The organism is Roseibacillus ishigakijimensis (assembly GCF_016595415.1).
Taxonomy (GTDB): domain Bacteria; phylum Verrucomicrobiota; class Verrucomicrobiia; order Verrucomicrobiales; family Akkermansiaceae; genus Roseibacillus; species Roseibacillus ishigakijimensis.
Genome location: NZ_JAENIO010000026.1, coordinates 1 through 57,671 on the forward strand (window position 1 = coordinate 1; position 57,671 = coordinate 57,671).

Annotated in this window: 41 protein-coding genes and 1 tRNA gene; 15 read left to right on the forward strand and 27 right to left on the reverse strand. The window is 61.0% G+C overall.

Annotated features, from left to right (window positions below):
* Positions 1 to 76: 76 nt before the first annotated feature.
* The 6 genes from JIN78_RS10705 to JIN78_RS10730 all read right to left on the reverse strand — a co-directional run bounded on the left by JIN78_RS10705 (position 77) and on the right by JIN78_RS10730 (position 4,916).
* Positions 77 to 153: transfer RNA gene (locus JIN78_RS10705), tRNA-Pro, on the reverse strand.
* Between the two features lie 71 nt (positions 154 to 224).
* Entirely contained in the window at positions 225 to 914 is a 690-nt protein-coding gene (locus tag JIN78_RS10710; RefSeq protein WP_200391965.1) for a cupin domain-containing protein, read from the reverse strand.
* A 6-nt stretch (positions 915 to 920) separates the two neighbouring features.
* On the reverse strand, positions 921 to 1,496 hold the full coding sequence (locus JIN78_RS10715; RefSeq protein ID WP_200391966.1) for a sigma-70 family RNA polymerase sigma factor: 576 nt from the start codon (positions 1,494 to 1,496) through the stop codon (positions 921 to 923).
* A gap of 16 nt (positions 1,497 to 1,512) precedes the next feature.
* On the reverse strand, positions 1,513 to 2,754 hold the full coding sequence (locus tag JIN78_RS10720) for a tetratricopeptide repeat protein (RefSeq protein WP_200391967.1): 1,242 nt from the start codon (positions 2,752 to 2,754) through the stop codon (positions 1,513 to 1,515).
* Between the two features lie 119 nt (positions 2,755 to 2,873).
* The gene (locus JIN78_RS10725) at positions 2,874 to 4,337 is read right to left on the reverse strand and encodes a DUF4331 domain-containing protein (RefSeq protein ID WP_200391968.1); all 1,464 of its coding nucleotides are present in this window, start codon (positions 4,335 to 4,337) and stop codon (positions 2,874 to 2,876) included.
* Positions 4,338 to 4,367: 30 nt separating this feature from the next.
* Positions 4,368 to 4,916: a PEP-CTERM sorting domain-containing protein gene (locus tag JIN78_RS10730; RefSeq protein WP_200391969.1), complete on the reverse strand. Its 549-nt coding sequence runs from the start codon at positions 4,914 to 4,916 to the stop codon at positions 4,368 to 4,370.
* Positions 4,917 to 5,020: 104 nt separating this feature from the next.
* On the opposite strand from JIN78_RS10730, the gene JIN78_RS10735 reads away from it, so the two are divergent.
* Entirely contained in the window at positions 5,021 to 6,343 is a 1,323-nt protein-coding gene (locus JIN78_RS10735; RefSeq protein WP_200391970.1) for an OmpP1/FadL family transporter, read from the forward strand.
* A gap of 66 nt (positions 6,344 to 6,409) precedes the next feature.
* Here the strand turns inward: JIN78_RS10735 and JIN78_RS10740 are convergent, their stop codons facing one another.
* From JIN78_RS10740 to JIN78_RS10765, 6 genes are all read right to left on the reverse strand, one after another.
* The gene (locus tag JIN78_RS10740; protein WP_200391971.1) at positions 6,410 to 8,695 is read right to left on the reverse strand and encodes a DUF7133 domain-containing protein; all 2,286 of its coding nucleotides are present in this window, start codon (positions 8,693 to 8,695) and stop codon (positions 6,410 to 6,412) included.
* 141 nt (positions 8,696 to 8,836) lie between these two features.
* Positions 8,837 to 9,616 (reverse strand): TatD family hydrolase, encoded by a 780-nt coding sequence (locus JIN78_RS10745; RefSeq protein WP_200391972.1) that lies wholly within the window; start codon positions 9,614 to 9,616, stop codon positions 8,837 to 8,839.
* Positions 9,613 to 10,731, reverse strand: coding sequence for a tRNA 2-selenouridine(34) synthase MnmH (gene mnmH, locus JIN78_RS10750; protein WP_200391973.1), 1,119 nt, complete (start codon positions 10,729 to 10,731; stop codon positions 9,613 to 9,615). Before mnmH ends, JIN78_RS10745 begins: the two co-directional genes overlap by 4 nt.
* A gap of 80 nt (positions 10,732 to 10,811) precedes the next feature.
* A complete protein-coding gene (locus JIN78_RS10755) occupies positions 10,812 to 11,663 on the reverse strand; it encodes a LysM peptidoglycan-binding domain-containing protein (protein WP_200391974.1) in 852 nt (283 codons plus the stop codon).
* Positions 11,664 to 11,740: 77 nt separating this feature from the next.
* On the reverse strand, positions 11,741 to 12,445 hold the full coding sequence (locus JIN78_RS10760) for a hypothetical protein (RefSeq protein ID WP_200391975.1): 705 nt from the start codon (positions 12,443 to 12,445) through the stop codon (positions 11,741 to 11,743).
* A gap of 33 nt (positions 12,446 to 12,478) precedes the next feature.
* Positions 12,479 to 15,961, reverse strand: a complete 3,483-nt coding sequence (locus JIN78_RS10765; protein ID WP_200391976.1) for a hypothetical protein — start codon at positions 15,959 to 15,961, stop codon at positions 12,479 to 12,481.
* A gap of 269 nt (positions 15,962 to 16,230) precedes the next feature.
* Between JIN78_RS10765 and JIN78_RS10770 the strand changes: the two genes are divergently transcribed.
* From JIN78_RS10770 to nth, 3 genes are all read left to right on the forward strand, one after another.
* A complete protein-coding gene (locus JIN78_RS10770) occupies positions 16,231 to 17,901 on the forward strand; it encodes an ATP-binding protein (protein WP_200391977.1) in 1,671 nt (556 codons plus the stop codon).
* A gap of 156 nt (positions 17,902 to 18,057) precedes the next feature.
* Positions 18,058 to 18,741, forward strand: coding sequence for a 3D domain-containing protein (locus JIN78_RS10775; protein ID WP_200391978.1), 684 nt, complete (start codon positions 18,058 to 18,060; stop codon positions 18,739 to 18,741).
* Positions 18,742 to 18,771: 30 nt separating this feature from the next.
* Entirely contained in the window at positions 18,772 to 19,422 is a 651-nt protein-coding gene (nth, locus tag JIN78_RS10780; RefSeq protein ID WP_200391979.1) for an endonuclease III, read from the forward strand.
* A gap of 5 nt (positions 19,423 to 19,427) precedes the next feature.
* Here the strand turns inward: nth and JIN78_RS10785 are convergent, their stop codons facing one another.
* The 3 genes from JIN78_RS10785 to JIN78_RS10795 are packed head-to-tail and all read right to left on the reverse strand — an operon-like array spanning position 19,428 to position 21,258.
* Entirely contained in the window at positions 19,428 to 20,246 is an 819-nt protein-coding gene (locus JIN78_RS10785) for a DUF3618 domain-containing protein (RefSeq protein WP_200391980.1), read from the reverse strand.
* On the reverse strand, positions 20,243 to 20,713 hold the full coding sequence (locus JIN78_RS10790) for a phage holin family protein (protein ID WP_200391981.1): 471 nt from the start codon (positions 20,711 to 20,713) through the stop codon (positions 20,243 to 20,245). The genes JIN78_RS10785 and JIN78_RS10790 overlap by 4 nt, the downstream gene beginning before the upstream one ends.
* Positions 20,714 to 20,724: 11 nt before the next feature.
* The gene (locus tag JIN78_RS10795; RefSeq protein ID WP_200391982.1) at positions 20,725 to 21,258 is read right to left on the reverse strand and encodes a hypothetical protein; all 534 of its coding nucleotides are present in this window, start codon (positions 21,256 to 21,258) and stop codon (positions 20,725 to 20,727) included.
* A gap of 182 nt (positions 21,259 to 21,440) precedes the next feature.
* Here JIN78_RS10795 and JIN78_RS10800 point away from each other — a divergent pair, with 182 nt between their 5' ends.
* Positions 21,441 to 21,620 carry a hypothetical protein gene (locus JIN78_RS10800; RefSeq protein ID WP_200391983.1) on the forward strand — a complete coding sequence of 60 codons (180 nt, stop codon included), beginning with the start codon at positions 21,441 to 21,443 and terminating at the stop codon, positions 21,618 to 21,620.
* Between the two features lie 6 nt (positions 21,621 to 21,626).
* Here JIN78_RS10800 and cls read toward each other — a convergent pair whose 3' ends face one another.
* Together cls and JIN78_RS10810 are read right to left on the reverse strand one after the other, a co-directional pair.
* Complete coding sequence (cls, locus tag JIN78_RS10805; protein WP_200391984.1) at positions 21,627 to 23,093, reverse strand: cardiolipin synthase; 1,467 nt, start codon at positions 23,091 to 23,093, stop codon at positions 21,627 to 21,629.
* A gap of 144 nt (positions 23,094 to 23,237) precedes the next feature.
* Positions 23,238 to 23,543, reverse strand: coding sequence for an FmdB family zinc ribbon protein (locus JIN78_RS10810; RefSeq protein ID WP_200391985.1), 306 nt, complete (start codon positions 23,541 to 23,543; stop codon positions 23,238 to 23,240).
* An 85-nt stretch (positions 23,544 to 23,628) separates the two neighbouring features.
* Between JIN78_RS10810 and JIN78_RS10815 the strand changes: the two genes are divergently transcribed.
* On the forward strand, positions 23,629 to 24,252 hold the full coding sequence (locus JIN78_RS10815; protein ID WP_200391986.1) for a L,D-transpeptidase family protein: 624 nt from the start codon (positions 23,629 to 23,631) through the stop codon (positions 24,250 to 24,252).
* A gap of 267 nt (positions 24,253 to 24,519) precedes the next feature.
* Entirely contained in the window at positions 24,520 to 25,815 is a 1,296-nt protein-coding gene (locus tag JIN78_RS10820; RefSeq protein ID WP_200391987.1) for a Gfo/Idh/MocA family protein, read from the forward strand.
* Positions 25,816 to 25,866: 51 nt separating this feature from the next.
* On the opposite strand, the gene JIN78_RS10825 is transcribed toward JIN78_RS10820, so the two are convergent.
* A complete protein-coding gene (locus JIN78_RS10825) occupies positions 25,867 to 28,593 on the reverse strand; it encodes a phosphoenolpyruvate carboxylase (RefSeq protein ID WP_200391988.1) in 2,727 nt (908 codons plus the stop codon).
* A gap of 193 nt (positions 28,594 to 28,786) precedes the next feature.
* Positions 28,787 to 29,722, reverse strand: coding sequence for a PfkB family carbohydrate kinase (locus JIN78_RS10830; protein WP_200391989.1), 936 nt, complete (start codon positions 29,720 to 29,722; stop codon positions 28,787 to 28,789).
* Between the two features lie 140 nt (positions 29,723 to 29,862).
* Here JIN78_RS10830 and glmS point away from each other — a divergent pair, with 140 nt between their 5' ends.
* From glmS to JIN78_RS10850, 4 genes are read left to right on the forward strand one after another with little or no spacing between them, the layout of a single operon-like run.
* Positions 29,863 to 31,719 carry a glutamine--fructose-6-phosphate transaminase (isomerizing) gene (glmS, locus tag JIN78_RS10835; protein ID WP_200391990.1) on the forward strand — a complete coding sequence of 619 codons (1,857 nt, stop codon included), beginning with the start codon at positions 29,863 to 29,865 and terminating at the stop codon, positions 31,717 to 31,719.
* A gap of 10 nt (positions 31,720 to 31,729) precedes the next feature.
* A complete protein-coding gene (locus tag JIN78_RS10840) occupies positions 31,730 to 32,998 on the forward strand; it encodes an FAD-binding oxidoreductase (protein WP_200391991.1) in 1,269 nt (422 codons plus the stop codon).
* A complete protein-coding gene (locus JIN78_RS10845; protein WP_200391992.1) occupies positions 32,995 to 33,723 on the forward strand; it encodes an SDR family NAD(P)-dependent oxidoreductase in 729 nt (242 codons plus the stop codon). Before JIN78_RS10840 ends, JIN78_RS10845 begins: the two co-directional genes overlap by 4 nt.
* Positions 33,720 to 35,309, forward strand: a complete 1,590-nt coding sequence (locus tag JIN78_RS10850) for a hypothetical protein (RefSeq protein WP_200391993.1) — start codon at positions 33,720 to 33,722, stop codon at positions 35,307 to 35,309. Before JIN78_RS10845 ends, JIN78_RS10850 begins: the two co-directional genes overlap by 4 nt.
* Here the strand turns inward: JIN78_RS10850 and JIN78_RS10855 are convergent.
* From JIN78_RS10855 to JIN78_RS10875, 5 genes are all read right to left on the reverse strand, one after another.
* Positions 35,285 to 39,055, reverse strand: coding sequence for a hypothetical protein (locus JIN78_RS10855; protein ID WP_200391994.1), 3,771 nt, complete (start codon positions 39,053 to 39,055; stop codon positions 35,285 to 35,287). The genes JIN78_RS10850 and JIN78_RS10855 overlap by 25 nt on opposite strands.
* Positions 39,056 to 39,239: 184 nt before the next feature.
* On the reverse strand, positions 39,240 to 40,127 hold the full coding sequence (locus JIN78_RS10860) for a transglutaminase family protein (protein WP_200391995.1): 888 nt from the start codon (positions 40,125 to 40,127) through the stop codon (positions 39,240 to 39,242).
* A gap of 39 nt (positions 40,128 to 40,166) precedes the next feature.
* Positions 40,167 to 42,731, reverse strand: coding sequence for a circularly permuted type 2 ATP-grasp protein (locus JIN78_RS10865; RefSeq protein ID WP_200391996.1), 2,565 nt, complete (start codon positions 42,729 to 42,731; stop codon positions 40,167 to 40,169).
* 151 nt (positions 42,732 to 42,882) lie between these two features.
* A complete protein-coding gene (locus tag JIN78_RS10870) occupies positions 42,883 to 43,812 on the reverse strand; it encodes a glutaminase (protein WP_200391997.1) in 930 nt (309 codons plus the stop codon).
* Between the two features lie 11 nt (positions 43,813 to 43,823).
* Positions 43,824 to 47,255: a transglutaminase family protein gene (locus JIN78_RS10875; RefSeq protein WP_200391998.1), complete on the reverse strand. Its 3,432-nt coding sequence runs from the start codon at positions 47,253 to 47,255 to the stop codon at positions 43,824 to 43,826.
* A 110-nt stretch (positions 47,256 to 47,365) separates the two neighbouring features.
* Between JIN78_RS10875 and JIN78_RS10880 the strand changes: the two genes are divergently transcribed.
* Both JIN78_RS10880 and JIN78_RS10885 read left to right on the forward strand, forming a co-directional pair.
* The gene (locus JIN78_RS10880) at positions 47,366 to 48,796 is read left to right on the forward strand and encodes a circularly permuted type 2 ATP-grasp protein (protein ID WP_200391999.1); all 1,431 of its coding nucleotides are present in this window, start codon (positions 47,366 to 47,368) and stop codon (positions 48,794 to 48,796) included.
* Between the two features lie 63 nt (positions 48,797 to 48,859).
* A complete protein-coding gene (locus JIN78_RS10885; protein WP_200392000.1) occupies positions 48,860 to 49,879 on the forward strand; it encodes an alpha-E domain-containing protein in 1,020 nt (339 codons plus the stop codon).
* A gap of 48 nt (positions 49,880 to 49,927) precedes the next feature.
* Here the strand turns inward: JIN78_RS10885 and JIN78_RS10890 are convergent, their stop codons facing one another.
* Genes JIN78_RS10890 through JIN78_RS10900 form a run of 3 tightly spaced genes read right to left on the reverse strand, consistent with a single transcriptional unit; the run spans position 49,928 to position 52,620 of the window.
* Positions 49,928 to 50,593 carry a response regulator gene (locus JIN78_RS10890; protein WP_200392001.1) on the reverse strand — a complete coding sequence of 222 codons (666 nt, stop codon included), beginning with the start codon at positions 50,591 to 50,593 and terminating at the stop codon, positions 49,928 to 49,930.
* Complete coding sequence (locus JIN78_RS10895) at positions 50,593 to 51,279, reverse strand: sensor histidine kinase (protein ID WP_200392002.1); 687 nt, start codon at positions 51,277 to 51,279, stop codon at positions 50,593 to 50,595. The genes JIN78_RS10890 and JIN78_RS10895 overlap by 1 nt, the downstream gene beginning before the upstream one ends.
* 42 nt (positions 51,280 to 51,321) lie before the next feature.
* On the reverse strand, positions 51,322 to 52,620 hold the full coding sequence (locus JIN78_RS10900) for a hypothetical protein (protein ID WP_200392003.1): 1,299 nt from the start codon (positions 52,618 to 52,620) through the stop codon (positions 51,322 to 51,324).
* 173 nt (positions 52,621 to 52,793) lie between these two features.
* Here JIN78_RS10900 and JIN78_RS10905 point away from each other — a divergent pair, with 173 nt between their 5' ends.
* The gene (locus JIN78_RS10905; RefSeq protein WP_200392004.1) at positions 52,794 to 53,555 is read left to right on the forward strand and encodes a PEP-CTERM sorting domain-containing protein; all 762 of its coding nucleotides are present in this window, start codon (positions 52,794 to 52,796) and stop codon (positions 53,553 to 53,555) included.
* A 179-nt stretch (positions 53,556 to 53,734) separates the two neighbouring features.
* Complete coding sequence (locus JIN78_RS10910) at positions 53,735 to 57,376, forward strand: beta strand repeat-containing protein (RefSeq protein WP_200392005.1); 3,642 nt, start codon at positions 53,735 to 53,737, stop codon at positions 57,374 to 57,376.
* The last annotated feature ends 295 nt before the right edge of the window (positions 57,377 to 57,671 follow it).

The window sequence follows — 57,671 nt, forward strand, 5'->3', positions numbered from 1 at the left end:
TGCGCTTCGCTTCGGCTCGAACTGAAGTTCTCATCCTGTAGCGGCCTGCGGCCAAAAGGCATTTTCCTGCGGAAAATGGTCGGGGTGACAGGATTCGAACCTGCGACCTCGTCGTCCCGAACGACGCGCGCTACCAAGCTGCGCTACACCCCGTTTCGCTGTCTGCGAAGGGTTTCCTCTCTTATCCCGGACCGAGAAGCAAGCTCGTTTTTCGTCGGGAGAGCCTAACTTTTCTGAGTGAGTCCCTTGAGAAGATTCTTGAGCTCGTTGTAGGCACTGATGGCCCGGCGCGGATGGTTCTCCCGGGCGGTGATGAGGAGGGCCCGGCAGCCATGCTCGGAGACCGCCTTGGCATGAAGGGTATTCGGCTCGTGGCGCAGGTAATCGCCTGGCTGCAGGCGCCGGCCCAGGGTGGTCAGGTCGCCGCTGAGGAGGAGAATTTCTTCCATGCCCTCGTGGGCGTGGGGGAGGAACTCGGCGCCGGGATCCGCCTCCAACAAAATGGTGGTGTGGGCCGCTTCCGGTAGATCGGAGAGGGTTTTGAGGCGGATTTTCTCTCCGGGCAGGCTCTGCCATTCCCCTTCGTCGTGACCGATGAAGTGGTAGCCGCCCTCGGGTGGCTCTTCGTTTTCTTGGGCAGAAGGCTGCGTGGGGGAGGGTATTTCCTGGCCGATGGCGGCAAAGATCTTGTTCTTAAGGTCGGGGGAGGGAGCGACGGGGGGGTAGTGGGAGGCAGTCATTTGGGCGACACTTTCATCAAATCCCCAGGAGGCACGGAAGGCTTGCCCGAGCGGACAAGATTGGCAGTGCGCCATAGCGGCAGCCTGCTCGCTATCAAGGGCATGCAATCCACTGAGCGCGGCCAGTTCCGTGGCCTGCTCGTGGGCGGGGGAGGGGTCTTGCTTGGGGTTCATGGGGGTTCAGGATTCAGTTCGGTAGTCGGAGATGTCGGAGAGGGTGGTCTTGATGCGCTCCATGGCCCGGCGGATACGGGACTTCACGGTGCCGAGGGGTTGATTGAGGTATTCGGAAATTTCGTGATGGGTCAAGCTATGGAAAAAGGCCAGCTCCAGGACGGTGCGCATCTCCTCGGGGAGGGTCTTCAGGCTTTGCCGCACGCGCTCACTGAGCTCGGCCGCGATGAGGGGGCTGTCCGGGGAAGGCTCGCCGGGCTCGCGGAAGGTTTCGCTCTTGGCGGCATCGGCCAGCTTGTCGCGGCGTTGCCGGCTGCGGAGGCGATCGATGGCCCGGTTGCGGGTGAGGCTGATGAGCCAGGTGCTGGCTTTGCCGAGTTCGGGCCGGTACTGGTGGGCGCTCTTCCAGATGGTGACGAAGACATCTTGCAGGGTTTCTTCTGCTTCGGCGCGATTTTTCAGAATGCCGAGGGTGATGCCCAGCAAGGCACTGGCGAACTCGTCATAGAGTTGCGAAAAGGCATCCGGAGAACCCTCGGCAACTTGGGCCAAAAGGTCTTCGGGGCTGGCGGCGGAGCTCATGGGGAGGGGAAGGGATTTATGATTGGGAAGGCAGCTTGGAAAGGATTTCCCGCGCGCGGGAGGCATGAAGGGGATGGAAGTGGGGATGCAGGGCGAGCGCTTTCCGTAGAAATTCCGCGGCCTGCCCCGGGTTGTCCAGCGACCATTCGATGACCCCGGCGTGATAGTAAAAGAGAGGTTCACTGGTGCCGAGAGCGCGGGCCCTGCGGGACCATTCCCGCGCTTCTTCACTCTGTCCATTCTGATGGAGAGACCAGGCCAGGGCATCCGCGGCGTGGATGTTGGGGTATTGTTCGTAAGCTTCTTTCGCTTGTTTCACAGCTAGTGGGAGGTCGTGACGGTGGTCGGCGAGGAAGAGCGCGAGCTGGCTGCTGGCCTGGTGCGTGTGACCCGCCGGGCCGTGGCTATGGTGGTGTCCGTCGCCGTGATGGTGGGCTTCCGGCAGGTGAAAGCGAATCACTGTTTCGATTTGCCGGGCCGCAGTCTCCTTTTCGCCCAAGACGGTGAGGAGATCCGCGATCCCTGCCAGCGCATCGTGGGTGGGCATGACCTCGACCGATCGGCGGTAGAGGCGGAGAGCGGCGGCTGGGTTGTTCTCTCCCGCCTCCAGGCCAGCGAGGATATTGAGGGCGCGGGGATTGCCGGGAGCGAGGGCGACCGCCGCTTCGGCAGACTGGCGGGCCTTGGGAGAGTGACCGCACTTGAGCTGGATGAGGGCGAGTTCGGCCCGGCACCAGGCCCCATTCTCGGGGTGGGGACCACCGCTGGTGATGGCTTCCCGCATCATTTCCTGGGCCCGCTCGTCTTCTCCGTGCAGCCAGAGAAGGTGGGCTGAACGGCTGAGGGTGGAAAGATCGGCCCGGATATCGAGCGCGGCCTGATAGTGGGTGAAGGCCTCCTCATAGCGGCCGAGCTCGATGGCGCCATCGCCGAGGAGCGCGTGGGCGTCTCCGGCTTGTGAATCCCGGGCCAGGGCCTTTTCCGCCCATTTCCGCCCGGCGGCGAAGTCGTGATTGGAGTTGGCGACCCAGGCCATCCCCAGGAGGCCTTCCAAGTGGTTCGGGTCCTTGGCCAGGGCCGCGCGATAGGCGGCAGCTGCTTCGGAAAAGTCGTGACTCAGGATATTGCGGGCCTCCTGCATGAGGGCGTTTCCCCGGGCGCTGAGTTCCAACGCCGTGATGGTTTCGCCGGACAAGTCGGTCAGGGCTGCGGACAGAATCAGAAGGATTCGGGAAAGGGGCTGGAGTCTGGTCTTCATGTCGATTGGTTGAAGGGAAAAAGGGGTTTTTCCAAGGATAGGAAAGGCCGGAGAGAGCCCTTTTTGTGACGAACAAGGGGGTGGACTCTCTCCGGCCGGTTGGGGATGGGAAAAGGGGACTATTGTGCGGGCGGGGCGGGATTCTGGCGTTGATCCACCGTGGTGCCGGCATGGGGTGTTCCCAAGTAAGGGAAGACCAGATTGTAGTCCTGATCATTCTCCGCGACGTTGTCGCCCACGATGGTGATCTCCTCGTAGCCCGGGCCACTGGCCACAGCCGAGAGGGCGATGTCGACCACGTCCTCGCCAATCCGGCGTCCATTGGGCCAGCCGGAAGTGTCGCCACCAATCAAGCTGAGGCGATTGAAGCCTGCTTGACCCGGAAGGGGCACCGGTCCGGTGGTGGTATCCACCCGGATGACGTCGGGGAGGAAAATGGCGGCCAGATCGGCCCTCCCGCTCACGACCAATGGGCCGTTGGCAGGATCCTCGCTCTGGAAGGTGACCGCATTGATGAGAAAGGCCAGGTGGGAATTCTCGGCATAGGTCGCATAGGCGGCATCTCCCGTGGGCTTGGTCAGGTTGTAGTTGTCCTTGTCGCGATTGTGCACCAGCACTTCATTGAAGAGAGGATTGGCCAAGCGATTGACTTGAATCCAGGGACCGGACCCGCGGGGTGGCTTGCCAGCCGAACGCAGGGTGTAGCGCTGGCGACTGACCGAAGCATAGACGCCCACTCCGCTGCGGTCACCGACGAGCGGCTCCTGATAGTCGGAGGGGGTCAGCGAGCCGACCGGGATCTGCAGGGCAAAGGTCAAGACATTGAAGCCCTGGAAGCCGTCGACGCCATTGCCATCCTGGCCAAGTCCATCCGCCCCATCTCCGTCGTTGTCGAGGATACGGGGGTTGAGGAAGTCGAAGATGCCGGGGGTATCGGCGTAGAAGCCGTCCTCGCGGGGGCCGGCCCAGGAGACGAGACCTCCGCCGAGGTCGGAGATGCCCGCTGCGGTCAGAGGGTCCAATTCGGCAAGGTTGGTCGCACCGGAGAGGGGTTCACCATTCGCATCGTTATACGGCGGGGTGGTGCGGGCCCCGATATTGGGGGGAGGAATGGGCAGATCCTCGCCGAGGACGAGGCCGTTCTTTTTCACGGTATAGGTTTGGGTGAAGTTCTGCCGCGCGTCATCAATGGTCATGATGGGGCCCGCCTCGGTTCCCAAGCCATAAGAGAGGATGGTATCCGGATTCTTGACCACACTGACATTGGAGAACTCGAAGTCATAGCGGTCAATCTCCGCCCCGGTGGTGGGGTGGGTGATGTGGATGCTGTATTGGGCATCGTGAGCAAACCGCTCGTAGATCAGGCCATCTCCCGGCTCGGAGAAGGGGCGCACGCTGACGAGCACGTTCAACACATTCTGGGTCTCATCATTATACCGGGTGCCGACGAAGGCGTAGACATCGGTGAGATTGGCCTGAGGATCTTGCTTGATGAGCGGGGCATCGCTGTGACTGGAGGCGAAGCTCGGGCCGCTGCCAAGGGCCAGGGTCAAGCTGGCAAAGATAGGTTTGGTGATTTTCATAGCTATTGTGGGGTGAGGGGGAAAAGGGGTTCAAGCCGGGCGGCGGCGGAGGAGAATGCTGGCGCCGAAGACCAGTCCGGCGAGCAGGCTGCTGCTGGGCTCCGGCACGGGAGAGATGGTGACGCTCCCGGTGATGTCGTCCGCAAAGGTTGATGCCTGAAACATCGTGAAGGCTGTGTTGGGGGCGGCGTTGCTGAGGAAGCTGAAGCCGGAGTAAGTCTCGCCCGCCATGAAGAGTTCGCTGTCTCCAAAGAAGCCCAGGGCGGGAGTGGAAGCATCATAGTCGCCATCAAATCCCATGGGAATGGTGAGCGAAGGGCCGAGGATGGAATCATTGGCAGGCACATCCGTGAAGTCGAAGGTGAAGACGTCCTCCGGGCAGTCATTGGTGATGGTCAGCTCATATAGATAAGAGCCATCGCCCTGGTCGGTGTAGACCAAATTGGCGATGATAGTGGAAGCTGGCGAGGTGCTCGCCGTGGCCAGCAAGGCCAGCAGGCTGAGGGTGCGCAGTGGGGAGTGGTGTTTGTTCATGGCAGTGGCAGGGAGGTTGGGAAGAGCGGTGGTAATGGTCTTCACGAGGAGCAACGACTGTCCCGAAGATTTGGATGCAGGGGGGTGGCACTTTTTTCTCTTCCGGGTCTGCTCGACAGAAGGCAGCCCTTTCTTTAGCAAATAGGGCCATGAACGGTTGGGCTTGGGCTGGGAGGTTGCCATGGGTGGCAGGGGGGCTGTGGCTGGCGGGCGTAGAGGTCCTCCAGGCCAATGGGGTGTGGCGCTGGGGCTACGGCGCGGCGGACTCCGGCACTGCGGGGGCCTTCGGCGGCACGGGAGGAGATTCTCTGGCCACCATGCAGCTCAATCCGGCTGCCTTGACCACCTTGGAGCGATCCGAATGGGTCCTCGCGGGCCGGGCTCTGCTGGGAGACGGGCAGTTTCGGCGTCAGGGAGTGACCTCCGGGCTGGAGAATGCCGGAGGAGCCTTCCCTGAAGCCGCACTCGCCTGGCAGTTCCCCGACCGCCCGCTCTGGCTGGGAGTCTCGCTGGCTCCGGTGGGTGCCCTCGCGGCAGAGTGGGACTACTCTGATGTGCCCGCCACAGGCAGTGGGGTGAGCTACGGCGCGGTGGGGCACGATAGCGGCTTCCTCGCTCTCAAGGGGAATGTCGCCCTAGCGTGGCAAGTGACTCCCGAACTCTCCCTCGGAGCCAGTCTGGGGGCGATCTACAGTCGGGTCGACTTCGATGCCCCCTTTATTTTCCAAACCCATCCCGCCCTCGCGGGTGCGAAGGTGGACCTCGACCTCGAGACGGAGGGCTGGGCCCCCACCTGGGAGTTGGGTGCTCTCTATCATCCACACGAAGACTGGCAGTTCGCCCTGCGGATCCGGCCCGAGGTGGAGCTGGACAACGAGGGCTCGGCCCGGGCCGACTTCTCGGCGCAGATCCCGGGGCTGGCGGACCCGCAAGCGGACTACGAGGCGCGGAGTCGCAACACCCTGCCCCTGATGATCGGTTTGGGTTTCTCCTGGCAGGCCCAGGAACGCTTGCGGGTGGGCGGGTGGGCGGAGTGGTTTGACTGGAGTTCTTCTTTTGACGAGTTTCCGGTCGCTCTTTCCGGGGGGAGCAACGGCGCGGTCAATGGAGCGATTGCCACCGATGCTCCGCAGGATCGGGTGCCCTTGGAGTGGGACGACCGCCTGGTCCTCGCCCTCGGGGTCGAGTATGAGCTCGACGAGCAGTGGACCCTGCGGGGAGGGTGGCGCTTTGGCGACTCTCCCGTGCCCCGGAGCCTGGTGACGCCATTGAACGCATCCATCACCGAGCACGCCTTGACCTGGGGCCTGGGCTGGCGGAGCGGGGATTGGCGCATTGATGCCAGCTATGGAATCGAATTCGGTGAAAAGGCCCGGGTGGGCGAGAGTGGTTACCGGGCCGGGGAGTATTCCAACAGCTCGGTGGATTTTGTTCTGCACCACTTCGGGCTCAGTGTGGCGCGGGAATTCTAGCAAAAAAAACGACCTTCCGGAGAAGGTCGTGGCTGGTTCTTGAGACTCGGTATCCGGTTTGCCGAATCAGTCTTCGAGCTCCTTGGCGGTGTAGACCCGGCCATTGCGGCTGGCGGTCTCCTGAGCCACTTTTTCCACCGTGGCCGGCAGCACGAGGGGCGCGGTATTGGACCACTCGGCGCGCAGATAAGTCATGATATCGGCGATGTTCTCATGGCTGATGGTGGGGTTCATGGCCAGACCGGGCATGGCGGCCAGAGGGGTGTATTTCTTGCCATTGACGGTGATGGGTCCCTGCAAGCCGTGGAGGAGAATCTTGGCCAGGCGCTCGGGGCTGCCTTCCACCCATTCGGATTCATCCAAGGGAGGTCCCAGGTTGGGCAGGCCCTGCCCGTCGGTGCCGTGACAACCCACGCAAGCGGCCGCTCCCAGGTAGAGGGCCTTGCCCCGTTGGAAGGACTCCAGGTGGGAGCCCTTCAGCCGTTGCTCAGGGGGAATGCTCTGGGCGTTTTTGGCAAAAGCGGTCAGGTAACCGTCGACCTTGGTTTTGGTCTCCGGGAAGGTGGTCACGTTTTGCTTCAGGAGCCCGGTGGTGACCACGTCGGTGGCGAAGGGGCTGCGGGCGGTCTTTTTGAGGGCGGAGGCAACCTCCGGGAAGTAGCTGGCCGGCAGAGAGCTGAGAAGGCGGAGGGCATAGGGCGTGGCGACCGATTCCTCGTGGGCGAGGGGGGCGGCGGCTTCCGCCAACTGGGCTCGCTCTGCGACCGGGAGGGTCAAGGCGGCGGCGAGGGCATGGCACTGCAGGGCGGCGTCGTCCTCCTTGGTCAACAAGGGTTGCAGGTCCGCTGCGGTGAGAGCCTCCAGGCCTTGCAAGGTCCAGAGGATGTGTAGGCGGGCCAGTTCGTTGTCGTGCTTGGCGAGGCCATTGCGCAGGGCCTCGGCGGTGCCCTCCTCGGCCCGTTCGATGAGCAGGCGTTGGGCGGTATCACGCCACCAGCCATTGGGATGGGCCAGGGCTTTGAGCAGTTCGTCGCGGGAGGCTGTGGCCAGTTTGGGCTGCGGTCCGCGAGGAGTGGCGGCGTGGCGGATGCGGTAGATGCGGCCCAGCTCGTAGGCCGGGGCTTGCAAGCCCCGGGACTCGTATTGCGCCCGCAGGTAGGAGGTCAGGTAGGTCTTGTGTTGGATGATGCCGTGGTAAAAGTCGACAATGTAGAGGGTGCCATCGGGCGCGGTGTGGGCATTCACCGGGCGGAAGCGCTCGTCGGTGGATGCCAGGAATTCCTGGTCTTTGAAGAGATGCTCGCCCTTGAGGGTGAGCCCGTCAGCAGTGACGCGGGTTGCTTTGACCAGATTGACCGTTGATTCGGTAGTGAAGGCCAGGTCGCGGTGGCTCTCCGGGAAGTTGTCGCCCCGGTAGAAGGCGAGACCGGCTGCTCCGGTGGTGTTGATCAGCTTGTGCGTCTTTGGGTCCAGGGTGTCGTTATCATAGCCATTGGCGCGGGAGATGTAGCCGCGATTGACCCCGGGGGTGACCCGGATGGGGAAGACCCGATTGGAGCCCAGGCGGGCGGCGCTGTTGGGCTTGAACTTGGCGGCAGCAAAGGAATCCAAGGTATCCGGCAGGAGGCGATCCCCGAAGAGGATGGTGGAATTGTTGTTGTGATACAGGCGGCCGAAGCTGTCCATGGTGATGCCCCATTGCCCGCGGAAGGCGGTGTCGTCCCGGGTCAGTTGGCCGTCTTTCCACAGGTAGCGCTTATCCGATTTGGCATTGTAGAACCAGTTGTTGAGGTGGCGCATCATGCCATTGGGGCGGTGCTCGACGTTGCCGGAGGGGGCGTATTGATCGTCGATTAGGCGAGGCTCGCCCGTGCGCTCGATGCCCTCGCGGGGGACGAAGTAGAGGCTGGTGTTGTCGGCTACGAGGGCCCCGTCCTTGACCAAGGTCACTGCCCGGGGCAGGTGGATTCCGTCCCAGAAGATGGTGCGCTTGTCCACCTGGCCGTCGTCGTCGGTATCCTGCAAAACGGCAATGCGTCCTTGGGGCTTGTCCTCATCGTTGCCATCGAGGTCGGGCATGTAGCCGCGCATCTCCACCACCCAGATGTTGCCATTGGCATCGAAGGTCAGGGCGACCGGTTTTTCCACCAGGGGCTCGGCCGCCACGGGTTCGATGACGTAGCCGTCCGCGACGCGGAAGGTTTTGAGAGCTTGTTCGAGGGTGAGGACCGGGGCGGGCGGAATCAATTCCTCAGGCACGACCGGATCCATGTTTTCGTGGTCATCGCGGTTGCCCTGCTGCGCCAACAGCGAGAGGGCGAGAAGAAGTGAGAGAGCGGAAGCAACTTTCATTTTGGCAAGCTTACTCGTCCTCGGGCGCGGGTCTATCTTGTTTTTACCCGTCCTGGGGTTTGCTTGTTGCGCGGGCCTGCTGCCCTTTCCCACTGCCCGCTTGGCGGGCTCCGCTTTTCGGAATAGTCGAAAGGGCCGGGCTCAGTGGGCCCGTTGGCGGTGCCAGCGGTGAAAGTTTTGCTCAAGTTGACGGGCCAGCTGTGGCGTTGGGCAGGATCGGATTTTTGCCAATTCTTGCAGGCTGATGGGCAGATTGGCGGGGTGATTCTGTTCTGCGGGCAGGGGATGGGTGACGAAGTCGGGCGGCGGGAGCATGGCGGGGGCGTCGCTCTCCAGGAGAAGGCGGTCGGGTGGAATCTCGCGGTAGGTCTCCCGGAGAAGCGCTTTTCTTTCGTGCAAGAAGAAACCATTGAAGGAAAAGTAGGCTCCGAGGCTGGCGAATTCCGCCATCATTTCGCGGCTTCCGGAAAAGGCGTGGATGAGGAAAGGGGGAAGGTGGTCCTGTTTTTGCAAGAGCGCCAGCAAGGGCCCCCAAGCTTGGAGGCAGTGAATGGTGAGAGGTCTGTCCAGCTCCTTGGCCAAGTCGATTTGAATCTGCAGGCAGTCGACCTGGGTTGGGAGGTCGTGGGGCTTCTTCCAGCGATCGAGGCCGCATTCCCCAAGGGCGGCATGGGGGGTCTTCGCCAGCAAGTCCCGCAGAGTGCTGGCCCATTGCGGGGAGCGGTGGGGCACCTCCCAGGGATGGAGGCCGAAGGAGGGCCAGAGTTCGTCGGGATGGTGGGCGCAAAGCTCCCGCACCCGGGGCCAATCTTCCTCGCAGGTGCCATTGACGAGTTGCCTTTCCACCCCGGCTGCACGTGCGGTTGCCAGAATGGTCTCCGGGTCGGCAAATTGCTGCAGGTGGTTGTGGGCGTCGATCATGGGGCGAGCAGTTGCCGGGTGGCCTTTGCAAAGGTGGTGGGGCTATCGTCAGCCAGCGCAAGCACCGCGTCGGGCTTACGATAGTTGGAGTCCTTTTCCCCCGCCGCGCGGTAGGCGGGGTCGTAGTGGTCGCGGAGGACGGATTCCAGAAAGGCGGGCCAATCTTTGGCAAGGATGTGCTCATGCCAGCGATTGACTTGCTCATTCCCCCGCAGCGGCCGGAGCTTGTCGAGCAGGTTCATCAGTTCCTGGGGATTATCCAGGAAGCGGGGGTAGTCTTGCAGGAGAAGGCGTGCGCGGTGGGGCAAGGGAAGGCGGACCTCGGTGACCGGGGCCTCCGCGAGCCGTTGCCACAGCGGGGCGGGGAGGTGGCATTGGCCGATGCGGTTGGACTCGGCCTCGACGAAGATGGGGGAATGAGCCCTCATCGTGGCCAAGGCTTGGTGAAGACGGTTTTCAAAAAGTTTTTGGGAAGGTTGCGGGCCGAGGTTTCCCAGCAGGGAGCCGCGGTGATTGGCCAGCTGTTCCAAATCGAGCACTTGGGCTCCTGCCCGGGAGAGGTGGTGGAGGAGGCGGGTCTTGCCGGTGCCGGTCAGGCCCGCGAGGACGTGAAAGTGAAGTCCTCCCCTCGTCAGGCGCTCGTCGCTATCCGCGAGGACAAACTTGCGGTAGGCCTTGTAGCCGCCTTCCAGCAGGCGGGCCCGCCAGCCTACCGAGCGCAGGATGTGGGCCAGCGAATGGGAGCGCAACCCGCCGCGCCAACAATAGAGCAGGGGCTGGGCGTGGCGGTCCCACTGCCCTTCCAAAGTGAGCAAATGGTCGGCCGCATTCAGGGAAATGTAGCGGGCCCCCATGATGCGCGCTGCGAAGGGATCCTGCTTGTAGAGGGTCCCGACCTCGACCCGCTGGGCGGTGGTGAGCACGGGCAGATTGATGGCTCCGGGCAAGTGGTCCTCCGCAAACTCCGGGGGCGTGCGCACATCCACGATACTGGAGAATTCCTCCAGAGGGTGGTGCGGAGTGACGGTTTCGATGTCCTGCATGAGTGAGCGGGAAAAGGACCATGCCACGAATTCCAACTCCCGCCAATCGCGTGCCGCGAAATTTAAAGGCACCCGGCGGATCCTGGGTAGAATCCGTCGGGTGCCATCTCTGCCTTGCCGTGAGAGAAAGGATCGAACGAGAGAAGACCAGCTCAGTTTTGCTCGGCAGGGGCGGGGGAGTCGTCGCCCGGGACGTAGATGGCGGAGCCTTTGGCCAGCATGGTGGTGGGCTTGAGCGAAAGAGCATTCAGTTCGTTCAATTCCTTGGTGCTGGTGTGGTGTGCGCTGGCCAAGGCTCCGTAAGAGATTTCTTTGTCAATTTTCACCGTTTTGATGTTGGCGGGGGGAGCTTGGTCGGCTCCTTCGGCCACGAGCTCGCGGGTCGTTGGCTTTCCGGGAGTGGGCGCGGGTGCGCTCTCTGCCACCGCTGTTGGTTGGGTGGGGGCCGCTGCGGCGGGCGGTGGCGTGGGAGCCGGGTCTTGCCGGGGGGTGGGGGTCGGCCGGGGCGGGCTGGCCACTGGTGGTTTGGGCTGCTGGCTGGCGCTGGCGACCTCCGGCTGGGGCGCGGGGGTGGGCTTGGGCGCGGGCTTTTCCTCCTCTTGGGGCGCGGAGCCACTGGTGCGGAGCTTTTGCCCGATGGCCAGCTTGGCGGGGTCCAGCCCGGGATTGAGCCGGGTCAGCTGGGCCACCGACATGCCGTGCCGGCGGGCGATGGAGTAGAGCGTTTCGCCAGACTTGACGGTGTGGCTGCCGGTGCTTTGCACCCGGGTGGGCTGGCTGGGCGTGCTGCTGCCGCCGCCTGGCAGAGTGAGGGTCTGCCCGACCCGGAGTTTAGTCGGGTCGGTGATGCCGTTGGTGGCCATCAATTTCTTGGCCGTGGTCCCGGTCTTCCGCGCGATGGAAGAAAGGGTGTCTCCTGATTTGACCTCGTAGGTCGCCCCCTGCAGGCTGATGGCCATGAGGGGGAGGAGGGAAAGCTTGAGCAGGCGGGGCAAGGCATTCATAACGCGACAGCTTATGACACTCCGCGCTCTTACGGTCAATTAAGTTTTTAACATTTCCGTAATTTTTCTAAAAACTTTTACGGCTCCTCGAATTGCTCCAGCCGCCAGGGGGGCACTTCCTGGAAGGAATCCACCGAGGTGCGGCCATTGCGGGGATTCTGGTAGGCGATGGCCAGATTGCGAAGGTTGGGCAGCACCTGCCAGGTGGTCGAGCTGACCGGTCGCCACTTGCCCTTCTCCGACCCGGGGACGAAGATGCGCACGGTTGTTTGGTTGAACTCGTTGGTGTCGGTGGCGATGGGGAGGCGCTCCATTTTGCCGGGGGCGACTGTCTTGTCATGTTCGCCCAAGGTGATGCGGGTGGGCTCGGGCGCAAGGTTGATGAGGATGGTCTCGCCCAGGGGGAAGTTGTCCTCCCCTTCATCGAGAACCAGCACGTTGTAGGGTTGATCAGGCTTACCCGAAGGGATGAAGATCGCCTGCAGGCGGGTGCCTTTGGGGGGAAGTTTTCCTTCTCCGACGGTCTTGAAGCCGCTTCCGCCTGCTGCGGGGAGGGCGAAGGTCAAGCGATCGCCGCTCACCATGGTTTGAATGGGGTCGGAATAAATGCCGGTGTAGAGAGGAACCGCCACGGGCTCGGGATTTTCCTTGGAGCCAGTCAGCAACATCACTTCCTTGACGCTGCCCACGCGTTTGAAGCAGAGGGTGCGGAGGGAGACTTCGCGGAGGTCTTGCGCTCCGAGGAGGCTGGCGAGGGCGAGTAAGAGGGTCAGAATTCTCATGAATGATTGTGGGTCGGGAATGAGGAGTTGGGATTAAACTTCTTCCTGGGAAAGCCAGCGGAAGGAGCGGACGACGAAGCGGCGGCCAAAGCGCTCGTTGACTTCGTGTTCGAGGGCGTGCTCGTCGCTGCGGGCGGTCTCGGCGGGTTTGGCACCCAGATGGCTTTCGGGCGCGAGGTAGTCGGGCAGGCGCTGCACCACGGCCTCACAAGTGGCGGAAGCCAGGATTTGCCCGGCCTTGTTCTTGGCATCTCCGTAGGCGCGGATGACGAAGGTGTCTCCCCGCACGGTGAGGGAGTTAGCCAGGCGGTCCAGGAGGTCGCCTTGGGTGAGGTAGACTGCGGCGGCGGACTCGACATCACCGAGGGCGGCCTCGGGGTTGGCGTATTCGTAATCCTGCGCTTCGGTCAGGGAAACTTCGCGCTCGGCAAAGATGCCGTCGTTGAGGCCTGCTTGTTCAATGGCCTGCTGGAGAGCTCCCTGGCGGCTCAGAGGCGAACTGCCATTGTCCAGGCGCCGGTTGACGAATTCGGAGAGGGAGGTGAAAGGGCCGCGCTCGCGGACCACCTCGACGATGGCTTCGGCGAGGCGCTCCAGTTCATCGGGATCTAGGTGGCGGAAGCCGGTCCACCGCTCCTGGGAGCCCAGAAAGCCGGCCTTGGGATCCACCGGGCCGCTGGGGCCGTCGAGCAGGCGGGGGAAGGGGGCAAAGGCTTCGAAGAGCTCTTCCTCCATGTTGGTGGGGTCGATGACGGGCACCTCGCTTTCCCCCCCGGAGGCAAGGACGGCCTTCCACGCCTGCACCGAGGTGGAGTTCACGTTGAAGGGTGCTTTGATCATCTGGAAGGCCGCGCTGGTGGTCCAGCCTTCCGGGGCCCGGTAGAGCTCCACTGCCGAGTCCTCGCTCTGGCCCACGGGCAGATGCTGCTGGCTGCGGGAATTGAAAGGCACTTTCTCGCCACTCAGGAAATCGCTGAATTCCTTCTCATCACGCAATCCCGAGAGGAAAAAGTTGTCGTAGAAGGTGTTGTTGGCCAACCAGGAGTGGTCCAGGGTGTTGTAGTCGAAGTCGCTGCCCCGATCAATGGCCCGATTGGCTGGGATCAAAGGGTGGGCGAAGGACTCGCCGATGGTCTTGGCCGTCATGGGAAAGTGCCCTGAGGAGGCCAGATTGGCATTGCGGAACTGGGTCAAGTTGGTCGGCGGAGTGCGGGGAATCTCGATCGAGGGGTAGTTGGGGAAGCCGAGATCACTGGTCCAGCCCGAGAAGAAGAAGGTGCGTGGATCGTCCTTGGACCAGACGTTGATGGTGGCGGGATTGTTGGAGGAACCCGGGCTGCCGATGACGGGGAGGAAGGAGACCTCCATGGGCATCTTGGCCGGATGGTTCTTGGTGATGTCCATATCCAACACATTGTGGGCAAAGTTGGTATCGCGTCCGGGACGGGTGGCGTAAAGGGAGTCGTGGGCCGTGCGGGTCGCCATGGTGAAGACCGCGAACTGCTTGGGCGCGGTCCAGCTTTCGATGGGAGTGGTGTGCAAGTTGGGCTGGCTCAACTCATTGTAACGCCAGTCCTTTTCCCGCAGATAAGGGAAGCTGAATTTGCCAATGACGGGATGCTCTCCTTCCTCGAAGGCTTCGATAAGGCGCTGCTCCGTTCCATAGGTGTAGCGATAGGCCCCAATGGGCTCTGCCCGGCGCGAGTTGCCAATCTTGGCGGCGATATCGATGGTGAAGCTTTCATGGGGGCGGCCCCGGCTGTCGAGGGGCACTTTGGGCCGGATTTCCACATTGATGCTGTCGGTGGTGCGCACGCCGAAGACCCCGGTTTTGGCATCGGAGGTGCGACCCGAGGTGTCGGGATTGAGCCAATCGACCACGAATCCCGAGTTGCCGCTGTTGTAGCCGGGGCGGGTCACGATGGAGTTTGTTAAGTTGCTGCTGCCGGCCGCGTAGTAGTTGGTGATGCTGGACCAAGTGGTCCCCGGGCGGTGGTTGAGGCCAAAGACCCGGGCTTCTCCCGGCGCCAGGGTGATGGCGCCTCCTTGCGAGGCGTTGGCACTGGCCGCCAGGGTGCACTCGAAGGTGTCCTCAAAGTTCGCCGTGTGCTCGGTATCAATGTGCATCTTGGAAAGAAGGGCCGGTTCATTGACCTGCGGCTGGCCGTTGCGGAACATGCGGAAGGCCAAAGGGAGATCCTTGAAGGAAAGAGTCAGCTCATTAACTGTGATCGGCTTGGTGTAAGGATTGTGCAGAGTGACGACTGGGGTGTAGATCATGTAGACCATTTGGGTGCGGCGGGCGTCGTTGTGGGATTCTGGTATGGTTTTAAGCCAGTTGCCATGGGCTTCATGACCGACGAGGGAGAAGACGACATTGACCCGGGAGACGACGGGGAGGAGCAGGTTGCCCTCTGGGGCGACCGGAGCCGGGGTTTGCTCGCGGGTGCGGCGGTCGATTTCGAAGGGGTTGTAGTCGTCGGGCACGCTGGCGAGCAGCTCGCTGTGGGAGGAGCCGTGTTCTTTATAGAGACGATAGTATTCCCGCAAGGTGCTCATGTAGGGTTCGGCCGGAGCCAGTGCTTGCTCGTCCTGAGAGTAGGCAAACTTCCCTTCCAGTGGATCAGTTTCGCTTTCGAAGGCCACGGTCAGGTCTTTTTTGAGTCCGCCTTCCACTGGATTGGAGAGAACGCCCAGGGACCAAGGGGTCAAATCGTTGAAGTGCTCGGCAAAACTCTCGCTATTTCCTGACAAGAGCGCGCCCTGGCCGAAACTGGCCAGTTTGGCGGCCTCTGCCACCGAGGGGGCGTGCGCAATGGCTTCGAGGGTCTCCGGGCTCTGGCGGGCTGGGTTGCGCAAGCGATCGCGACCGACTTCGCTCTCGCTGGTGTTGTTGACTGCGAGTTGCTCTTCTTCCGGCAGATCGAAGCGCGCTTTTACGCTCTCGTCCACGGTGGTCCAAGCCACTCCACCCCGTCCTTGATTGAGCGAAATCACGCGAGCGGTTACCTGATCGGAACTCTCGCCTGTGGGGAGCTGAAAGAGAGGGGTGCTCTGATTACTGCGATCCAAGACTTCTTCAGGGTTGGGCTCGCGACCGAAGGAGTCCGAGTTAAGCCAGGTGATGAACTCTCCATCTGCTGTGGCCGAACTCTGGGGCGAGCGCTTGCTGCCATCCAGGTCTTGCCCACCATTGGGATCGAGGGCCAGCGATTCCCAGACGCCGGTCACTACTTGGGATTCTCCCGCGTTCAGCAAGTTGGCGGGAGCCGTGATTCGTTGGTCCGGTCCGGCGGCCTCTTGCAGCTGTCCCAGCGCCAATTGCAAAGCCAGCCGGGCATTGGCCTGGGCCTCCAGGCGGGCTTGTTCGGAGTTGCTCGACCGCAAAACGGTGGAAGACAGACTGAGAATGCCGACCGCAATGAGCGAGAGTAGCACCATCATCGTCACGGTGACGATGAGAGAAAAGCCGGGATCGTTCTGGTGGGCGGTCCGGGGGAAGGTGGAGGTCTTCATGGCTCGATAAATGGCGAGTGGTTTGAGTTGTCAGGATTGGGTAATCCGGTCTTCGTTTGTTAAAATTGCCCTAAAGCTGCGATTTGTAAATACAAAAAATGCACAGTGTTCAGGCTAGATGTGCCAACTATTTTGAGCAATCAACGTGCCTACCTCTTTTGTTTATCCGACTAAAATGTTAATTTATTCTCCAATAATCGATTCTGATGGTTGAAGGGTAGGGGATTTTTGCTGCCAAGGCTGGTGGGAATTGTTAGTTTTCAGGAAGAATGAATGAAATTCCCGCCTGGGCTCAGGAGGTCATCAATGGCTACGAGAGCGGAATTGCCGGTTGTTTTGTGCTTCATGGTAATGTCGGAGACCGGGTTCTCCTGCCGTCCGGGAGCCCGTCCGATGGCCATGGGGGTGGCGAGCACCTGGGACCTCTGCGCGACTTTCTCAAAGAGGTGCTGCTTCCCCGCTTCGAGATCATACTCATTTATAGTTTGGGAGAGGGATTGCAGGTCCTGCGCGGGAGTGAGCAGTTCGAGAAATGGGCAGGCTCGCGCGACGTCCCCTCCCAGCCCTTGGCGACCTTGCGCGCTGTGGGTGAGTTCTTGCGTTTTCAACGAAACAGCCGCCTCTTGACCGGTCGCAGTCCCCGGGTGGCCTTCGTGGTGCAAGAAGCCCAGCTGGTCGTCCCTCTCGTTTCCCAGTCCACCAGCTACGAAATCAATGCCCTCGCCAGCTTGCTCCGGGGTTGGGCGGCGGGAGGTCGGCTGCAGGAAAACGGGCAAGCGGTCTTCCTCGTGGCCGATCGGATCGCCAATCTCCATCCCGTGCTGGTGCATGAACCCGCCATTTTTTCCGTGGAGTTGCCGCTCCCTTCGACGTCGATGATGGCCCGGGCCTTGGCTTCCTTGCAGGAGGGGGCGCCCCAGGCCCTCCGGCACTACGAGGATCGCTTGCGGGCACTCGCGGAGGCGTTGCGAGGGGCCTCGCTCTCCTCTGTCGAGGCCCTCGTGCGTCGACGGCAATTTGAGCAAAAACCTCTGCTCGAAGAGGACGTGGGACGGCTCAAACGCGAGTTGGTGGAGCATGATTGCGAGGGACTCATCGAGTTTGTGGAGCCGGACCGCGATCTCTCGCAAGTCATCGGCCTGGAGGGTGTCAAGGACTGGCTTCGTGATGATTTGGCCCTTTGGCATCGGGGTGAACGCGCGGCCATGCCGATGGGCTACCTCTTTTGCGGCCCCGTGGGCACGGGCAAGACCTATCTCGCGGAGTGCCTCGCTGGAGAAGCGGGCGTGCCCATGGTTGTCATGCGCAACTTTCGCGACAAATGGGTCGGGAGCACGGAAGCCAATCTTGAAAAAATCTTTGCCCTCCTCCATGCCCTCGGCCGCTGTCTGGTGTTTGTGGACGAGGCCGACCAGGCTCTGGGCCAGCGGCAGTCGGGCAGCGGCGATGGCGGTGTGTCCAGCCGGGTCTACTCCATGATGGCTGCCGAGATGTCCGACACCCGTAACCGGGGTAAGATCGTCTGGGTCCTTGCCTCCAGCCGACCCGATCTCATCGAGGTCGACCTCAAGCGTCCCGGTCGCGTCGATATCAAGATTCCTCTTTTTCCCACCACCCGCGCCCGGGAGGGCTTCACCCTCTTGCGCGCGCTCTGCGGGGCGCGGGGACTTCCCATTCCCGAGGAGGCCTTTGCCGAATTCGAAGCGCTGGTCCCTCATCTCCTCACGCCGGGGGCTGCGGAGGCCATCGCGGTGAAGGTGTTTCGGGCCGTGAAAGCCAAAAATGCCGATCCACTGGACGCCTTGCGCGGAGCGTTGACCGGCTATCTGCCCCCGGTCGATCCCAAAATTTTGCGTCAGCAGATGAAAATTGCGGCCGAGGAAGCCAGTGAGCCGTCTTTCCTTCCCAATGAGGTTAGATCCTTGCTGGGCCTTGATTAGCGGGCCGAATGGGGGGCTTAAAATTTGTGACTTTTTCTGAAAGATTTAGAAATCCGTGTTAAAAAAGGATTTACACCGTGATTTTTTCCCCCATTTTGGCGTCCGGTTCGATTGCTTAGCGAAAGTTAAGTAATTGTTCCACGAACAAAATCACTTATGAGAATCCTCCCAATCGCGTCTGCCCTTGTCGGTCTCTCTCTCGCCCTCCTCACCAGTTGCACCTCGACTTCGGTTGCCGCAACTGCGGAAAAGGCTCCCCGGAAAGCGGCCTCCAAGACCTGGACCGAGAATGTGGGTGGCAATTTGCCTGCCGAGGCCAATGTCGCCCTGCTCGAAGAAGTGGCCCACCTCCCCAAAGACAAACACGGTTTCCCCAGCTACCCTGACGACCAGACCCACCGCGTGGTGCGGGCAACGGCCTACTCCCACATGCAGAATGAGCCCGGTGCTCCCGGTCGCATGAATGCGGAGGGCGGCATCCTCAAGTATGGCGAAGTCCGCAGCGCGGCCGCCGATTGGTCCAAATATCCCGTTGGCACCAAATTCAAAATCAAGGGTATGCCCTATCTCTACGTGGTGGACGACTACGGTTCCGCCCTGACCGGCACCAATACTGTGGACATCTTCCACCCCACTCTCGCGGGCATGAAAAAGTGGGGTCTCCGCACGATTGAAATTGATGTCATCCAGTGGGGCTCCTGGGAGCGCACCCTCGCTCTCCTCAAGGGCCGTCGTGGTTACTGGCACTGCGCCGACATGTATGCTGCTGCCGAGCGCAAGGTGAAGAGTGGCGCTGCGGTGGCTGGCTTCAGCAATCCCGGCGACGATACTCAGGGTTGATTTTTCCCCGGCATCCGCTGACCTAGCCCGATGCGCAAACAAGAACGGGCCGATTTTATTCTCAGGCGTCTCGAGGAGTTGTATCCCGAGACGCCTGTTCCTTTGGATCACAAGGACCCCTTCACCTTGCTGGTGGCGGTTCTGCTCTCCGCCCAGTGCACCGATGCCCGGGTCAATCTCGTGACCCCGGGACTTTTCGCGCTGGCGGATGAACCGGCAACCATGGCGGAGCTGGAGGTTCCGGTCATCCAAGAGGCGATCCAATCCTGTGGTCTGGCTCCTCGGAAGGCGAAGGCGATTCGCGAGCTTTCCCGGCTGCTGATGGAAAAATTCGCAGGGGAAGTCCCGCGCACCATCGCCGAGCTGGAAACCTTGCCGGGGGTGGGTCATAAAACGGCCTCGGTCGTGGTGGCGCAGGCCTTTGGCGAGCCGGCCTTTCCCGTCGATACCCACATCCATCGTCTGGCGCAGCGTTGGAAGCTGACATCCGGACAAAATGTGGTGCAGACTGAGCGGGATTTGAAAGCGCTTTTCCCCCGGGAAAGTTGGAACAAGCTTCATCTCCAAATCATCTTTTACGGTCGCGACGCCTGCACCGCCCGGGGCTGCGACGGAAGGGTGTGCGAGATTTGCCGCACTCTTTTTCCCAATCGCAAATCCCCGGTGGTGACGAGGAAGTGAGGAACTCATGACTGGGCAGAGACCTCGTCGAGCGCCTCCTCGGCTTGGTCGGCTCCCCGGTCAACGGCCTCCTTGGCGCGCTCCTGCAGGCCCTCGCGATCGAGGCGGTGGGCCCGGATCTCATCGCGCACACTGGTCACTGCGGAGCGACAGGCTTGCGACGCCCGTTGCCGGACTGCGGTCGCGGTTTTGCCGTAGAGTTTTTCTTCTTTCTCAGACTTGGGCAAAATGAGACCCAGTGCAAAGCCGGAGAGCGCCGCCCCCGCACAGAGGACGAGGGGATGGTCTTGGGTTGAGGATTGGGCCTGCCGGACGACTTCCTGGCTGGCCTGCTTGACCTCTTCCTTTTGTTCGCTGGTTGCCTGGCTGACCTTTTCCAAGGTGCGCTCGGTGGCCATGCGGGCGGGAGCGACCTTCTCGGCGGTGCGGTTGCGCACCTCGCGGGCGGACTCCCGCCCCCGCCTCCCCCAGTGGTGGAGACGTTCATTCGCTTCCCGGCCCATTTCGCGGTAACGGTCGGAGGGGGGAAGGAAGGCGCTGCCAACCGCAGCCACGCCGAGAGCCAGGGGCACCGGATTTTCCCGCACAAAGCGTCCGGCCTTGTGCCCGGCTTCCTTCAGTCCTTCGGTGGCTTGGCTGGTTTCCAAGTGGTCGAGTTTTTCGCTCATCCAGTCGTAGAGACTGCTCAAGAGTTCGTTGGGTTCGGCTTTTTCTGCCAGCTTCTGCCAAGTTGAGTCCATGCGCTGACGGGTGCTTTCGATATCATTTTCGATAGCTTCGGCATGGGCGTTTTGATCTTCGATGGGGTCGTTGGGATTATTCATGAGAGTTTTGATTCTGCCCAAGATTGGGTTGCGGAGAGCTGACGGGCGGACTTCTTGGGCATGAGAGTGCCGCTGGTCAGCTTGTTGCGAGCGCGGAGAGAGATGCCGATTCCACTGGCCAAGACCAGGGAGCCGAAAAAGAGGAAGCCAAGGAACTGCGCGATCACCGGACCCACTCCGACCAGCAGGAAGAGCTGGGCGACTCCGTAGGAAAGTCCCGCCATGGCGAGCACCATCCCCACACAGAGGAGAAAGAGACCGGCGAAGAGCCAAATCAGGTGGCGGGCGGCCTCGTGCACCTTCGTGCTGATCTCTGCCTTGGCGAGGGCAACTTCCTGCCGGAAAAGGTGGGAAGCGTCCGCAGTGAGTTCGCTCAAGAGGTGGGCGACGGGCGAGGAGGAGGCCCCCCGGCCTGCCGCCGCCTCCCTTGCGCGGGGCTTTTCAGCCAGCCTGTTCGTGGTCACCATTGTTTCGGGGGTTAGGCGGCTTGCTCAGAGTTGCTTTGGCCGACTCGGAGGAGGCGTCCGGTCACGAAGCCCGCAGCTAGCAGGCCGCCGATAACGGCCACGGGATGCTCGCGCACCACTTGCCGCATGTCGGCGAGGACTTCTTGCGAGTCCTTGCTCTCGAGATAGCCTGCCACCCGGTCCAGTCCCCCGGAGAGATGGCTGGTGCCTTTTTTCAGACTCTCCGGTTGCTGTTCATTGAGGCGGCCATCCGCTCCGTCGACCGCTCGTTGCAGATTGCGGACTTGGGCCGAAGCCTTGCTGAGATAGCCGTCGGCGTGACTTTTCAAGCGATGCCCAGTCTTCTCGGCGAGCTCTTTGCCTCGCTCCTTGGCTGTCTCCTTGGCTTGGGCAAAGACAGGGCTGCCGCTTTCATCCTCGTCCTCATGGGGCTGGGGGATGTGCTTGGGTTGAAAGTCGGAGGTGTCGTGCGGGAGGGGAGTTCCCGCTTCGATTTCCGATTCCCGATGAGTTTCCTGCGTGTTTGGAAGGTCTTGAGTTTTCATAGCGATTTTGATTAGGCAGATCGGATGCCATGATAATCAGTTCGCTTTTTATCAATGGGTTGAGCGGTCCTTGCCCGGCTCTACATGCGGGTCTTTTTTTGCAAAGTGATCGATAGCGAGAGTTCTTGGTGCACTTTGCAACGGGCGCTTGCCAGTTTTTCCGGAAGCGCTAGACTGCCGTCATGAAACTCAAGTATGCCCTCTGGCTGGCATTGCCCGCCCTCTTCCTCGGTTTGGCCAGCTGTGCGACAGAAAAGGAGCGTCAGGTCGTTTTGCCCGAGTCCGAGGAGAGTGATTTGCCTTGGAACAGCATGCGCGAGGGCGAAGGTCTGGGCCAGTTTGGTGCCTTCCAGAATCGCTAGCGTTGGCTACTGGATGGGGGCCAGCAAGCGGGCTAGCTTGGCAGCCAACTTGAAGTGAATCGGCTTGTCGAGGAATTCGTCGCGATGCACTTCCCGGGAGCAATCGAAGTCCTCGGTGAACATTCCGGCCACTTCGTATACATGCTCTTGGGCGGTGAGAATAGCCGTGATCTCGAAGTTGAGACGCAGCGAGCGGTTGTCGAGATTCCCGGTTCCGACCCCGGCGACTTGGTTGTCGATGAGGAAGGCCTTCTGGTGCATGAAGCCGTCGGAATAGCGGAAAAGCCGGATGCCATAGGGCAGGGTCTGCCGGTAGTAGGTGAAGGAAGAGAGCCAGACCAGCAAGTGGTCGGGCTTCTCCGGTAGCAGGATGCGCACGTCCACGCCTCGCAGGGCGGCTGTCTGGAGAGCGGTGAGCACGCCGTCGTCGGGCACGAAGTAGGGGGAGGCAATCCAGAGTTTCTCCCGCGCGGTATTGGCCGCCTCTGCGATGAGCAATTGGAAGGAAGGCCGCTCGTCGCTGGGCCCGGTGGGCACGATGGCGATGGAGGCATCCTCTTCCTCATGGACGCACTTCCAGTCCAGAGCCGGGATGCGGTGGGTGGCCCAATACCAATCCTCCAGAAAGACCAGCTGCACGGCCTGCACGGCGGGACCCCGCAGACGCAGATGGGTGTCCCGCCAATTGCCGAAGTGCTCATTGCGCCCGAGATACTCGTCACCGACATTGACCCCGCCGATGAAGGCGTCCCGGCCATCGATGACGATAATCTTGCGGTGATTGCGAAAGTTCAGCTGTAGGCGCGACCACCATTTGCGGGTGCGGCCGAAAGGCACGCACTCCACCCCTGCCGCAGTCAGCTCGTCGAGATAGCTATTGGGCAGGCAGTGGGAGCCGAGTTCGTCGAAGAGGAAGTGGACGCGCACTCCGGCCTTGGCCCGGTCGAGGAGGGCTTCCTTGAAGCGCTGTCCCACCCGGTCGCTTTTAATGATGTAAAAGTGGATGAGGAGATACTCCCGGGCAGTCGCAATGGCCTCGAAGATATGGGCGAAGATCTCTTCGCCATCGATGAGCAGGTCGGCATCGTTCCCCCGGGTGATGGGCATGCCGCCGAGCCGCACCGCCGTCTTGAGAAAAGGTCGGTCCGGCTCCTGGCGATGGGGCTTGATGGAGGTTTCAAGGGCATCGACCTGGGAATTCAGCAACTGGTCGTCGCTTTTCCGCGCTTGCACATAGCCTCTCAGCATATTGCGGCCAAAGACCCAGTAGAAAGGAATGGCGACCCAGGGGAAGGTCACCAGAGAAATCATCCAGGCAATGGTCGCGCTCGGGGTGCGCACCCGGAAGAGGGCGTGCAAGACATGGGCGGCCCCAATGAAATGCAGCAGCACGAGCCCGAGAATGAGGAGAGGTTGCGGAATATCCACAATCCAGAGATTCAGGCCTTTTCCCGAAATGACAAGCCCCTTCACTTGTTAGGTCTCTCTGGAACTGCGAATTGTCGGCTGCGAAGAATCGGGGACGTGGCAGCCCTGCTATTCCTTGTCTGTTCCTATTCCCATCTGGTAGAGAGTGATTTACGGGGGAGGTTGCAGATTCCCTGACTGGAAAGAGAGTCAGTCCTTCTTGGCATCGGACTTGCTCTCTTTCTTCGGCGCGCTGGCCGCCTTTTCTTTCTTGGCTCCCTCGGTGTAAGATTTGGAGCGATAATCGGTTTCGTAGAAACCTCCTCCCTTGAAAATGATGCCTCCGCCGGTGCCCAAGAGGCGCTTCACCGCACCGTCGCACTCGTCCAGAGGGCAGTCGGTGAGTTTGTCGTCACTCATCTTTTGGAAGACCTCAAAAGTATGGCCACAGGTCTGGCAGCGGTAGTCATAGTTGGGCATAATGATTTTTTGATTGTCGTGGAGGGGAATTAGCACGATTTTCCCCGCGCGCAAGCGTCTCTTGAGTGGTCGTTTGCAATCAGCCCGTTCGGGTTTATGATCATCCCCAATCCTATCATCCATGAGCTTTAAGCGAATCTTCCCCCTGGCTGGCCTTTTGGCCGCGCTTGTTTCCGTATCCTGCACCCCGGTATCGGGCCCCACGGTGGGCTCGGCGGGAGCTTCTACTGGCTACTTGGCCGGTATCCGGACCACTACCCCCTATGATGGCTCGGCCAATCCCAACGAGTCTTCTTCCTTCTGGGATGGCGATGGAGTCCCCGGCTCGCCCAAGATCCGCATCAATCTGGCGGAGCAACGGGCCTATTATTACAAAGGCAATCAATTGGTCGGAGTATCGCCGGTCTCCACTGGCATCGAAGGCCGGGTCACCCCCAAGGGTTCCTTCAAGGTGACTCAAAAGAGCCGCCATCACGAATCCTCGCTTTACGGGGTCATCCGCAATGTGGCCACTGGCGAAATCGTCAATGACGATGCCGACACCCGCAAGGATCGGCCCGGCCCGGGCGAGGTCTTCGAGCGTGCTCCCATGCCTTACTTCATGCGCTTCAATGGCGGCGTGGGCATGCACACTGGCTTCCTTCCCGGCTATGCCGCCTCCCATGGCTGCGTGCGCATGCCGGACAAGATGGCCAAGGTGTTCTTCGAGAATACCCCCATCGGCACCCCGGTCATCGTGGAATAAGGTTGTCGCCTCTATTTTGATCTCAAAAGAAAGCGCGGGTGGCTCACCTCCGCGCTTTTTTCATGCCGGGGGGCAAGGTTTTGCTTCCCGGTGTCCCGGTCCGCCTTCCGGTGATGGTCGCAAGAAGAGGGGGCTGCCGCCAGTAGGGGGTAGGTCGGACTTTTTTTTCACATCATGCAATCACCATCACGGAGGACTTTCCTCAAAATGTCGGGGTTGGCCGGGGCTTCTACCCTCGGGTTTCCAGCCATTGTGCGCGGGCAAAATTTGAACTCGAAAATCCGCGTCGCCTGCATCGGGGTCGGGGGAAAGGGCCGCAGTGACACCGAGAATGCCGCCCGCTGTGGGGGCGAAATCGTCGCCCTCTGCGATGTCGATGGCGGTATGATGGCTCCCATGGCCGCGAAGTTCCCCCAAGCCGCGAAATTTGCCGACTGGCGCCAGCTCTACGAACAAATGGGGGAGGGATTCGATGCGGTGACCATCTCGGGCCCCGATCACATGCACGGGCCCGCCGGGATTGCGGCCATGCAGATGAAGAAGCATGTCTTTTGCCAAAAACCCCTCACCCAGACGGTGTGGGAGTCGCGCATGATGCGTAACCTCGTCAAATCCTCGGGGGTGGCGACCCAGATGGGGAATCAAGGCAGTGCCGCCGATGGACTGCGCCGCTCGGTGGAACTCATTCAGGCTGGGGTGATTGGCAAACCCACCGAATTGCACGTCTGGACCAACCGGCCGGTTTGGCCTCAGGGCCTGGCGCGGCCCGGTGGTTCCGACCCTATTCCGGAGAATCTCAATTGGGATTGCTGGCTGGGCCCCGCCCAAGAGCGACCCTTCAAGAAGGATCTCTATCACGCCTTCAAGTGGCGGGGATGGACGGACTTTGGCACCGGGGCTCTGGGTGATATGGCCTGCCACACCGTCAATATGCCCTTCCGCGCGCTCAAGCTCGGCTATCCGACCAAGATTGAGTGCGAGATGTCCTCGCGGGTTTATGCTGAGACTTACCCGCTTACTTCGCGGGTGCGCTTCGAGTTTCCGGAACGCGAGGGTCTGCCGCCGCTCAAGTTCTGGTGGTATGAAGGCACTCCCGGTGGTTCCATCGATCCCATCCGGCCCTATCCCGAGCTGGTGAACGAAATCGTGACTTTGCGCGGAGGCCAGATGCCCATCAGCGGAGCGCTCATCGTGGGGGAGAAGGGCAAGCTCTTCTCGCAAGACGACTACGGGCGGGAATTCTACGTGATGATGAACGATGAGAAAGGCTACACACAAGGTGACCAACATCCGGCGTGTCAGGGTATCGAGGAGACCATTCCGCGTTCACCGGGTCATGAGGAGGAATGGTTCGCGGCCATGCAGGGTGGGCCTGCGGCTTATTCAAATTTTGAGATTGCGGCCTATTTGAACGAGGTGATTTTGCTGGGGTGCATTGCGCAACAAGTCGGGGAAGGCCATCCCATCGAGTGGGATGGGCCCAACATGCGTTCCCATAACAATGAGACCGCCACCGCTCTCGTCAAACGGGACTACCGGGAGGGCTGGGCCCCTCAAATCTGACAAGCAAGCGCCCTTCTGTCCCCGCCCGCGGGGGCGGGGGGAGTTGTTTCCTCAACCGGTTTCCTTCAAGCCTGAGGAGATGGCATTGATAGTTAGCTGAAGGGCGAGGAAGGTCTGGTTGGCGGTGCCATCCTCATTCTCAGTGGGTGAGCCCGCAGCCCGCCAGTCCTTGAGCAGAGCGATTTGCTGCCGGTGAAGCTTGCGCAGGGGCTCTTCCCGCAGGGCCAGGGTCTTGTTCATCCGTGGGCGGCGGGTGGCGAAGTCTCCGCCAAGGAAAGTGCCCACTTGCTCGCGGGTGCGTTGGAATTCCTCCCGCACGGTCGTCAGGATTCTCTCCCGCAAGGCGTCGTCTTCGCAAAGGGCGGCGTAGCTCTCGATGAGGTCGAGGTTGGCACTGGCCAGGGAGGTTTCCACATTGGTAAAGACATAGCGGAGAAAGGCGATGTCGCTGAAGGATTCCTGGAGCTTGGCGTAGGTGTCTGGATCTTCTTTTTGCAGGGTCTCCAGGCCGCTGCCAACGCCGAACCAGCCGGGGAGGTAGAAGCGGGACTGGGTCCAGGAGAAGACCCAGGGGATGGCCCGCAGATCTTTCAAGGAGGGCTTGCCGGTGCGCCGGGACGGACGCGAGCCAAAGGTGCCGACCTCCAAGGCATCGATGGGGGTGGCGGAACGGTGGAAGGTGATGAAGTCCTCGCTGGTGAGCAGGGCGCGGTAGGCTTGCGAACTGGTTTCGGCCAAGCGGTCGAGGGTGGGGTGGAATGCCTCCGGCACGCCGGTGCGCTGGTCTTGCATCGCCACCGCTTCGCTCACCCCGGCCATGAGAAGTTCGAGGTGGTAGTGGGCGTTGCCCTCGTGGGAATATTTGCGTGGAAGGACTTCTCCTTGCTCGGTCAGGCGCACCGGGCCAGTGAGGCAGCCGGGAGGGAGGGCGCGCAGAAACCACTGGGTGGGACCGGCTCCGCGACCGATGGTGCCGCCGCGACCGTGGAAGAACTGGGGCTCGAGGTAACGCTCGCTGAGCGCTTCCGCCATCTGCTTCTGGGCCCGGTGGATGCCCCATTGGCTGGCAAAGACCCCGGCATCTTTATTGCTGTCGGAGTATCCCACCATGGCGGGCTGGAGGCTTTCCCCGCCTCCGGACATCAGGTCGCGGTAGCGGCCCAAGATGTCGGCGGCTGCTGCCAGGTCGTCCCCGGTCTCGAACAAGGGGCTAACGGGGAGGCGCGAGCGCCAGAAGCCGTCCACGTAGTCCGCCAATCCGGCCTCGCGGGCGAAGAGGTGCATCACGAGCAGGTCGGAGACTTGCCGGGTCATGGAAATAATGAGCTGACCCAGGGAGTCGGGACCGGCCAACTTCTCTTGTTCGGCGACCACCCGCAGATAGCCGAGGATGTTCTCGGCCTCTTCGGGGAGCTCGCTGTTGATGGAGAGGAGGGGGCGGCGGTTGGCCAGCTCGGCGAGGAGAAACTCCACCCGCTGTTCCTCGCTCCAGTCCGGGAAGTTTTCTCCGTCCTCAATGCCCAGGCTTTCGAGGATAGCCGCGAGGGCCTGGTCGTGGCTGCTGGAGTTGTTGCGGATGTCCAGCTTGGCGAGGTGAAAGCCGAAGACTTCGTTGAGGAGTAGGAGGGGCTCGATCCACTCGCGCGCGGCCAGCTTGGCGCCGGCCTCGCAGAGAGTCCAGCGAGCCAGTTCGAGGTCTTCCTGGTAGTCCTCACTGGTGGCATAGCCTCCAGAGGTTTGGTTGAGAGAGCGGTCCATTTTTTCCCGCACCAGGTAGAGCCAGCAGCGCCAGCGCTCGGCTTCATTGCGCTTGGCGATGGCCGTGCCTGCGTCGCCGAGCTCGCGGGTGAGGCGAGCGATGCCCTCTTCCAGCGCGGGAGGGACGGTGACAAAGGGGATGCTTTCGGTGAGGGCTTCCGCCGACTTGCGGCAGGCCCGGCGATGGAGCCGCAGGGCCTGATAGCGCATTTCCGCAAAGGTGTTGCGGGTGACTTCTGGGGTGACAAAGGGGTGGCCGTCGCGGTCGCCTCCAATCCAGCTGGCGAAGCTGATGCGGGGATAGGCCCGTGCTTCCCGCAGATTGGCCAAGGACCAGCCTGCCGCCTCCCAAGCGACTTCCAGAGAGCGGTTGAGCCGGATGACCACCTCGGGGAAGACCTCCCGCAGATAGTAGAGGGCATTGCGGCGTTCGTCGGCGATGGTGGGACGTTCGACAAAGATTTCGCCCGTTTGCCAGAGACTTTCGAACTCCGCGCTCAGGCTGTCGCGCACGCGCTTTTCGCGCAGAGGATCGAGGCGGGCATCTTCCCACTCGGCGAGGCGGTTGTAGATGGCGAGGTGCTTTTCGCGCACGAGGGGGCGTTTGGCCTCCGTTGGGTGGGCGGTCAGCACGGGCTCCACTTCGACTTTGCGAAAGGCCTCAAGGGCCTCTTCTTCGCTGAGGCCCGCTTCCTTCATGCGGGCAATGACGCCGGGCCAGAGTCCGCGGATGGTTTCGGGGCCAAATTCGGCCCGGCGGATGGCGCGGAACCGCCAGGCCACGCGCTCTTCCACGATGTTGAGGATTTCAAAGGCCAGGGAAGAAAGCTGGGCCGCTTCGGCCGCGTCTTCGGGATTGTCTTCCAATGGGGAGGTCTCTCCGAGCCAAGGAAGGCGCGAGACGGATTCTTTACTGAGAGGCAGGGCCCCTGCGAGGGTTGAGGTCACTTCCCGCAGCTCGTCTTCGAGGGCTTGGAATCCGCGGTCAAAGTAGGCTTGGTTCAATCCTTCGTTTGGCATGGCTCTAGTTCAGCGGAAAGCAGCTTTCGTGCAAGGTTTTGCTTTCCGGAACCGCGCCTTTTGAGGGAAGTGGGAGAAAAAAGGGGGCCTATCGGTTCTTGCGGAGCCCGACCCCCAACGGAGTGCGGGCCGGAGAGGGCAAAAAAAATCGGGCTCTCAGGGAGAAAGCCCGCTTGTTGAGGGGAGAAAGCTCTTACCAGCAGCTCATCTCGCGGAAGAGCTGGAGACGGCGATTGAGTTCGGCTTCATCCAGTTTTTCCAGGCGGCGGGTGGAGAAGTCTTCGCAGGTGTAGCTGGCGAGGACGGTGCCGCGCACCACGCCGTCGCGCAGTTCGCTGAAGGAGAATTCGGTCTTGCCGAGGGAGGCGAGGTAGCCGGCCAGACCGCCGAGGAAGGAATCTCCGGCGCCGGTGGGATCGGCCACTTCTTCCAAGGGGAAGGCATTGCAGCGGAAGATGCCGTGGTTGTCCTCGGGAGGACCGAAGAGCACGGCTCCGAATTCGCCCAACTTGATGATGACGTAGCGGGGGCCTTTCTCGCGCAGGATCTTGCCGGCCTTGATGAGATTGCTGGTTTGGGCGAACTCGCGGGCTTCGCTCTCGTTGATGACGAGGAGGTCGGCTTTTTTGAGGACCTCGTGGAGGGCGTCATTTGCGATTTCGATCCACAGGTCCATGGTGTCGATGAGGACAAATTTGTCGGCTGCGGTGCAGGCCTCGATCATTTGCATCTGATTGACGGGAGACATGTTGGCCGCGACCACAATGGGGCTCTCGGCGGCCTTGCCGGGCACTTTGACCGACCAGTTTTCCAAGACGTTGAGGGCAACGGTGTGGGTTTTGCGGTCGTTCATGCTATTGAAATACTCTCCCGTCCAGGTGAAGGAGGCGCCCTCGGAGTGTTCCAGAGAGCCTTGTTCAATGCCTTTGCCCGCGAGCATTTCCAGGTGCTCGGAGGGGAAGTCTTTTCCCACGATACCCACCAAGTGAACGGGTTTGGCGAAAAAGGAGGCTGCCAGCGAGGCGAAAGAGGCAGAGCCGCCGAGGAGGTCCTGGTGTTCGGCCTCTGGAGTTTTGACATTGTCGATGGCTACGGTGCCACCCACCACGATGGGAAGAGTTTCGCTCATGGCGGGAAGCCTTGAAGCAAAGGCTTGGAGAACGAAATCAAAAAAAAGGAAAATTGTCCTCAGGCTGGTGAGTTTTGCCAGTGGATAATTGACGCTTGGTCCCTTGGGGCGAGCTGTTAAAAGCGCTCGCCAAGGATATTATGTGTGGAATCGTCGGATACAGCGGAACTCAGCCTGCCGCGCCCATTTTGCTCAACGGCCTCAAGCGTCTCGAATACCGGGGATATGACTCGGCAGGCTTGGCCTTGGTCTCTCCGGAAGGAATCCGGGTCGAGAAGTCACAGGGGAAAGTAGCCAACCTTGTCGAGTTGCTGGGCGACTATGCCAAGGAGCCTTCCTTGGGAGAGGCGACCTCGGGAATCGCCCACACCCGCTGGGCGACCCACGGGCCGCCCACGACCGTGAATGCCCATCCCCACGCCGCCCGGCCTGCTGGCGAAGAGGGGAATCGCGTGGCCCTCGTTCACAATGGCATCATCGAGAATTACAAGGCGCTCAAGGCTCGCCTGGAGGCCGCAGGGCGGACTTTTCTTTCAGAAACCGACACCGAGGTGCTCGCACACTTGGTCGATTCCTACTACGAGGGCAATCTGGTGGAAGCGGTCACCAGGGCACTCAAGGAGGTCGAAGGCACCTTCGGGGTGGCCAGCGTGGCGGTGGATGAGCCCGGGGTGATGGTGGTGGCCCGGCGGGGAAGCCCCATTGTGATTGGCTTGGGCGAGGATGAAACCCTGGTGGCCAGCGATGCCGCTGCCATCCTGCGCTACACCCGCCAGGTGATCTACCTCGACGACAATGATGTCGCCCGCATCGAGGGGCCCAAAGTGGAGATTCGGAGTCTCGATGCCCTGCCGGTCACCCGGGAAGCGACTCAAATCGATTGGTCGGATGATGCGGCGGAGAAAGGGGGCTATGCCCATTACATGCTCAAGGAGATCTTCGAGCAGCCGGAATCCATTTGGAATACCATTCGCGGGCGCATGGATGCTGATCGGGGCAATGCCGTGCTTTCCGGGCTCAATCTCAATCCCCGTGATCTGGCGGATTTGCAGCGGGTTCTTCTCGTCGGTTGTGGCACGAGCCTGAATGCGGGTCTGGTGGGGGAGTATGCCATTGAAGAGTTCGCCGGGCTCTTGGCCGAGGTCGAGCAAGCGGCCGAATTCCGCTACCGCAATCCCATCGTCGGGGCCAAGGATTTGGTGTTGGCCATTTCTCAAAGCGGAGAAACCGCCGATACCCTGGCAGCGGTGCGCGAAGCGGTGGACAAGGGGGCGTTGGTTGCAGGCCTGGTCAATGTGGTGGGCTCGACCATCGCTCGCGAAACGGGGCGGGGCATCTATCTCCACGCCGGGCCGGAGATTTCCGTGGCGTCCACCAAGGCTTTCACCTCCCAGGTCAGTTGCCTCCTCATGATCGCCCTCAAGTTCGCCCGGGCCGCCCGCATGTCGCGCGAACGCGGGGTGCAATTCGTGCGTGAGATTGAGGCTATTCCCGAACAGGTCCGTCAGGTGCTGGCCCTCAATGACGAGATTGCCGAGATTGCCGCCAACTACACCTCTGCGGAGAACGCCTTTTTCATCGGCCGGGGCTTCATGTATCCGGTGGCGCTTGAGGGAGCTCTCAAGTTGAAGGAAGTCAGCTACATCCATGCGGAGGCCTTTCATGCTGCCGAGCTCAAGCATGGCTCCATTGCCCTCCTGACGGAGGAGGTCCCGGTGGTCGCGCTGGCTCCGGTGGGTCCGGGCAAAGACAAGACTCTTTCCAACGTCGCGGAGTGCCGGGCCCGGGGCTCGAAGGTGTTGCTGGTGGCTACCGAAGGGGATGAGGAGGTCGATGATTACGGCGATCACATCATCCGCATTCCCGCCGCTCCGCTGCACACTGCGGTCATTCCTGCCGCCGTGGCTCTCCAGCTTTTTGCCTACCACGTGGCCCGCTTGCGGGATTGTGCCATTGATCAGCCCCGCAACCTCGCCAAGAGCGTGACCGTGGAGTAGCCTGCCGACGATGAAAGGAATGGAATCCTGGGGGCGCTATCCCAAGCTGGCTACGGAGAAGGCCTATTGCTGGTGGTTGCAGGACGTGAGCTTGCAAGAAAACCAGCTGCCGGTTGGCTTGGGGCGTAGCTATGGAGACTCGGGACTGCCCCGGGAAGGGGGAACTGCTCTCGTGATGGAGCCTTGCCAGCGCTTGGTTAGCTTTGACGAGGCGACCGGAGTCCTGCGGGCCGAGGCCGGGATTTCCTTGGGGAGTCTGCTGCAATGGGCGGTGCCCCGGGGTTGGTTTTTGCCTGTGGTGCCGGGCACCCGCCACGTCACCTTGGGCGGGGCCGTTGCCAATGATATTCATGGGAAGAATCATCATCGCGACGGCACCTTTGGCTGTTGGGTGGAGAGCTTTTCTCTCTCTCGCCGCGAGGGCGGCTGGCAAGAAGTGGCTCCCGGGGAAGATTTATTTGAGGCCACCATCGGGGGGCTGGGCCTCACCGGCGTGATGGGGGAAATCTCCCTGCGCCTGCAAAAAATTCCGGCAGGGGGAGTCATCGAGCAGGAAACGTCTCGCTTCAGCGACTTGATCGAAGCCTGCGATCAGCTCGAAAAGCTGGATGAGGAATCTCCCATGACGGTGGCTTGGCTGGACCTGGGGAGCCGCGACCGGGTTTCGGGAGTGGCGATGGGGGGGCGCTTTGTGGAAAGTGAGAAAGAGGCCCGGCTGCGTTCTCCCAAGCTTTCGGTGCCCGTGACAGCACCTGAGTTTTTGCTGAATCCCCTCAGTATCTCAGCCTTCAATCGCACTTACGACTGGACTCGTCGCAATGGGACCACCCGGGTGGGCTATCCTTCCTATTTTTTCCCCCTCGATGGGGTGGGCCATTGGAACCGCCTCTACGGCAAGCGTGGCTTTCTGCAATACCAATTTGTGGTCAAGGAGCGAGAGGCTCTCATTGCGGTGGTGGACGCGGTCTTGCAGTCCCGCCAACGTCCTTTCCTGAGTGTTTTGAAGAAGTTCGGCGATCGGCAGTCGCCGGGTTGGCTATCATTCCCGCAGCAGGGCTGGACCCTGGCGATGGACTTTCCCATGCGGGGAGAGGAGACCCTGCAGCTGCTGGCGAGGATGGACGAGATCGTGCGGGTGGCGGGGGGACGGCTCTATGCGGCCAAGGATGCCCGCATGGAGGGGGACTTTTTCCGCGAGAGTTATCCGGACTGGCAGCGGCTTGAAAAATGGCGGGATCCGGCCATCATGTCCGCGTTTTGGCAAAGAGTCAGCTCATGAATACCACCGTTATTATCGGCGCCAGCTCGGCATTGGGCGAGGCTTTGGTCCGCTTGTTGGCGGAGCAAGGTGAAGCTCTCTTTCTCACGGGGCGCGACGAGGCCAAACTGGCCAAGATTGCGGAGGACGCCCGCCTCCGTGGCGCGGCGCGGGTGCGCACCCGGGTGCTGGATCTTCAGAGCTGGGATGGCTCGGTGGATTTTTTGCGGGAGGTCGGCCAGCTTGCGGCCGTGGTTTTGACCCCGGGGATTCTGAGCGATGAAGAAGGGGATTTTGCCACTTGGCAGAGGGAGGTGTTGGTCAATTTCACCGCAGTCGCCTACCTCGCACGGGAGTCTTGCTCGCTTCTTGGGGAGCAGCGCAAGGGCGGCTGCCTGCAGGTGGTCGGGTCCGTGGCCGGAGACCGGGGCCGCCAGTCCAACGGATTCTATGGCGCGCAAAAAGCCGCGCTGGCCACCTATCTGGAAGCTCTCGCTCATCGCGCCGCTTTGGAACATGCCGAGGTGCGGGTCCAGTTGATCAAGCCCGGGATGGTGCGCAGCGCGATGACGGCCCACTTGCCCGACTCTCCCCTCTTTTCGCCACCAGAAGCGGTGGCCGCAGTGATGGCCAAGGCCCTGCGTAAGCGGAAACGGGGAGTGTTCTACGCGCCTTCCTGGTGGCGGGCGGTGATGACGATCATTCGACTCGTGCCCGGAGTGATTTTTAAGAAAACCAAACTGTGATGCGGTTTTCTCCTGTTCTGGGCTGGGTCTTGGCTTACCTCGTTCTGGCCTTTCTTTTTCTCAGTCCGGAGGTGGGTAACCACAGTGAGGCGGAGGACGCTTTTACTTATGCGCGGGAGGTGGAAGTGGAGGGCTATCGCGAGATTCTCCATCCCCATCACCGGCTCTATCACCCCTTGATAAAGGCCGTTTACGAGCTCTCCGGAGCGGAGCGTTCTTACCCGGTGTTGGTGGCGGTCAGTCAGGGGGCGGCCCTCTTGGCCTTGTTTTTTTTCTCCCTCCTCTTGCGAGAATTGGGAGTGAAGGGCGAGGGGAGGCGCTTTGTCTTTGTGGCGGGCTTGGCCTTTAGTTACGGCTTCTGGCGTTACACCCACGAGGTGGAGGCCTACACCGTGGGCAGTGCGGTGGCGATGATGATCTTGTGGCTGTTCTTCCGTTGCCGGGGGGCTTGGCGGGGAGTGGTGATGGCGGTGGGCCTGGTCCTCGCCCTCAATGTCCACCGGGCCCTCGGGCCGCCTTTGCTGCTGGCGGGGGGAACTTTGCTTGTGGGTCAGAAGGAGTGGCGGAGTCTGGCGCTCTTTGTGATCTCGGCGGGGGGGCTCTATCTCGCGGCCGAGTGGACGGCCGGGCAAGTGGGGGAGCCCTCGAGGCAAGGCCCGGAATTTTCTGGTTTTTTCTATGAAGAACAAACCGTGGAGCGGAGCCAGGACCGGGCGGGGACCAAGTTGAGCCCTGCCTCTTTGCCCAAGGCTGCTATCGGGCTGGGCTCCAGTGTGGTGGCCACCAACCTGCTGATGGGAGTCGATCCGGTTTTCGAGTTTTTGCAGAAGCGACTCTTTCCCTATCGCTTTTTGCAGGAGGAGCGCCTCCTGGCGCAGGGGCAGCCGATCTGGTTTCAGGCTCTCTGGGCTCTATTGCTGGTGGCCACTTTGGCGGGAATCGCTTTCTTCCTCTGGCAGGTGGTCCGGGATTGGCAGCAGTGGCGGACTTGGGCTCCGGCGTCCTGGGCCCTCCTGGTCGCGACGGGAGGCTACGCGGGAATGATTGTGATTTTTGAACCCGGGAATCCGGAGATGTGGCTGTTGGGGGTGCCTTTCTTTTGGCTGGTTGCGGCTCTGTTGATGCGCGCGGTTTCTACTCGCAGTCTCGCGGTTTGGACTGTTGTTTTTGCAGGCGGCAACTTTTTGGGCGGAATGGCGCTCCTGGCCGAGGAGGAGAAGGATTATCACTTCGTGACGTCTCGTTTCATTCGGGCCGAGGGGCGCCCCCAGGACTGGTATCTTCTTGGCTATCGGGGAGCCGTGCAGGCTCGCTTCGTGCGCTATCGGGTGGGAGCCTTGCAGGTGGTCCCTCTCCCGCGCGAAAGTGAGAAGTTTGCCTCATTTTACCACGAGTTGACCGGAGAATTATCCCGGGGGCGCCGGGTTTTCGTTCACACCACGGTGTTGGAGCGGCCGGCTTCCTTCGGGGTTTCCCTGGCGGATTTCGGGCTTTCCTACCGGCCAGGGCCCACGCCCGGGGGAGGAGGAGAAATTGTTCTCGCTGCTCCCGGGGATGAACCTCACTCGGTGAACTCGGCCCGGTAGAAACTCTTTCCACTGGGAAGGGTGACTTCGATTTCGACCTCTCCGGAGGGGGTGGTGGATACCTCTCCTGCGGACACGGGGAGGGGGCTGAAGGTGGTGAGATCGGGGCTCTCCCACAGGGCAAGGCGCAGGGTGGCGCGGTTGCTGGCCGGGTCGACGGTCACGAGGCTGAAGTCACCGGCCAGCCCTCCCAGATCTTCTGCGGACACCAGACCCCGGGAGCGATCTAACTCCTGCAAATCGGCCACCAGGCTCGGCTGGGCCTCTTCCCAGTCGAAGCCGAGGCTGCGGGCGAGGTATTCCGGCCAGTCGGCCAGGCCATCGCCATCGGCATCGGCGGTGGGGGAATAGGCCAGACCGGTGAGGGTCACTGCGGTGGTGGGGTGGGCGGAGTCATTGGAGCTGATGATGAGGGTCACTTCGCGGGGACCGCTCGTTTCTCCCACCGGCGACATATGCAGCTGGAAGGAGAGGGATTGGCCGCTGGCAAGGTCCGGGCTGGCCGCCAGACTGGGGGCGGTGAGGGCGAATTGACTCGTCTGCGGGCCTCCCAGGGTGATGGTGTAAAGGTCGAGGGCTTCCGTGCCGGTATTGGTGATGTGGAAGGTGAGGTCGCGGATCTCGCCCATCGGGGTGCCGGGCAGGAGAGGATAGCTCGCGCCCGGGCTGAGGCCCAGCCCGCTCGCATCTTGTAAGGACAGCTGGCGAAGCCCATCGGTTAGAACCTCGAAAAAATAGACTGCACCCGCCCAGTATTCGGGCTCGAATTCAGAGGCCTCTCCCAGCAAGACGCGGTTGCCCGCGTGGGCCATTTGGAGAGAAAAGTTTAAAGACTGGATCGTTCCGCTGAAGAGGGTGCCCTCGTTTTGCCAGTTGTCATTGGGATTGAGCAGGTGGAGTCGGGAGGTCTGGTCGCTATTGAAGGAGCCGATCAGGGCCGATTGATGGGACAGGGAGACGGCAGAGCCAAAGAAGGCACGATTCTCCCGGGGGGCGGCCACGATTTTCCGTTCTTCGGTCCAGCTCTCGCCGTCATGGCGGAAGAGATAGGCCGCTCCTTCCGAGAGGCTGGAGCTCGTGGGGTCGCTCTCTTCACGAGGTGCTCCCACGAGGAGTTGGTTGCCTTGAAGGGAGAGGGCCGCACCGAATCCATCGAATCGAGTGCCATCGCTGGCGGTGAGGACAGTTTGCTGGGTCCAAGTTCCGCTCGCGCGGGAAAAAATGAGGACCCCTCCTTTGTTTTCCGAGCCTCCTTGAGGTGACCCGATGGCGGCGATTTCGCCTTCCAGCGCAATGCTGTCCGCATAGGTGAAGTCCTCATAGCTGGCGCTCGCGGCATCGGGCTGCAAGGTGGCTTCCAGATGCCATTGCTGCCCTTGACGGGCAAAGACCAAAGCGCGATTGTCCGAGGTGGTGGTGAGGAAGCGATTCCCCGAGAGAGCGAGCTGTCTCCCGAAATTCGCCCCTCCTTCCCATTCTTGTGCGGACAGACTCTCCGCTGCCTGCCATTGACCGTCTTCGCGGAGAAAGGGAATGATGCTCGGTTCAAACAGATTTCTACTCGTTAGCACCGCGGTCCCGTTCTCCAAAGCGACCGAGAAGCCGAAGAAAATCGGCTCCGCAGCTGCAGGCAGCCGCAACGTTCCGGATTCTACCCAGCTTCCGTCTGTGGCTTGGTGGAACAGATAGCCTATTCCGCGCGCAAAGTTGTCGCCTGGCGCGCCGATGAGGGCGTCTTGGCCGGAGAGTGCCACCGAGAGGCCGAGTTGAGTCGGGTAATTGAACACTGCGGAAACGTTGGGTGTGTTCAGAAACCCGTCGGGGAAAGAAAACTGGATGACTAGGCCTTGTCCTTCCCCCTCCAAGGGTGCTCCCGAAAGCAGATGGTCGGGCTCAAGAAGGACGGATCTTCCTAGTCCAGATTCTGGGCGGATTTCGAGTCCGAGGGGAATGGGGAGAGACCAGGCACCAGCTGTGCGTTGGGAGAACCAGACTGTCCCGTAGCGGTCACCGATGGCCAGGCGATCGCCCAACAGGCTCAAGGATTCGCCAAACTGAAGGTCAACTTCTTCGGGGAGATCGGGTGCGAGCTTGCTGGTCTGATTCCAGCTGGCACCGCTTTTGTTGTAGAGGTAGACCGCTCCGTCGGGCGTAGGGCTGTCGTTGCTTCGGTTGGGCGCCCCCACCGCAATGGTGGTGCCGGAGAGGGCGACCGAAAAGCCGAAGCGGGCGCTGGGCTCCGGATCGGAGGGGACGAGTTTGGCTTGTTGGTTCCAGGAGGAGCCGCTGCGGGTGAAGACGTAGGCCGAGCCATTGGCAGAAGAGTCATCCCCTACCACGAGGGTGGAGCTCTCCAAGGCGAGGGAGGTTCCGAAATCACCCGAAGTGCTATCGCTCGGGACGATTCGCTGGCTCATGGTCCAAGTCGTGCCACTGCGGGTGAAGTGGTAGACCCCCGCGACTGCTTCGCCAGGAGCTCCCACAAAGGCCGAGTTGCCACTGAGAGCGACTGCGTTTCCAAAGAATCCGTCGATTTCGGAGTTGGGGGAGGTGAGGACGGCCTGGCGCTGCCAATTCTCTCCATTGCGGACGAAGACATAGGCGCGCCCGGTGGCATCAGGCCGGATGGCGCTATCTTCGTAAGCACCTACCAGAATGGTGTCGCCGGAAATGGCCACGGAATGTCCGAAAGCGCTGAAGGGGACCAAATCGTCAGAGCTCAGTTCGGCCTGCCATTCCCAGTAGCCGGCCTCATCGCGGACGAAGACGAAGGCTGCACCGCGGTTGTCATTTCGCCACTCGGCTCCCACGACCAGAGTGTCATTCGAGAGGGCCAGCGCGTTGCCAAAGCGCTCATTCGCGGCGGTGCGTGTAGTTTGGCCGGTCACCGTTCCCCGGGAATTGGTGATGAGGGGGTCGACGGTGACGGGGTAACTGGCTCCGGCGTCGTGGAAGGCCAGGTGGATGTGGCCCGCGCTGGTGGCCGTCATGCGGGCAGGGAGCTCCCGGCCACGGGAATCGAAGACGAGCAATTTGGAGTAGGTGAAGGCGGGAGTGGACTTGTTTTGCAGCAGAAGCTGGTTCCCGTCTCCCTCGCTGGCGTGCAGGCCCTCGAGCGCGATTTCGAGAGTGACCTCGTCCCCGGCGCTTTGCGGACGGTGGGATAAAGTGAAGCCTTGTTCCAGGCCTTCGGGACGGTTGCGGTACCACTCCACCAAGCCGTCGGGGTGGTGGAACTCCACTTGTTCCTGGTCTCCTTCCCTCAGGATGGGATCCGGTCGGCTGCCCAGGTGTTTACCCGCCAGTTTTTGCAGGCGCAGGGAGCCTTGGCGAGTCGCGCCGGGCCGCAGAGGATGGGCGAGGTCGAGAGCCACTTCTCCGGGGCCAAAGCGGGCCCCCAGCTGGTTGCCGGGGTTCCAGGTCTCGTAGCGAAAGCCTTCCGCTTCGTCAGGGACTTCACGGATGCGCAGGCGGGCTTTCTGCAAGACTTCATTGAGCGACTGATCGGCCAGCAGCGCGGAGTCCGGGCTGCTGGGAGAGCTCGGGGCGAACAGGTCGGTTGGTGCTGCCTCCGGGGTGGCTTGGGGTGACTTTTGAGATCGGAGCAGAGGGGGAACCTCTTCGGAGTGTGTCAGGTCAGCTTCCGCGGGCTTAGGAGCAGGAGGCTGGAAGGGGCGGCTCGGGATGCTGAGGAAGAGTGCCACGCCCAAGGTGGCAATGAGCAGGAAGAGGCGGGGGGTTTTCATGAGGTTCTCCTTTTGGAATCACCTTCCCGTTTAGCAGAATTTACCAGATTTGAGAATCACTTTCGAAGAGTCAGGCTTCGAAAGGTCTTTCTCTCAGTGGAAAAAGGAGGGTCGGGTGATCAAGGGGGAAACCGCATAAAGGGGGCCTCTGTTTTCAAATAAAGGCAGAATTTTTATTAAATTCTCACGCCGCGCTGGGTTCGACGGCGGTTTCTCCTTCGGGAATGACGGTGACGCCGATGGAGAGCTTTTGGCGGCCGCCTCCGAAGACAGTGCCGCGCACCGGGGAGATATCGAGGTAGTCGCGTCCCCGGGCAATGGGGATGTGGTTGGTGGTGGGGATGACGTTGTTGGTGGCATCAAACTCTGTCCAGCCCAGCTGGGGCACGTAGACCGAGACCCAGGCGTGGGAGGCGTCGGCCCCGATGAGGCGGGGTTTGCCGGGAGGGGGATTGGTGCGCAGGTAGCCGGAGACGTAGCAGGCGCTCAGTCCGAGGGAACGCAGGCAGGAGATCTGGAGGTGGGCGAAGTCCTGGCAGACTCCTGCTTTCTTCTCCAGGACGTCATGCACGGGGGTGGAGACGGTGGTGGCGCTGTTGTCGAACTGGAAATCATCGTAGATGCGGCGGGTGAGGTCGCGGGCGGCCGTCAGGATGGGCGTGCCGGGCTGGAAGGAAGGGAGGGCATAGTCGAGGAGGGCGGGGGAAGTGCGCGAGATGCCGGAGGAGAAGGTGAATTCCGCCGCAGAGAGATCCTGCGGGAGGGTGGAGTGGGCGAGGGTGTCGCGCACTTTTTCCCAAGGGGGCGAGAGGTCGAGCTGGGGAGTGGGGACGCTTTCCGGCAGGGAGATGGTGCTGTGGGCATCGATGGTCAGCTCCTGATGCGGGGTGGTGATGGAGAAGTAGGTGGTCGCGTTGCCAAAGTAATCGAGATAGTTGTTAAGGGTATCCGGGGTGGGCGAGATGAGCAGGCGGGTCTGCCCGAGGTGGGAGCGCAGGCGGGCGAGGTGGTGCGAGTAGGAGACCTTGGCTTCGTAGCGGTAGGTGGTGCGGTGATGGATGGTGTAGGTCATGGCGGAGGGGGGAAAAAGGTGGGAAGGCTAGCCGGGGCTTCAGGTGTTTTGGGGCTCGGCGTGGGTGAAGAATTGCCAGCCGAGTTGCTCGGTGAAGCGGGGCAGCTTGCGGCGGACGGTCTGGAGGAACTCGGTGAGGGTGGCCAGCTGTTCGGCCTCGTCCTCGTCGTTGCGGGCATCGAGGAGCTCGGTCTCCAGAAAGTGCAGCGCGCGCAGGACGTAGCGATGCAGCTGGGAGGGCAGGTTGTCGGCCGGATCGGTCATCAGGTGGCGCAGATCGCGGTCGATCTCGTGGAGTTGGAAGATGAGGGAGCGGGGGTTGGTGGGGTCGTGGAGAATGACATCCAGTACGGGCAGAATCTGGGGCGCGCCCTGATAGCGGAAGCGATAGGTGAGGGTGACGTCGTTGATGGAAAGGAGGGTTTCCAATACGCTGGCGGTGCGCTCCTCGGGCGGGAGGGCGAGGATTTCGTTGACGAGGTTGAGGAGGGCTCCCGCGCGTTCGATTTTGCGGCCCAGATTGAGGAAAATCCATCCCATGTTGCGGGTGAGGTTCTCGCGGCAGGTGCCATTGAAGGCGGAGTGATAGGCGAGCGCCTTTTGCAAGATGGGTCGCAGGCTGCGGAGGTTCTCGGCGGAGGCGTTTTTGCCCAGTTCGTGGAGTTGCTGGATGATGACCCAGGTTTCCCCGGAGAGGCGGTCGCTGGAGAGGGAGGCCAGATTGCGCAGGCGAATGAGGTTCTGCGGGATGGAGTCGAGTTCCCGGTTGTTGTCGGTGGAGAAGTAGGCTGCCAGAAGGAGTTCGCGGATGCTGGTGCGGGGGTCGGGGCTGGTGAGCGGATCGACCTTGCTCGAGAGATAGCCCAGCTTGGCGAGGGACTTCAACAGGGGGCGGAGGGCTCGCAGGGTGGTCTCGTCGTGCTCGACGGAGAGGCGGTTGGCGATTTCCAGAATGAGGCGGGTGACGAATTCGGCCCGTTCGGAATAGCGGCCGATCCAGTAGAGGTTGTCAGCTGCGCGCGAGGAGAGGGTGCCCGAGGCCCGGCGGATGGGTTCGCGGTCGGGCAGGTTGGTGCGCACCTGATTGGTCTCGGGATTGTCGGAGAGAATCCACAGGTCCTTGGAGCCCGAGTCGTGGGAGGGGGAGAGCCCGGGCAAACCCGTGCTGGCATGGGCACAGCGGACGAGACCTCCCGGCATGATTTGGAAGTCGTTGCCATCGTGGAAGAGGAAGAGCCGCAGCGCCATGGGGCGGGGCTCGAGTTCTTTGCCATTCCAAGCGGGGGAGGTGGAAAAGTCCATTTCCCGTTGCAGGGAGAAGGAGGAGGGATCGCGCTCGATGCGTTCCAAGAGGCCGGCCCGCTTCTCCGGGGTGAGGTTCTTGGTGGGGATCGGGGGCAGTCGCAGGCCGAAGGAATTTTTGACGAAGCCGAGGCCTTGGTCGAGGAATTGGGGGAGGGCTTCTTGGAAGGTCTCCCTTTGGCCTCCCCAGATGGTTTCGATGGAGGGGAGGAGGAGGTCCTGTCCCAGCAATTTTTTGGCAATGGCGGGCAGGTAGGGAAGAAAGGCAGGGGACTCGGCGATCCCGGTGCCAGGCGGGTTGAGCACGGTCACGGTGCCGGCCCGAACGGCCTGCATCAGCCCGGCGACGCCCTTGTTGGAGGCGGCAGGATTCTCCAGGGGATCGATGAGGGTCTCGTGGACGCGGCGATAGATGACGTGGATGCGTTTGAGCCGGGAAACGGTTTTGAGGAACACGCGGTCGTCGCGGACGGTGAGCTCTTCGCCCACCGCGAGGGGGATACCCAGGTAGCGTGCGAGATAGGCGTCTTCAAAATAGGTGGGGTCGGAGGGGCCGGGGGAGAGAAGGACCACTCCAGGCTCGTCGACGGCATGGGGGACCCGGGCGAAGAGGGTGGTTTGCAGGTTTTGAAAATATCCCGCCAAGCGCACGAGGTGGAGGCGGTTGCTTGTCTCCGGAAAGACATTGCTCAAGATGATGCGGTTCTCCAGGGCAAAGCCGGTGCCATTGGGAGCCTCGGTCCGATCGGCCAGCACCGTCCAAGTGCCATCTGAGCACCGGGCGAGGTCGACGGCGTAGAAGTTCAGCAGGCTTTGGTCGGGCTCGGGGAGGGGCAGGGAGCGGTTGAACCCCGGTTGGGCAAAGAGGAGGGAGGGCGGCAGAAGGCCCTCCGCGATGAGGCTGCGGGAGCCATAGCAATCCTTGAGAATGGCATCCCAGAGGCGGGCCCGCTGAATGGCTGCGGTGACCAGTGGCTCCCATTCCTTCTCATTGAAAATCATCGGGATGGGGTCCAGATTCCACGGGCGGGGGGAGGTGGCCGATTTGTCGAGATTGTGGGAGAGACCGTTGTCGCGCAGCATTTCGTCCCCCCGTTTCCAGGCATTGGCCAGGCCGTTGCTGCCCATTTCGTTGAGGCGGGCTCCAAAGGCTTGCACCGAGGGGCGGAGCTGACCGTCCCTCCCGACGAATTCATCCAAGCGATCCGGCAGGGGACGGTAAGCGGAGAGAAGAGTTTCCCCGGGCCCCTGGGTTGAGCTTTGTGACTGACTTTGTTGGGATTGCGTTTGGTTCTGGGTCATGGCACAGGCCGCGGGCGGCGATTGGGGGAGGGATGTAGGGAAAGAGTAGACAAGAAGTCTCTCCGGGTCGAGGAGAGGATTGTGCGTGAAGGCGGTTTCCTTGCTTTCAGGCCAAGAAAGACCCGATTTTCGGCCAGGGCGGGGAGTCTGGCTAGAAAATGGAGCCCGTGGCGTCGGAAAGGAGCTCAAGGGCGCGGAAGCCACGGTGGGAATTGCCCCGCGTGTTGAGGGGCGGGCTCCAGACGGCGACCGAGAAGTGGCCGGGATGGACGGCTACAATGCCGCCTCCCACCCCGCTTTTGGCAGGGAGGCCCACCCGGAAGGCGAATTCCCCAGCTTCGTCGTAGAGCCCGCAGGTCATCATGGTGGCATTGATGCGCTTGGCCCGGCGAGGGGTCAGAATGGGGGTGCCATCGACCAGAGACTGGCCTCCATTGGCGAGCACGCCGCAGGCCCGGGCAAGGTCGCGGCAGCTCATCGCCAGGGAGCAGGCCTGGAAGTAGAAGGCGAGGACGTCTTCTACCTCGTGGCGGAGGTGACCGTAGCCCTTGATGAGATGAGCGATCGCACGGTTGTGGTGGCCGGTCCGCTGTTCTGACCAAGCTACTTCCTCATCGTAGTGCAAGGCTGGATTTCCGCTGATTTCCCGCACAAAGGCCAAAAAGTCGTCGGCAGGCTGCGCCAGTAAATCGAGCAGAACATCACAAACCACGATCGCTCCGGCATTGATGAAGGGGTTGCGGGGATAGCCTTTTTCATACTCCAACTGCACGAGCGAGTTGAAGGGATCGCCCGAGGGCTCGACGCCGACCCGTTCGCGGAGGCGGCGCCCCAGGGGCTGGATGGCCCGCATGAGGAGAAAGACCTTGGAGATGCTCTGGATGGAAAAGGGCTCGTCTCCCTCGCCGCTCTGGCATTCCCCTCCATCCAGGGTATGGAGAGCCATTCCGAAGTGGTCGGGTGCTACTTTGGCCAGCTCCGGGATGTAGTCCGCCACCCGGCCCCCGTGCTCCAGCCCAGCCGTTTCCCGCACGATGGAGTCCAGGAGCGGCTGATAGTCGATGGAAGGAGGGGAAGACATGGGGGCGCCGGTTAGAAGTAGCGCTGGAGGTCCAGGGTGAGGGGGAAGTCAGGATTGATGTCGGGCTGGGGCGGATCGATGGTGCCGGGGGTTTTGCCCATTTCAAAAAAGCGCGAACGGCGTCGGCTCTCTGCCACAAAGGCATTGAGCGGGAAGTCGTCGTAAGCCCGTCCCCCGGGGTGAACGACGTGGTATTGGCAGGCCGCCAGGGAGCGCTGGTTCCAAGTGTCGACGAGGTCGAAGGTGAGGGGGGAATTGATGGGCTTGGTGGGGTGGAGGGCGGAGAAGGGTTTCCAAGCCCGGAAGCGCACTCCGGCCACGTATTCGCCCGCCCGTCCGGTGGGGTGCAGGGGCACCGGGATGCCATTGGCAGTCAGGAGATGGCGCTTCTCGGTGAGGTTGCTGAGCTTGACCTGCACGCGTTCCACCGAGGAGTCGACATAGCGGGCGGTGCCAAAGGAGGCGGTCTCCTCGCCCAGCACGTTCCAAGGCTCGATGGCGGTGCGCACCTCGAGGTGGATGTTGCGATGGTCGAGCTCGCCAATGAAGGGCATGCGGAATTCGAGGTGGGGCTTGAACCAGGCCGGGTCGAAGGCGAGGCCGTGTCCTTGCAGGTCCTCCACCACGTCGTTGAGGTCGTCTTCCAGGAAGTGGGGGAGCATCCAGCGGTCGTGGAGCCGGGTGTTCCAGCGCTCCAGCTTGGCGGTGTAGGGCTGGTCCCAGAAGCGCGAGAGAAGCCCGCGCACGAGGAGTTGCTGGGCCAGCGACATATCCGGGTGGGGGGGCATCTCGAAGCCGCGCATCTCCACCAAGCCCAATCGCCCGGTGGGGGAATCCGGGGAGAAGAGCTTGTCGATGCAGAGCTCGGCGCGGTGGGTGTTGCCGGTCATGTCGACCAGATGGTTGCGCAAGACCCGGTCGACCAGCCATTGGCTGTTGGTCAGCACGGTGTTGGTCTCGGGCAGGGCTCCGAAGGCGGTCTCCAGCTCGTAGAGTTGCTCGGGGCGGGCCTCATCCAGGCGGGGGGCCTGGGAGGTGGGGCCGACAAACATGCCCGAGAAGAGGTAGGAGAGGGAGGGATGGTTGTTGAAGTAAGTGATCAGCGAGCGCAGGAGGTCGGGTCGGCGCAGGAAGGGGGAGTCGAGAGGTTTCTCGCCCCCGATGACGATGTGATTGCCCCCGCCGGTGCCGGAGTGGCGCCCGTCCTGGAGATATTTTTCGGTGCCCAGTCCGCAGAAACGGGCCTCTTCGTAGAGGATCTTGGTCTTGTCCACGATCTCCTGCCAGCTTTGCGAGGGATGGATATTGACCTCGATGACGCCGGGGTCGGGGGTGACCGAGAAGGAATTGAGCCGGGGGTCGGAGGGGGGCTTGTAGCCTTCCAGTCGCACCGGAGTGCCCAGCTCTTTGGCGGTTTCCTCCACCGCAGCCACCAGCTCCAGATAAGAGCCGGCATCGGTGAGCGGGGGGAAGAAGATATTCAGGCGGCCTTCGCGGGGTTCGACGACCAGGCCGGTGCGCAGTTGTCCTTTGGCCGATTGGTTCATCTCCGGGGGAGTGAGGACGGCATTGCGCTGGCGTTCCTGCAGCTCGCGGATGAGCTCGTCGCGGCGACGTTTGCGCTCCTCTGCTTCTCCGGCGAGCCTTTCCTCGCGCTCTTCGGGACTCTCCCGCTCGTCAAAGGGATTTTGCATGAGGGGGCTGCCCGCGCCACGGAGGGCGGGGGGAACGAGGCGTTCTTCGGGAAAGGGTGAGCGCGGGATGGCGGGGTCGTAGGGCTCCAGGTAGGGTTGGTCGGTGATTTTCGCCCAGGGGAGTCCGTCGATGGGGAGGCGGTAGCCCATGGGGTGATTGCCGGGGGAGAGGAACATTTCCTCTGTGCCAAGGAACCAGGGGCCAGTGAGCCATTCCTCGGGGTAGAGGCCCCGGGCAATGGGCAGGAGGTGGCCGACCTCCGAGCCCAGCCCTTTGTCGAAGACTTCCGCAATTTTCCGCCGGGCCAGTTCATCCTTCAAGCGCGGGTCCTTGACCGTCACGTTCATGGGCAAGCGGCGCTCTTTCCACAGATAATAGTAGAGATCCTCGAAGCCGGGGCGGATGTAGTCGGTAGGAAGGCCGAGATTTTTGGCCAGGAGATGGGTGAAGGCCTCCGAATCCTTGATGGTGTGGCCGTAGTTTTCTTCCTGGCGGGCAAAGAGGCCGGGATCGGTCCAGATGGCCTGGCCATCGCGCCGCCAGTAGGAGGAGTAGGCCCAGCGCGGAAGTTGTTCCCCGGGATACCACTTGCCCTGTCCGTGGAAAAGGAAGCCCCCGGGCGAGAATTTTTTGTAAAGGCGGCGCAGCAATTGGTCGGCATAGCGCTCCTTGGTCTCGCCCAATGCCTCGGTATTCCACTCCGCGGCCTCCATCTCGGTGGCCGAGACAAAAGTGGGCTCGCCCCCCATGGTCAAGCGGATGTCCTGCCGCTCAATCTGTTTGTCGAGCTCGTGCCCGAGGGCCTCGATGGCGGCCGACTGCTCCTCGGTGTAGGGCAGGGTGGTGCGCGGGGTTTCCTTGATGCGCTTGATTTCCATCGCGAAGTCGAAGGCGCACTCCACCTCCTCGGTGGTCACGATGGAGCCGGAAAGAGGGGCGGCATTGATGTAATCGGCCGAGCCGCAGAGGGGAATTTGCCCTTCGCCCGCGAGGAGGCCCGAGGTCGGGTCGAGCCCGACCCAGCCCGCTCCCGGGAGGTAGATTTCCGTCCAGGCATGGAGGTCGGTGAAGTCCTCCTCCGGTCCGCTCGGGCCATCGTCGATGGGCTTTTGGTCCGCCGTGAGCTGGATGATGTAGCCGGAACAAAAGCGGGCCGCAACGCCGAGATGGCGCATGACGTGGACCAGCAGCCAAGCCGAATCCCGGCAGGAGCCCTTCCTTTTTTGCAAGGTCTCTTCTGGAGTCTGCACCCCTGGTTCCAGGCGGATGCCGTAGTCCACCGCCTGGTTCACGGCTTGGTTCACCGCGATCATGAAGTCGTTGGTCAGCATCCCTTTTTCGATGGGGAGCTGGCTCATGAATTTATCGAAGAGGGGAGAGCTCTTGCCGGTGGCGAGGTAGGGCTTGAGGTCCTCCTTGAGTTCGCGGGGATAGCCGATGGGGTAGCTCTCCGCGCAGTCCTCGAGGAAAAAGTCGAAGGGATTGATGGGCGAGAGGTCGGCGACGAGGTCCACTTCCAGCTTTAGCTCGGTCACGGGCTCGGGAAAAACGAGCCGGGCCAGGTAGTTGCCCTGCGGGTCTTGCTGCCAATTGATGAAGTGCTTCTCCGGGGTCACCTTCAGCGAATAGGCCGGAATCGGGGTGCGGGAATGGGCGGCGGGACGGAGTCGAACCACTTGTGGCCCGAGGGTGACTGGCTTCTTGTATTTGTAGGAAGTGACGTGATGAAGCGAGCAGTGGATTGACATGGCCTGATTTATGCTAAGAATGGTTTGCAGTAGGTCGAAAGCAATATTGGAGCCAAACTTTGGAAGAAAAGCGAGGCTTGCGGCCGAAAAGTAAAAGAACTCAGAGAAAAATGCTATTCAAAGATTATCAGCCACAGGCTGCCTACGACGAGGCCTTCACCGCCGAGGGTGTCCCCCGGGCCTGTTATGAGCAAATCCTCGCGCGCTTGCAGAACCTGTCGGCCGAAGAGTTCAAATCCATCCAGAGCACCCTCAGCCTCGCCTTTCTCCGCCAAGGGGTCACCTTCACCGTTTATGGGGACGAAGAGGGCACGGAACGCATTTTCCCCTTCGACCCCATTCCCCGCGTCATCCCGGCTGAAGAGTGGAAAGTGTTGGAGCGCGGTCTCGTGCAACGCATTGAAGCTCTGAACTGTTTTCTCAAAGACGTCTACTTCGACCAGAAGATCATCAAGGACAAGGTAGTCCCCGAGGAAGTGGTGGTCTCGGCCAAGCACTACCGCCCCGAATTCCGCGAGGTCAAGGTGCCCAACGATACCTACGTCCACATCTGCGGAACGGACCTCATTCGCGATGTCGATGGCTCCTACCTCGTGCTGGAGGACAACTGCCGCTCTCCTTCCGGGGTCAGTTATCTGCTCGAAAACCGGGCAGCGATGAAAAAGGTGTATCCTTCTCTCTTCTCGCAAACCGGGGTGCGCGCGGTCGATGCTTATCCCGACTGGCTGCTCGAGACCATGGAATGCCTGGTGACCTCCGCCGAACGGGACCCCGTCTGTGTCCTGCTGACGCCGGGAGTGTTCAATAGCGCTTACTTCGAGCATTCCTTCTTGGCCAGTCGCATGGGGATTGAAATCGTTGAAGGTCAGGATTTGGTGGTGATTGACGATCACGTTTTCATGAAGACGACCCGTGGTCTCAAACGGGTGGATGTGATCTATCGTCGCATCGATGATGACTTCCTCGATCCCGAAGTCTTCCGCAAGGATTCCCTTCTCGGGGTGAAAGGGCTGATGCGGGCCTATCGGGCTGGAAACGTCGCACTGGCAAATGCGGTAGGCACCGGGGTAGCTGATGATAAGGTGACTTATAAATACGTTCCAGATATGATTAAATACTATCTGGATGAAGAGCCCATTCTCCCCAATGTGGAGACTTACCTAGCGAACGAGCCCAAGGAGTTGAACCACATCCTGGAGAACCTCGATCAGTTCGTGGTGAAGGCCGCCAACGAGTCCGGGGGTTACGGGATGCTCGTTGGTCCTAAGTCGACTAAGAAGGAAATTGCCGAATTTGCGGAAGCCATCAAGGCCGACCCGCGCAACTACATCGCCCAGCCCATGATCTCGCTTTCCACCCACCCCACCTTCTGTGACGGGGAGATTGGTCCCCGCCACATTGATCTGCGACCCTATATCTTGCGGGGAGAAGAAACGCGCGTGATTCCCGGTGGCTTGACGCGAGTGGCCCTGAAAGAGGGGTCCATTGTGGTCAACTCCTCACAAGGGGGAGGAAGTAAGGATACTTGGGTTCTTTACTGAAAGAAATGTCTGAATTTCTAGCAAATCATTCTGTTAATTTATAACGAGAAACGTTTTTGTAATATGCTATCGAGAGTTGCGGAGTCCCTCACGTGGATGGGACGTTATCTGGAGCGGGCGGAAGGCCTCGCCCGTCTGGTCGAGGTATCCGAGCAATTGGCGCTGGATGTCCGGCATGGAGAACTGAGCCATGCGGAGGCCTTCTTCCTCCCCATCGTGAGAACCTACCGCTTGGAAGAATTTTTACCTGAGGCGGATTTGAACGCCGATCAGCTCATTGACTTCCTTCTGGTGGGGAAGGACAATCCGGGTTCGGTGCTCGCCAGCTTGACCATGGCCCGGCAAAACGCGCGTATGGTGCGGGACCAGCTGGGCACGGAGTTCTGGGAGGTCCTCAATGATGTCTACCTCTGGTGTCGCGAGAAGTCCGTGCGGCGCAAAAAGGTCAATCCCGTGGAGATGGGCATGCGGGTGCGCCAAGCCTGTCTCCACTTCCGGGGACTGGCCGACGAAGTTCTTGAGCGCAGCGAAGCCTGGTGCTTCCTCAAGCTCGGCATGAAGCTGGAGCGGGCGGACCAAACCTCGCGAGTGCTCGATCTGCGCACGTTCATGCCCTCCGGAGGCGGGGATGTCTCGAAAGCCTTCGAGCCCTACGTCTGGCTCGCCATCATGCGCGGTTGCGGGGCCCAGGACCAGCGGGGCTTCGGCAGCACCGAGCCCGATTGGCCAAGGGCGGTGCGCACCCTGGTGCTCAGTAATGTCTTTCCCCGCTCCATCCGGCATTGCGTTGGGCGAATCAGCGAGGTTCTCCACGAATTGTCAGGAACACGTCTCGGGCTTCATAGTAACGAGGCCGAACGGGCCTGTGGGCGACTCCTCGCGGAACTCGATCTTCTCGCCTACAGCGGGGTGATTAAGGGAGACTTGCACGACTTCCTCGATGGGGTGCAGCGGGGCTTGAACCGCATTGGTCAGGGAATCTACGAGGCCTATTCCTATCAGGATCCGGAGACAGTGGACGAGGAAGCGGAGGAGGACGAAGAAGAGCCCTTGGTCTTTTCGCAAAAGCAGAGCCAGGGGTGAGCTCTTTGCTCTAACCGCTGGAGGAGGGGAGTGGAGGAGGCTCCTCGCTTACCGGCGGGGTTTTTCCAAAAGTCCCAAACGGTGGGCTTTGTGAATGGCGGCGGGCGAATTTGGCACGTTGAGCTTTTCAAAGATGTGAGCGATGTGATTGGCGACCGTTTTGGGGCTGATGTCGAGGCGACAGGCAATTTCTTTGCGCAAAAAGCCTTCGCTGATCAAAACGAGGATCTCGTGCTCTCTTTCCGAGAGGGGAGTTGATTGCTCGGAGGTGGTGCTCTGGGGGCGAAAGGCCTCGAGGAGAAAGCGCGCCATATGAGGGTCGACCGAGGCTCCTCCTTCCATCACGGTGTGGATGCCTTGGCGGAGGTCTTGGAAGGAGAGGGACTTAAGAAGGTAGCCGGAAGCTCCCAATCGAACGGCAGTGAGAACGTCATCTGCGCGTTCCGATTGAGTGAGGACGAGGATTCGGGCCTCGGGGGCGAGAGCCGCGAGCAGGGGAAGAGCTTCCAGCCCGGCCATCCCGGGGAGGCTCAGATCGAGCAGAATCAGGTCGGGAACGAGTGAGCCGGAATCGTTCTGTAGACTACGGATGGCCTGTTCGGCAGTGCCAAAAACGCCTGCGAAAGTGATGCCCGGGTCATCTTGGAAGGCAAATTGGATGACGTGGCGGTAGTCGTGGCTGTCTTCGATCAAGAGAGTTCGAATCGGGGTCATTATCCTTCTATTCTTATTAAATTAAAAAGATTGGCGCGATGAATCTTCACCTCCAGGGCGATGAGGGTGCCGCCCGAGGGCGAAGTCTGCATGCGGACTCTCGAGCCCAAATAGCGAGCCCGCCGGGCCAGTGAGGGTGGCACTGGAGCCGCCTCGCCAGCGTGTAACCCCCGGCCATCGTCGCTGATAGCTAGCCGGACCTCCCGCGGGGTGGCCGAGAGGGAAATGTGCACGAAGGAGGCATCGGCGTGGCGGTTGATGTTGATGAGACTTTCCTTGAAGAAGAGAAAAAAATGGGTGCGCGAGCGGGCACTGAGACGCTGGAGATAGTCCTCCCCCTCAACGGTAAAGCTGGACTCGAGATTGGCGATCATGCGGCCGGCCGTTCTGCGCAGGTCGGCCAAAAGATTCTCGTGGGCTTTTCGGGCAGTGTGCTGGTGGCAGAAGTCTCGCGTGGCTTCACTGGCGCGCTGGGTCATGCGAGCGATTTCATCCAGTGCTTGATTCAGCTTTTCGGGAGAATGGGCGACTTCGCGGGTGTGGGAGCTCAGGATTCCGATGGCGTGGAGGCTGGCTCCCAAATGATCGTGGAGATCGGCGGCAAAGCGCTCGCGCAAACGGGTGGCCGTGCGCTGGCGGAGGTGGCGACCGACTAAGATGGTGACTGCGACGAGACAAGCTAGCATGATACTTAGATAGCGGAGCCCTCGAAGCGTGCTTTGCTGCCTTTAGTAAAGGGGAGCCAAGCGGGCATTGAGGCGGGCGAGCTCGGTTTCGCCCTCGTGCCGCCGGGCGAGCTGGTTCATCCAAGTGCGAATGGAGAGGGTGTGACCATGGATGTTGTGGCCATCGGTGAGCTTGGACCAGCCGGCTTGTAGGAGCTGCTCTGAGAAGTCACCTACCGGGCCCTTACCGAGAGCGACATTCACGTCCTCTGCAATGACTTCGATTTCCGCAAAGCCGATTTTGTCGGTTTCGGGGAAATCGGGAGATTGGGGAGGAGAGGCGGCGGGTGGAGGCCCCGAGATTCGCAGGTAGCGGCAGCTGGTGGGCGGGAAATTCCACATCAGGATGGGGGCGAATTCGGTCAGGCCACGGAATTCGTGGCTCAGGAGCGTGAAGGCATCCGAGAAGTCGGGCTGGCGGGCCCCCTCAATCAGGAGGAGACGGGGGATGCCACGGTTGACGTTGAATTCCGGAGGGGCACTCTTGCTCTGATAGGCGGCGTGGAGGTGCAGCGAGGACACGGGATATTCCTCACCCAGATCAAGGGTGAGGAAGTTCCTTTCCGAGAGATATTGGTAGTAATCACTTTTCTCTCCTCCCAAGGCGGCGTCCATGAGGTAAGGAGTGCTGCCGTCCACAATGCGATCCGGCTTCCAGATACCACTGTTTAGCGGCACGGCGGTGGCGGAGCTGACTTTCTGGTGGAGGGCGACATTTCTTTCCCCTTCAAAAACCATGACTTCGGAAAGTTGGAAGATATACTTTTGGTCGCGCTGTCTTCGCGAAAGCCGAAGGGGCTCAATGCGCAACCAGGTGGCGCGGACTCCGGGCAGGGGGACGATGAGAGGAGCGACCCGGGGAAGATAGCTCCCGGGTTCGGTGAATTCCGCAAGCACTTGGCCTTGGTCAAGGTTGCCCCCTCCCGCCACCAACCGGAAAGCAGGGGGAAAGCCGTCGGCAAGGTAACCCGCTTCATCATCGTGACGCCAAAGGGTGGGAACGAGAACGATTTCGTCCATGGTGACTTCTTCAGAGAAGTCGATGCGCAGCCATTCGCCCTGGGGATCGGGGCTGTCCTGAGGGAAAGATCGGTAGCCGGAGGTGCCCACTGCGCCCGTGCGTAGGGTGAAGTGTGCGAGCTGAGCCAGTTCCGCCCGCAGGGCCGCCCGTTTTTCCTCCAACTCCGGGATCTCGTCTTCGTTCAGGATCGCTTTTTCTCCTCCGCGCAACCCGGCCCGGGCCTCCCCGGAGCTGACCAAGAGAAGGGAACCGAGAGAAAAGAGAGCAAAGAAGCGGTGCATGCAGAGAGTGGTTTAGGACCAGGGGAAGGGAGATTATCGTAAATTGTGATCAAGTGCCATGGGACAAAAGCCCCATAGACAGCGAGGATGCTTCTTTCTATTCTTGCGAGACTGGTGTTCGGTCATTTTTGTCTGAATGACAGAAAGTTAAAATAATCACCCTCTTGAAAACCATGAAGTATCCCAAGGCCTTTCTCTGTTGTCTCTCGCCCGTCATCATCCTCTCTGCTTCGGCTTCAGCTGCTATCATTAGCATCAATTTTGATACCGGAAATGTCACCTCCTCCACCCTCGGAGGGGCTCCGGGGGTGCGCGTGAACAATTGGAATGTCTGGGCCGCAAATACTGATTTGGAAGAAGGCGGCCCTGTTGTTGATGAGGCGGGAACGCCAGTCCCCGGGTTGACCGCCACGGTAGGGGTGGGGGGGCGCTCCCAGCGGGGGAATCCCAGTGGCCTCTCCAATGATAGCCTCATTTTTACAAGTGTGATCGATGTTCAGTCCAGCACGACGGTTTCCGTTTCCGGGGTCCCCTATGCCCAATACGATGTCTACGCCTATATGCACGACGATGGCTCAGACCGGGCGGGAAGTTTCACCATTGGGGGGACCACCTACTACGTGCGCGGCACTGGTTCTGGCAATCCGGCTCCCGATGGCACTGGCTATGTGCTCTCTACTGATACCGACGTGGATTTGAGCAACCCTAATACCGTGACGGTGGATGAGAGTATCGCGCAAGGACATTACGTGGTCTTTCGGGGGGTGTCTGGAGCGAGCTTTGACCTCCTTGCCGGGGCTGTCGATACCAGTAACGGAGCCAATCGGAACAAGTTCTCCGGTTTTCAAATTGTCCAAGTGCCCGAGCCCTCCAGCCTTGCTCTGTTCTTGTTAAGCGGAGGCGGATTTCTTCTCCAGCGGCGGCGTCAGGGCTAGTCGGCCCTTATTAAGCCCGAATGGAGTAGCCAGCGCCTTTGATTTCTTCGTTCGCTGTTCTGCGCATCAGTGAGTGGAAGAAAGAGATGTCCTGGTGGAAGTTCTCTTTCTGGCAAATCTCTTTATTTCGGAAAATCATGAAATTGAAAAAACCATATCTTTTATTTTCTAGTTTGCAGATGGCTGGGTTTCTCGGCTTTCTGTCTCCTTCTCTCTCGGCACAAACGGTTTGGACGGGAGAAGGAAGTGACGCCAATTGGAGCACGGCTGAAAACTGGAGCCTTCCTCTACTCGTGGGAGATGATCTTGTTTTTGAAGGTGACTTACTGACAACCAACAACAACGATCATTTGGCCTCGGTTGGGTCCATCACTTTTGCTGACGGGGCAGAAGCATTCGTCTTACAGGGCGATGGGCTGACAGTCGGGGGCCATTTCCTCAATGACAGTGCTGAAGTCCAGACTATCGATCTGGACGTGAGCTTCGGCACTGGCAGTCATCAGTTTCGCGACTCTGATACGGGCGCGAGTGATTCTGATTTAGAAACCTTTGTCTTCAATGGAGCGCTTGACTATGGGACGGGCCGGGCCTTTCCCAATGAACAGAATGTGGAAATCATTCTCAATGGACCTGGAACAGGGGTTGGCTCGGTAGCCGGCGCCTGGCAGGCGACCGGGCCTTCTACTTTTCGCACGAACAACACGACCTATCTGGAAGTCAACGAAGGCACGGCTTTGGGCACGGGCTACCTTCAGCTGAATGGGGCCACCTATTTGAGCTCGAGCACGGGAGTGACAGTTGCCAACTGTTTTGTCATTGGCACTGGTTCGCTGCATTTTGAGAATGAGCACGTGACCTTCGCCAATGGAGCCGTGACGCACAATACGGCGGGGGAGACCGAGGCCGCCATTGTGGCCGCAGGGGGCAATCGCAGCATTGTCGTCCATCATGCCGCAACGACTACGGTAGCGGGCGATATCTATCTCTCAGATGCCGATTCTACCCGCACGCTCACCTTGAACTTCCAGAATAGCGGCACCGTGGAAGTAACGGGGAATATCCACGATAACCTGGCCAACCCTGGCGGGGGCGGACTTCCCTCCAATCTCAATCTGGTTGGAGAAGGAGGCACTTTGATTCTGAGTGGAAGCGCCAACACCTTCAGCGGAAGTCTCTCGCTCCAAGGTAGTTGTCAATTGGTGGTGAATAGCAACAACCAATTGAGCGATAGTGCCACGGTCAGCATTGAGGCGGCTGGAGGGGCTCTCCTGAACTTGAACCATTCCGGAACGGAAGTGGTGACCGAGCTGCTCATCGATGGAGTCTCACAGGGCACAGGCACCTTCGGTGCGATCGGCTCGGGCGCTGCACAAGAGGTGGCGGGCCTCGCAGGTTCGGGTTTGCTGGAGGTCTTGCCCACCGCGCCGGATGGGGCGTGGAATGGCGGTGGCAGCGATAACAACTGGACCACTGCGGAGAACTGGGTTGGAGAGGTGGTGCCCGTTCCCGGCGAGAGTGAAGTGCTGACCTTTGCTGGCAGCACCCGCCCCACCGCGAACAATGACTTCCCGGTCGAGACGGTTTTTGGCCAGTTGTCTTACTTCACAGATGCGACCTCCTTTACTCTGACGGGTCATTCCCTCGTTCTGGGCAATGCCCATATCCTCGAAAATGGCAGTAGTCGTGACCAAGTCATTGACTTGCCCCTCTCCTTCATGGGGAGCGCCGACAAAACGCTCAACACCGGAGGGCAGCGCATTTCCTTTGAGCAGCCGATTGCGTTCGGAGAGCACCGCCTTTTTCCCAACCAAATGGGAGGCACGCTGTCCTTCCAAGCTCCCGGAACAGGCCCGGGCCGCTTGCTCGGCATTTTCGGTCTCAATAGTAGCACTGAATCCGGAGTGCACACCGTCATGCGGGTCAATGCGGCCAATACCGTTCTCGAGCTGGGGCATTCGCAGGCTCTGGGTGAGGGCGGGGTGCAGATCAATTCTCCGACCCAATTGCTGGCCACGGAAGCTTTGACGGGAGAAAATGCGGTGGGCAACACTTTCATTGTGGGAAATAGCAATCTCGAGATTTCCGGCTCACAAGATTTGGAACTTAGTGGCACCACACAGAATTTTCAGGGTCAGCTGGGTGATACTGGGGTGAGTGCGGGGGCGATCATTTCTGCCGGGAGTTCAGGGCAGAACCGCATCCTTAGCATCTCCAACACTGGAAAAACGGAGATTTCAGGTGCGGTTTACCTAAACGATACTACTGCCGCCAACCGCGTTCTCTCCATTCCGGTTCTCAGCAGTGCGGGAGAAACCCTGTTGAGCGGGCCCATCGTGGGTCATGTCACCGGGGGGGCGGGCAATCCTGCCCAGCCTTCCGGCCATCTCAGCTATCAAGGGGATGGCGTGGCCGCAGGGGCTACGGGTGGAGTGATCACCGTCTCCGGAAACAATACCTATAATGGGGATACCAGTATTATCGCTGGGGCGTATGTGAAGCTTGCTCATGAGCAGGCACTCGGCGCGGTCGAAGTTGTCGCCGAGATCACGACTGAGGCGGACTGGACCGCTGGAAGCAATGAGGTGCGAGCCGATGAAGTTGCCGGAGTCGAGATTGGCAATGGGGTGAGCGGCCCGGGGATTCCACCAGGGGCAACGGTAACGGCAATCGGGGAGCTAACTACCGAGGGCTACTATGAAGTCACCATCTCGGAGACCCTCACAGCCAACGCTTCCTATCCTACCGAGGTGACCTTTTCGACGAGCGGGGAGGCCCAGCCGGCGGGGACCACCATCGGGGTCGACTTTAATAATTCGGGCACTCTGGACCTGAATGGTTTCACCATCGCGGAGCCCATCCTTGCCTTGGCGGGGACTGGTTCCGGGGGAGGAGGAGCTCTGGTGAATACCGGCAGCGGTCCGGCTTCCTTGACGGCGGGCATTGCTGGAGTGAGCGAGAGCTCTATCGGCGGTACCGGAGCCATTTCCACTCCGTGGTTGGCTAGCGACAGCTCTGCCTTGGTGACCAAGATCGGGGCGGGCACTTTCACCACCGATGGAGCTGAGGCGAACCGCGGTATTTCCTGGCAAATTCTGGAAGGAGAAGTGGTTCTCGCCAACTCGGCAGGCGCGGGTGCGGAGGGAGAAGTGATCATCGATGGTGCCACCGCCCGGCTCACTCTTGCGGGGAGCAATGGCGATCTGATCAGCGATGGTTCTTCGGTAACGATTGCCAACGGCGGCGTGCTGGCCCTGCAAGCCTCCGAAATTGAAACTGTAGCGACACTGGTGCTCGCTGGCGTGGCTCAGGAACCTGGCACCTATGGAGCCAGTGGCTCAGAGGCGGAGATCATCGACGACCTTCACTTCAGTGGTAGTGGAGTGTTGCAAGTCACCTCCGCTGGTGGTGGTTACGCAGCCTGGGCCAGTGGCTTTCCGGCTTTGGTAGACCCTTCTCCCGGGCTCGATCCCGATGGCGATGGCCTGCCGAGCGCGGTGGAGTGGGTCCTGGGCGGAGATCCTACCGATGCGACCGATGCCGCCTGGGCTCCCCAAGGCGAGCTGGCCATGGATGGCTTCCAATTCGCTTTCCGCCGTAGTGATGAAGCGGATCAGGCCGCGGATACGACCATCGCGGTGGCCTACAGCCCCTCCCTACAGCCCGACAGCTGGGTCGTGGCCGAGGATGGTAGCGAAGGGGTCACCGTGGTCACGGAAGAGGACTTTCATGGCCCGGGAGTGGACCGTGTCCTAGTGACGCTCCCGCCAACCCTGGCTACCGGAAACAAGCTCTTCGTCCGTCTCGAGGTGGGGATTGATTGAGAATTGTGGCGGCACGTAGCAAAAAGAAAGGTCCGGGCAGTTCTCTGCCGGACCTTTTTTTTGGAGCCGCCCCATGCAATGCCCAGTCGCCCTACGGAGAGAAGGGACCTCCTTTCTGTGCCAAGCTCAGACGAAGCCGCATGTCCGGTGGTGTGGGGGGACGGTTAGAACCCGTCACTTACCCGATTCGACCAATTAGGGTGCCGATATAACTCGTAGTAGCGGAAAGACTCCTAGCGTAAATCACACTACACGACAAAAATCGAGCACGTAACGCACTGAAAATAAGGAAAAA

What these genes read in the sequence shown, in the direction of transcription:
- JIN78_RS10900 (WP_200392003.1), bottom strand. Translation starts at nt 52,620, where the DNA reads ATGCACCGCTTCTTTGCTCTCTTTTCTCTCGGTTCCCTTCTCTTGGTC.
- JIN78_RS10870 (WP_200391997.1), bottom strand. Translation starts at nt 43,812, where the DNA reads ATGTCTTCCCCTCCTTCCATCGACTATCAGCCGCTCCTGGACTCCATC.
- JIN78_RS10745 (WP_200391972.1), bottom strand. Translation starts at nt 9,616, where the DNA reads ATGATCGACGCCCACAACCACCTGCAGCAATTTGCCGACCCGGAGACC.
- JIN78_RS10760 (WP_200391975.1), bottom strand. Translation starts at nt 12,445, where the DNA reads ATGAGAATTCTGACCCTCTTACTCGCCCTCGCCAGCCTCCTCGGAGCG.
- JIN78_RS10715 (WP_200391966.1), bottom strand. Translation starts at nt 1,496, where the DNA reads ATGAGCTCCGCCGCCAGCCCCGAAGACCTTTTGGCCCAAGTTGCCGAG.
- JIN78_RS10790 (WP_200391981.1), bottom strand. Translation starts at nt 20,713, where the DNA reads ATGGTGACCACGAACAGGCTGGCTGAAAAGCCCCGCGCAAGGGAGGCG.
- JIN78_RS10880 (WP_200391999.1), top strand. Translation starts at nt 47,366, where the DNA reads ATGCTATTCAAAGATTATCAGCCACAGGCTGCCTACGACGAGGCCTTC.
- JIN78_RS10845 (WP_200391992.1), top strand. Translation starts at nt 32,995, where the DNA reads ATGAATACCACCGTTATTATCGGCGCCAGCTCGGCATTGGGCGAGGCT.
- JIN78_RS10830 (WP_200391989.1), bottom strand. Translation starts at nt 29,722, where the DNA reads ATGAGCGAAACTCTTCCCATCGTGGTGGGTGGCACCGTAGCCATCGAC.
- JIN78_RS10865 (WP_200391996.1), bottom strand. Translation starts at nt 42,731, where the DNA reads ATGACCCAGAACCAAACGCAATCCCAACAAAGTCAGTCACAAAGCTCA.
- JIN78_RS10740 (WP_200391971.1), bottom strand. Translation starts at nt 8,695, where the DNA reads ATGAAAGTTGCTTCCGCTCTCTCACTTCTTCTCGCCCTCTCGCTGTTG.
- JIN78_RS10795 (WP_200391982.1), bottom strand. Translation starts at nt 21,258, where the DNA reads ATGAAAACTCAAGACCTTCCAAACACGCAGGAAACTCATCGGGAATCG.
- JIN78_RS10735 (WP_200391970.1), top strand. Translation starts at nt 5,021, where the DNA reads ATGAACGGTTGGGCTTGGGCTGGGAGGTTGCCATGGGTGGCAGGGGGG.
- JIN78_RS10890 (WP_200392001.1), bottom strand. Translation starts at nt 50,593, where the DNA reads ATGACCCCGATTCGAACTCTCTTGATCGAAGACAGCCACGACTACCGC.
- JIN78_RS10775 (WP_200391978.1), top strand. Translation starts at nt 18,058, where the DNA reads ATGAGAATCCTCCCAATCGCGTCTGCCCTTGTCGGTCTCTCTCTCGCC.
- JIN78_RS10815 (WP_200391986.1), top strand. Translation starts at nt 23,629, where the DNA reads ATGAGCTTTAAGCGAATCTTCCCCCTGGCTGGCCTTTTGGCCGCGCTT.
- JIN78_RS10885 (WP_200392000.1), top strand. Translation starts at nt 48,860, where the DNA reads ATGCTATCGAGAGTTGCGGAGTCCCTCACGTGGATGGGACGTTATCTG.
- JIN78_RS10770 (WP_200391977.1), top strand. Translation starts at nt 16,231, where the DNA reads ATGAATGAAATTCCCGCCTGGGCTCAGGAGGTCATCAATGGCTACGAG.
- JIN78_RS10855 (WP_200391994.1), bottom strand. Translation starts at nt 39,055, where the DNA reads ATGAAAACCCCCCGCCTCTTCCTGCTCATTGCCACCTTGGGCGTGGCA.
- JIN78_RS10840 (WP_200391991.1), top strand. Translation starts at nt 31,730, where the DNA reads ATGAAAGGAATGGAATCCTGGGGGCGCTATCCCAAGCTGGCTACGGAG.
- JIN78_RS10860 (WP_200391995.1), bottom strand. Translation starts at nt 40,127, where the DNA reads ATGACCTACACCATCCATCACCGCACCACCTACCGCTACGAAGCCAAG.
- JIN78_RS10895 (WP_200392002.1), bottom strand. Translation starts at nt 51,279, where the DNA reads ATGCTAGCTTGTCTCGTCGCAGTCACCATCTTAGTCGGTCGCCACCTC.
- glmS (WP_200391990.1), top strand. Translation starts at nt 29,863, where the DNA reads ATGTGTGGAATCGTCGGATACAGCGGAACTCAGCCTGCCGCGCCCATT.
- JIN78_RS10785 (WP_200391980.1), bottom strand. Translation starts at nt 20,246, where the DNA reads ATGAATAATCCCAACGACCCCATCGAAGATCAAAACGCCCATGCCGAA.
- JIN78_RS10765 (WP_200391976.1), bottom strand. Translation starts at nt 15,961, where the DNA reads ATGAAGACCTCCACCTTCCCCCGGACCGCCCACCAGAACGATCCCGGC.
- JIN78_RS10725 (WP_200391968.1), bottom strand. Translation starts at nt 4,337, where the DNA reads ATGAAAATCACCAAACCTATCTTTGCCAGCTTGACCCTGGCCCTTGGC.
- JIN78_RS10800 (WP_200391983.1), top strand. Translation starts at nt 21,441, where the DNA reads ATGAAACTCAAGTATGCCCTCTGGCTGGCATTGCCCGCCCTCTTCCTC.
- JIN78_RS10710 (WP_200391965.1), bottom strand. Translation starts at nt 914, where the DNA reads ATGAACCCCAAGCAAGACCCCTCCCCCGCCCACGAGCAGGCCACGGAA.
- JIN78_RS10720 (WP_200391967.1), bottom strand. Translation starts at nt 2,754, where the DNA reads ATGAAGACCAGACTCCAGCCCCTTTCCCGAATCCTTCTGATTCTGTCC.
- JIN78_RS10875 (WP_200391998.1), bottom strand. Translation starts at nt 47,255, where the DNA reads ATGTCAATCCACTGCTCGCTTCATCACGTCACTTCCTACAAATACAAG.
- nth (WP_200391979.1), top strand. Translation starts at nt 18,772, where the DNA reads ATGCGCAAACAAGAACGGGCCGATTTTATTCTCAGGCGTCTCGAGGAG.
- JIN78_RS10825 (WP_200391988.1), bottom strand. Translation starts at nt 28,593, where the DNA reads ATGCCAAACGAAGGATTGAACCAAGCCTACTTTGACCGCGGATTCCAA.
- JIN78_RS10910 (WP_200392005.1), top strand. Translation starts at nt 53,735, where the DNA reads ATGGCTGGGTTTCTCGGCTTTCTGTCTCCTTCTCTCTCGGCACAAACG.
- JIN78_RS10905 (WP_200392004.1), top strand. Translation starts at nt 52,794, where the DNA reads ATGAAGTATCCCAAGGCCTTTCTCTGTTGTCTCTCGCCCGTCATCATC.
- JIN78_RS10755 (WP_200391974.1), bottom strand. Translation starts at nt 11,663, where the DNA reads ATGAATGCCTTGCCCCGCCTGCTCAAGCTTTCCCTCCTCCCCCTCATG.